The following is a 55,342-nucleotide window of genomic DNA, read 5'->3' on the forward strand; positions in this document are numbered from 1 at the left end:
GGCATCATGCGACGCACCAGCGCTTCTTTTCTTTCTGCTGAGTAGGCTTTCATTCACCCTGATTTTACCGCCCCCGGACCATGTCTATAAGATTCAGATAACACGACAAGTAGTCTGACGCCGGGGGCAAACAAGACGCGCTAGGCCACGAATGGGGCCTTTGCAATTTTTCAAAATTATCGGTTTGAGCGCTACTGGGTAACACTTCGTCGGTGAACGGCCTGGATATAGGCGAGGCGATAAACGCATGACCACCATCTTTGCAGAGTTCTGATGAACCTATATTGATTACGACTGCACACATAGGCGAGAGGCGCTAGCGATGGATCTGCAGGAACAAATACCGGATGACAGCGGCGCAATTCTGGTCGCTAACGAGGAACCAACAAAGAGAGATGCACTTTCCGGCGTAGACCGGGCGGTGCAACTCGCGGACCTCAATCACCCAGGCGTCCAGAAGCTCGTTCTCGATCGACTCGATAGAGCGGAGGCTCGAGTTTTGGAACTCGAAAGATACCGGCAGGATTACCATAATACGCGCGAAAAGCTGGTGGTCGCGGAATCGTCATTGAAACGAATCATGTCTCTCGACGTCTTGCAATCGACGCTACTCGGTGTTGGATGCATGACTATCGGGTTGTTGCCGACAGCCTGGAGCAATTGGGGTTTGTTTTGTATTGGTGGTCTTGGCGGCCTCGCAATGGTCGTGGGAAGCTTCGTATCCAAATCTAGGAACACCCGATGAAGCTCGAAATTCATTCCTTCGCCGACATCGGTGATATATCCAAAGAAAGACTGGTCCTTCGGGCGCTCGATGATATTAACATCGGCGACTATGTAATTTTGCGCTCAAAACGGTCGAACGACGGTGGTCCTCTGTCCGGTGCGAAAAGCGCCTATTGGCTTCCTGACGTTGTAGTCAAAGTTGGGGACCTGATCATCCTGTATACCAAGACAGGGGCCGCTGGTAAGAAAGCACTTTCGCGTGATCGAACGGCGCACTTCTACTATTGGCGCATGAAAGAGGCCATTTGGGGAGCAGACAAGGGGAACATCGCAATAGTGCTCGAATCCAAAAGTTGGGAAAGCAAGTCGCCAGTATCTTAAATGGCGATCGATAAAAAAGCATTCGGCTTTTATCGGCGAGTTTGCAAATCCGGTTTCATAGCCGCAGCGGCACCTAAGACGTCCGCTGCCCCCCCGCAATCACCCGCTCCAACGACAGCTTCAAGTGACGCTGCATCGCCGCTTGCGCCTGAATCGCATCATGCGCTTCCAGCGCTTCGAGAATCAGGAGATGTTCGTCGGGCACGGCGCCCCACGTCGTCTCGTTCTCGAAGTGGCCGCGCAGCTTTTCCGACAGCGGACTATGCCGCGCATCGAATAGCGAGCTGACGGTGCGCACGAGCACCTCATTGCCGGACATTTGCGCGATCGCGAGATGGAACGCGCGATCGGCCGCGACCGGAATTCTGCCGGCCTTTACTTCGCGCTCCATCTCGTTGTAGATGGCGCGCAGCATCTTCAGATCTTTCGGTTTGCAGAACGGTGCGACGCTCGCGACGATCGAGCCTTCGATCAGGCAGCGCGCGCCGAGGATGTCGAGCAGGCTATCGCCGAGTTCGGCCTGCGACAGCGACGCATCATTCTGCGCGGACGGCGTCGCGCACAGGTAGACGCCCGAGCCCATGCGAATCTCGACGAGCCCTTCCAGTTCCAGCGCGACCAGCGCCTCACGCACCGACGGCCGCGACACGCCGAGCGTCTCCGCCAGCGCGCGCTCGGGCGGTAGGCGGCCGTTCGGCGCGAAGTCCGGCAGAGCGATCAGATTGCGCAATTTTTCGGCGATCTGAAGATAGAGACGGCGAGTGTCGGCACGTCTGGTGGTCACGAAACGATTCCCGGCGATGTAGCTTGTGCAAGCCCGATAAGGCGAGCGCCGATTGTAGATCGAAGCGCCCGGCGCGCAAATCGTGCGCGCTCGGCGGCGCGGCGACAGCGTTCGGGGTTTCCCCAACTCCGTGCGAATTGGCTTGACCAGTATCGCACTCGCCGTTATTTTTGCAAATTGGTAAGGCCAGATTGACGCCACGGAGACGCCGGCCGTGCAGCCCTGCTGGTCGCTCCGCATCCCGACACCCGATCAATTTCTCCATGACGACGAAGACTGTGCGCGCACGACGGCTAACGACGCGGGCCGCAAATCCGCAGTAGATCTGTAGCACACCCCGGCAGCACACCCCGGCAGCCACGAGGCCGCATGGTTCATCCAAATAGAGTAGATGCCAGCCCAGGAGGAGACGGTTTCATGAAGAAGAAGATGCGTTGGGTAGTGATTTTTCTGTGCTTTCTCGCGATCGCGGTGAACTACATCGATCGTGCGAATCTCGCGGTCGCCGCGCCGCAAATCGAAAAGGCGCTCGGCATCGGCCCCGCCGAGATGGGCTTCATCCTGAGCGGATTCTTCTGGACCTACGCGTTGATGCAGATGCCGTTCGGCTGGTTCGTCGATCGTGTCGGCGCGCGCATCGCGTTGCCGCTCGCGGTCGGGTGGTGGTCGGTGTTTACCGCGGCCACCGCGGTCACGACCAGCGTCGCGGGCATGTTCGGCTGCCGCCTGTTGCTCGGCGTCGGCGAGGCGGGCGCGTATCCGTCCTGCACGAAGCTCGTCAGCCAATGGTTCGAGCCCAAGGAGCGCGCGATCGCGACCAGCATCTTCGATAGCGGCTCGCGGGTCGGCTCCGCGCTGTCGATTCCCGTGGTCGCGCTGATCATCGGCACGCTCGGCTGGAAGGCCGCTTTTGTCCTCACCGGCTTGCTCGGCGCGGTGTGGATCGTCGGCTGGTTCGTGATCTATCGGAATCCCGTGCAGGACGCGATGGAGACCGCGCGCAACGCTGCGCCGGCGGCTCAAGCGAGAGGCGGCCAGGACAACGTGACGTGGGCATCGCTGTTTCGCCATCGCACGCTGTGGGGCATGATGCTCGGCTTCTTCTGCCTGAACTTCGTGATCTACTTCTTCATTACGTGGTTTCCGAGCTATCTCGTGCAGACGCGCGGCTTCTCGCTGAAATCGCTCGGCACGCTCGGCATGATTCCGGCGCTGATCGCGATTCCGGGCGGCTGGCTCGGCGGCTATGTGTCCGACGCGCTGTTCCGGCGCGGCTGGAGCCTGACGGCTGCGCGCAAGACCTGCATGGTCGGCGGCATGCTGGTGTCGTCGGTGATCACGCTGTCGGCGTTCACGGAGAACACGTATCTGATGCTCGCGTTCTTCGGTATCGCCTATGGCAGCCTCGCGTTCGCCGCAGCGAGCATCTGGTCGCTGCCCTGCGACGTCGCGCCGACACCGCGCCATGTCGCGTCGATCGGCGGCATCCAGAACTTTGCGTCGAATCTGGCGGGGATCGTGATCACGACGTTCACCGGCGTGATGGTCGCGATGACGAAGGGCTCGTTCACGATCCCGCTCGTCGTCGCGGGCGGCTTCTGCTTTCTCGGCGCGTTCAGTTATCTTTTCATCGTGGGACGCATCGAGCCGCTGTCGCTGGAATCGGAAAGCCGCGATCTGCCGAAGGGCGCGCGCTCCACGATCTGACGTATTCTGTGTCAACGCATACGGATAACCCTGTTTTCGAGGCTTCTCATGTCGACTCAAGCTAGCGTCGCGTCCGCGATCATCCGCCTGCATCCCGGCGACGACGTCATCATCGCGACCCGGCAGTTGTTGCCGGGCACGCGCATCGAGGCGGAACAACTGGTCGTCGCCGGACTGATTCCACCGGGGCACAAGATCGCGACGCGCAACATCGCGCAAGGCGAGCCGGTCAAGCGCTACAACCAGATCATCGGCGTCGCGCGTGAGGCGATCGCGCGCGGCCAGCATGTTCACACGCACAATCTCGGCATGTCGGAGTTCGCGCGCGAGCACGCGTTCGGCGTCGATGCGCAGCCGACGGTCTACGTCGACGAACCCGCGCATTTCATGGGCATTCGCCGCGACGACGGCCGCATCGCGACGCGCAATTACATCGGCATTCTGACCAGTGTGAACTGCTCGGCGACGGTCGCGCGCGCGATTGCCGATCATTTCCGGCGCGACGTGCGTCCCGACGCGCTCGCCGACTATCCGAACGTCGACGGCGTGATCGCCTTGACGCACGGGCTCGGCTGCGGCATCGACATGCAAGGCGAGGGCATTGCGATCCTGCGTCGCACGCTGGCCGGTTACGCGGTGCATCCGAACTTCGCGTCGGTGCTGTTCGTCGGGCTAGGCTGCGAGACGAATCAGATCGACGGCGTGCTCGCCGCGGGCGGTCTCGACGCCAGCACGACGAAGCTGCGCAGCTTCACGATCCAGGACAGCGGCGGTACGCGCAAGACGATCGAACTCGGTATCGCGATGGTGCGCGAGATGCTCGCCGACGCGAACCGCGTGCAGCGCGTGCCGGTGCCGGCTTCGCATCTATGCGTCGGTCTGCAATGCGGCGGTTCGGACGGCTACTCTGGCATCTCCGCGAATCCGGCGCTCGGCGCCGCGGTCGATCGGCTCGTGCGGCACGGCGGCACCGCGATCCTGTCGGAGACGCCGGAAATCTACGGCGCCGAGCATCTGCTGACGCGGCGTGCGGTGAGCGCCGCGGTCGGCGACAAGCTGCTCGCGCGCATCGCATGGTGGCAGGACTATTGCGCGCGCAATGGCGCCGCGATGGACAACAACCCATCGGCGGGCAACAAGGTGGGCGGCCTGACGACGATCCTCGAAAAATCGCTCGGTGCGGTCGCGAAGGGCGGCACGACGAATCTGGTCGACGTCTACGAATACGCGCAGCCGATCGCCGCGAAGGGCTTCGTATTCATGGATTCGCCCGGCTACGATCCGGTGTCGGCGACGGGACAGGTCGCCTCGGGCGCGAACCTGATCTGCTTCACGACCGGGCGCGGCTCCGCCTATGGCTGCGCGCCGTCGCCGTCGTTGAAGCTGGCGACCAACACCGCGTTGTGGGAGCGCCAGCAGGACGACATCGATATCAATTGCGGCGGTGTGGTCGACGGCACCGCGAGCATCGACGAACTCGGCGAAGCGATCTTTCGCATGATGCTCGACTGCGCGTCCGGCACGCGCACGAAGAGCGAGCTGCACGGCTATGGGCAAAGCGAGTTCGTGCCGTGGCAGGTCGGCGTGGTGACCTGAGCGGGTGCATTGCAGCGACACAGCCGAAAAGCCGAATGGATCACGCATTGGAAGATGCAATTGGAACGCCGCCTTTATTCAGGCCGCGACGTAAAGCGCGCGCAGCGGCTCTGCCCGTCTGACGAACTGGAGATATCCGATGCAGCAGGAACCGATCTCCGCGACCCGCGGTAACGAAGCCGTCGCCGCGCTGCGCGCGGCGCTCGGCGCTGACATCGTGAGCCTGCCGGCCGAATTTGGCGGGCGGCGGTTCGCGGACTGGAGCGGCACGCCATCGACCGATCCGATCGCGCTGATCCGCCCGCGCACGACCGAAGAGGTCGCCACCGCGCTCAGGATCTGCCATCAATTCCGGCAGCCGGTCGTCACGCAAGGCGGCATGACCGGGCACGCGGGCGGTGCCTGCGTGCTTGGCGGCGAGGTCGCGCTGAGCGTCGAGCGGATGAACGGCGTCATCGACATCGATCCGGTCAGCGCGACGATGACCGTGTTCGCGGGCACACCGCTGCAGGTCGTGCAGGAAGCGGCCGATCACGCCGGCTTCATGTTCGCGCTCGACCTCGGCGCGCGCGGCAGTTGCACGATCGGCGGCAACATCGCGACCAATGCGGGCGGCAATCGCGTGATCCGCTACGGGATGATGCGCGACCAGGTGCTCGACGTCGAAGCGGTGCTCGCCGACGGCAGCGTGATCGGCGGCGAGCGCAAGATGATCAAGAACAATACCGGCTACGACCTGCGCAACCTGCTGACGGGCAGCGAGGGCACGCTCGCGGTCATCACGCGCGCGGTGCTGCGCCTGCGGGCCAAGCCGCGCGCGATCTCGACCGCATGGTGCGGCATGCCGGACTACGCGGCGGTGACCACGCTGCTCGGCCGCGCGCAGGAGCGGCTGCCGGCCGGCGTGTCCGCGTTCGAGGTCATGTGGCCAAGCTATTGCGACTTCGTGCGGCAACGCCTGCCCGAACTGCGCGTGCCGCTCGCGAGCGATCACGCCTACTACGTATTGCTCGAGACTTGCGGCGCGGACCCGGAACGGCAGTCGGCGGCTTTCGAGGAATTCCTCGCCGACATGTTGAACGCCGGCGTGATCGCCGACGCCGCAATCGCGCAATCGGACGCGGACGCCGCGGCGTTCTGGGCGATTCGCGACGCGCCAGCCGAATATCCGCGCCTGATTCCGGGACGCATCTCGTTCGACATCAGCTTCGCGGTCGCGCAGGCGGGCGACGCGGCGCAGCGCTGCGACGAGCGGTTGCGCGCGCGCTGGCCGCAAGCGACGATCCTCGTCTATGGGCATCTCGGCGACGGCAATCTGCACGTGGTGGTGCAAGAACCTGGCTGGACCGACGAGGCCATCGACGACGTCAAGCGCGTCGTCTATGAACTGACGGGGGATATGGGCGGCTCGGTATCGGCCGAGCATGGGATCGGCGAGGAGAAGCTGGGCGTGCTCGGCCTGTCACGCTCGCCGGCCGAACTCGCCGCGATGAAGGCGATCAAGCTCGCGCTCGATCCGCACAATCTCCTGAACCCTGGCAAGGTGATCGCGATGTAGTGTGCGCGGCGCGAATCTGCGTGCGCATCGAGTCCTTATTGGCTAAGTACCCATTGCACGAGCGTGTGCGCATCCTGCGCCGATAACGGCCCACCGCGCTCAGCCGCCGGCGGCATCGGTGTATCGCCCCAGTGCGCCTTGCCGCCGAGCCGCAGCTTGTGCTCTCGAGCATCGACCGCGCTCGGCTCGGGCTCGCCATAGGCAACGCCGGCCGTCATCGCGGACGCCGAGCACACGAGCAGACAGTTTCGGATTCGTGCAATCACGGCACGTACTCCCGTATCAGGAATAAGATCAGTGTACGGGCGGCGAAACGGCCCTTATTGACTTCGATCAAACGGTCTACGGCGCGGGCCGATCGCGCGACACAATGGCGCGCCTACGCTGATGAGAACGGCGCGCGCCTCGCTGTCTGCCATGACGGCAGCTTGTCGCCGCCGAAGCATCTGAAGGAGAACCCGATGCGAGCGATGGTGTTCGACGGCAGCTCGGCGACGCTGACCGAGCGGGAAGTGCCTGATCCGCGGCCCGGTGCCGGGGAGATCCTGATCGACGTTCATGCGTGCGGCGTGTGCCGCACGGACCTGCATCTGATCGACCGCGAGCTCGAGCATCCAAAGCGGCCGGTGATTCCCGGCCACGAAATCGTCGGCGTGGTGGCCGAATTGGGCGCGGGCGTCAGCGGTTTCACGGTGGGCGAGCGGGTCGGCGTGCCGTGGGTCGGGCGCACCTGCGGCCACTGCCGCTACTGTCTGTCCGCCCGCGAAAATCTCTGCGACGACGCTGGCTTCACCGGCTACACGATCGACGGCGGCTACGCCGAGCGCACGGTCGCCGACAGCCGCTACTGCTTTCATCTGCCGCCGCACTACAGCGATGTCGAGGCCGCGCCGCTGCTGTGCGCGGGTCTGATCGGCTATCGCACGTTGAGCATGGCGGGCGACGCCGAACGGATCGGCATCTACGGTTTCGGCGCGGCCGCGCATCTCGTCGCGCAGGTGGCGCGTCACCAGCAGCGCACCGTCTATGCGTTCACGCGTCCCGGCGACCACGCGGCCCAGCAACTCGCGCTGCGCCTCGGCGCGGCATGGGCCGGCGGCAGCGACGAGGCACCGCCCGGCGAACTCGACGCCGCGCTGCTGTTCGCGCCGGTCGGCGCACTGGTGCCGCTGGCGTTGCAGGCGGTCGCGAAAGGCGGCGTGGTGGTGTGCGGCGGCATTCATATGAGCGACATTCCGTCGTTCCCGTACGCGTTTCTGTGGGGCGAGCGGCGGGTGGTGTCGGTCGCGAATCTGACCCGCGACGATGGGCTTCAGTTCATGCGCAGCGCCGCCGAGACGCAGCTCGCGATCGAGACCACGACTTACGCGTTGCGCGACGCGAACCGCGCGCTCGACGATCTGCGCAACGGCAACCTGACCGGCGCGGCCGTGCTCGCGGTCCGCCCGTGAGCCGCTAGCGAGCCGTTGGCGCTTGATACAGATCAAGCCGCGCGGCGCGTCGGCGTTCATCATGTAAGCGCGAACCGTTGGCGTTCCCGTCACGGGCCGAGGTGTGAAGCGACGCGGTTGACGCGCCGCCTCGCGGTGCGACGATCCGAGGAGAGCCGATGAACACTGCTGCCGGGCGCAACACCTTCCACCGCGTGATGATCGCGTCCGCGGGCGGCAGCGGACTGCCGCTCGGCACGCGCGTCGCCCGGCAGTTGGTCGCGGCGGATGCGCGCTTTCGTCTCGTCGATATCGTTTGCAATCCTGCCGCGCTTTATCCGACGCTGATGCTCAGCTATCCGGACTGGTGCGAGGCGCATCGCGCGATGCTGCACGGCGCGCAGGCCGCGCTGCGCGACGCGGTGATCGCGTTGCACGGCGTCGTCGCGGCGACCGACGCCGAGATCGTCGATCTCACCGCGCTGCATCAGGGCGCGGCCGAAGCGCTCGCCCACACGGCGACGCAATGGGACGCGGATCTGGTCGCGGTGGCCGCGCATCCGCGTGAACATCGCTGGGACAGCCGTATCGATCCCGAGGAACTGGTCGCGTCGATCGGGCGTCCGGTGCTGTACATGCCGGCGAGGTCGACCGACGCGAGCGATGCCTCGGCGCTGAGCCGCGTGCTGGTCGCGATCGATGGCAGCGACACCGCGCTCGACGCGCTGCGCACCGCGCTCGCGGTAGCGCCGCCCGACGCGCGCATCAAGGTCGTCTACGCGGCCGACGACCGCTTCGCGTGGTGCGAATGGCTGCCGTTCGAAGTCGTGTCGCAGCATCGAATCGATGTCTTGCGGCGCGGCGCGGCGATGCTCGAACAAAGCCGGCGCGCGGCCGAAACCGCGTTGCTCGAGTTCGACGATGATTCCGGCGATGCGTCGAGCGCGATTCTCGACGAAGCGCAACGCTGGCACGCGGACCTGATCGTGATGGGTTCGCACGGCATGCGCGGCGCGCCGCACCCGTTGCCGGGGCACGTGACGTCGCGCACGCTGCGCGACGCGGCGTGTCCCGTGCTCGTGTGTCCGCGCGGCGCGTCGTCATTGCGGGCGGACGACGTGCCGCACGGCGAGTGGCGGGAGCCGTATCCGGGCAGTCCGGGCGGGCCCTTTTATCTGTAGCAGGGGCGCGCCACGCGCGTTGACAAATCCAACCTCAGTGGAGAATCGGCATGTACCAACATATCCTCGTCGCGCTAGACGGCAGTACTTTCTCGAAACGCGCGCTGAAAGAAGCGGTGAATCTCGCCGCGTTGACGAAGGGCGTCGTGCATCCGGTTTACGTGGTCGACAAGACGCCGCTCTTTTCCTATGCCGGCTATTACGACCCGCTCACGCTCGTCGAAGCCTTGCGCCAGGACGGCCAATTGGTGCTGGAGGAGGCCGAACAGGCCTGCGCCGCCGCCGATGTGCCTTGCCGCCCTGAAATGATCGAGTCGGAGAGCCTGTCCGACGACGTCGCCGCGATCGTGCTGCGCCACGGCGAGCAGATCCACGCCGATCTGCTTGTGCTGGGCACGCATGGGCGACGCGGCGTGCGGCGCCTCGTGATCGGCAGCGTGGCGGAGCGGGTGCTGCGTTTCTCGACCTGTCCGGTGCTGCTCATGCGCGAGCAAAGCACCGAGGATGTGCCTGCAGAGTAACCCGCGACAGCGGGGCGCGACAGCGCGTGAGCATTACGCGAGCGCGTCGGCCGGTATCTGGATCGAGATCCTGAAGCCATGGCCCGGCGAGCTGGTGAACGACACGTTGCCGCGCAACTGCCGCACGCGTTCGCGAATGCCGAGCAAACCGAATGAATCTGTTCCCTGCGAGCGATCCAGCGCGACACCCACGCCGTCATCCTCGATATCGAGCGATACGATGGAGCCCGCGCAGGTCATGTCGATGCGTACGCGGCTGGCCTTGGCGTGCCGCGCGACGTTCGTCAACGCCTCCTGAACGATGCGAAACAGCGCCGTCGCCGCGAATTCGCCGCACACCGGCTCGGCCGGTTCGAGATGCACGCTCGAGCGCACGTCGTAGCGTTTCGTGAAGTCTTCGGCCAGCCAGTCGAGCGCGGCGGCGAGCCCGAGGTCGTCGAGCAGCGGGGGCCGCAGATCGGCGGCGATACGCCGCAGCGAAGCGGCCATCCAGTCGATCTGCTTTTGCAGTTCATGCGTCTGCGCGGCCAGCGGCTCGGTGTCGGCCTGGCTTTTCAGCTTCGCTTCGAGCAGCGCGACGCTCATTTTCAGCGCGGTCAGCCGTTGGCCGAGATCGTCGTGCAGTTCGCGCGCCATACGTTTTTGCTCGTTTTCGCGGGCGATCTGCACGTGGGTGGATACCTGATCCGCGCGTTCGAGTTCCGCGAGGCGCATACGCTCGGTCAGGTCGCGCGTGATCTTGGCGAAGCCGAGCAGCGCGCCCGACGTGTCGTGCACGGCGGAAACGACCACGTTGGCCCAGAAACGCGAGCCGTCGCGACGTACGCGCCAGCCTTCGTCCTCGGTGCGGCCTACGGTTGCGGCGATTTCCAGTTCGCGGGCGGGCTTGCCGGCCGCGATGTCTTCCGGGGTATAGAACTTGGAGAAATGCTGGCCGATGATTTCTTCGGGCGTGTAGCCCTTGATGCGCTGTGCGCCGGGATTCCAGCTGGTCACGCGGCCGGACACGTCGAGCATGAAGATCGCATAGTCCTGAACCGCATCGATCAACATGAAATAGCGATCCTCGACTGGCACGTCCGACACGGACGCCGCACCGGTGAAGCAGGAAGACTCGCCGCTCGACAGACCCATCGCTCCTCCGGGTGGTCACGCAAGGTCGCGCACCGCAACGCACCGAGTTATATCAGTTCGGGAGCGCTTGTTCCACCCCGCACGTCCCGCGAACGAACGTGAGGCGAGCGACGCGTCGGCGTTCAAACCCGAGCCAGTCCTTCCGCGTCTTCGATGCGGATCGTTTTGCCGTTCGCCTTGACGAGGCGCTCGCGCTGGAACTTCGAGAACATCCGGCTCACCGTTTCGAGCTTCATGCCCAGAAAGCAGCCGATTTCCTCGCGGGTCATGCGCAAATGAAACTCCGCCGCGGAAAAGCCGCGCGCCTTGAAGCGCTTCGACAGATTCAGCAGAAACGTCGCGACGCGCTGTTCGGCGGTCATCGTGCCGAGCAGCATCATCTGGCTCGATTCGCGCACGATCTCGTTGCTCATCATCTGGTAGATGTGATGCTGCATCGGCTTCATCTCGCGACAGATTGCTTCGAGCTGCGCGAACGGAATGATGCACACGACGCTGTCTTCGAGCGCGATCGCATCGCAATTCTGCTTGCCCTCGCCGATGCCGTCGAGGCCGAGCGAGTCGCCGGCGATCTGGAAGCCGGTCACGTGCTCGCGGCCGTCGCGATGCATGACCACGGTCTTGAACGATCCGGCGCGGATCGCGTAGATGCTTTGAAACGCATCGCCCGCGCGATACAGCGTATCACCGCGTTTGATCGAGCGCGTCGAGCAGATCAACGTGTCGAGTCGTCTCAGTTCGTCGGATGTCAGCTCGGGCGGCATGCAGATCGCGCGCATCGCGCAGGTGGAGCAGCGCGGCACGGCGTAGCGTGTGGCCGCGGTGCGTGGCACGACGTGGATCGGTACGACGTGCGAAGTGCGGGGCGCGTCGTGGCGGGGTTCACAGACTGTGGCAACTTGCATGCTCGGCTCCTGGCGGTCAGACCGGATGCGCATGACGCGCATAGGCAATCGCTTCGATGGCACGGCAGGCGAGTTCGAACTCCGAGGTCTTGTCGAAGCAGAAGTCGGCGCCCGCCGCTTCGCACGCTCGGCGAAACGCCGTCGTGCAATGATTGGTCAACACGATGCTGACGATGGACGGCCGCACCCGCGACAGCGCCGCGAGCAGCAGCAGATTGGTCTTGCCCGAGAAGCACGGGTCCAGCACCGCGACATCGGCGCGACTCGCGACGATGTCGTCGAACGTGTGCTCGACGCCGGCGGACTCGCCGACGATTTCGATGCCGGGAATCAGCGCGATCAGGCAAGCAAGCCGGCGCCGGACCTCGGTCGCATCGTCGACGAGGAAGACTCTCGATAAGGTGGCTGGCGGGGCGGTGTCCATACCAACCAGTATTGGCGACCTCATCTCAGAAATATATCGGCGGGGATTTAAGCGGCGCTAGGAGTTCGGGTAGTGTTGTAGGAATATTCCTAGTGCATGGCTGGCGATGGGGTATGTAGCCGAGTGCGAGTACACGGCTACTTTCGACGTGACGGCTTCGAAGGTCGCAGGCATGCAGTTGATTAAGTAATCACGGAACAAGCCGATAAAGACCCATTGACCTGCCTCAAGCCGCGCGGCGGCGCGCGCTTCACACTGTCGGCGCGGACACGCGACGGCACCGCTTCGGTTCATGCCAGCGCTTTCACAGGGAGTCCAACATGTATGCACGAATTCTGGTTGCGCTCGACGACAGTCCCAGCGCGCAGCGCGCCTTTGCCGAGGCGCTGAAGCTCGCGAAGCTGACGGGCGCCACACTCGAAGCCTGCTGCGTGGTAGGGCACGGCAAGTGGTCGGACAATGCCGATGTGGCTTTCGAGCCGGAACCGGCGACCGCGGCGCAAGAATTCGCCAGCCGCGCGCTCGATGCACCGCGCGAGCTGATGCGCGAGGCGCAGGTGCCCGGCGGCGTGCGGGTGATCGACGCGTACGCCGAAAGCGTGTCCGCGGTGCTCGCGCGCGTCGCCGACGAAATCGAAGCCGATCTGATCGTGATGGGCACGCACGGCCGCCACGGCGTGCAGCGCTTTCTGCTCGGCAGCGTCGCGGAGTCGCTCGTGCGTGCGACCGACAAGCCGGTGCTGATCGTGCGGCATGACGAACCCGGGCACGCGCGGCCCTGAAGCGCCGCGTCGCGCAGCCGTGGCGCGATCGCGTGGGAGCGGCCGCGCAGCAGCCTGGTTTTCGCGGCTCAGGTGAGTTCGTTTTCGGCGCAGGCCGGGACTGACCGATCGCGCGTCGCGCCGTTCGCGTGCGCGGGAACCATCAGCACCGGGCAACTGGCGCTGCGCAGCACGCGCTCGGCGACGCTGCCGAGCATCAGTCGTTGAACACCACGGCGGCCGTGCGTGCCCATCACGATCGCGTCGGCGTGCCATTCGAGCGCCGCCTCGACGATGCGATGCGCGACGTCTTCGCCGGTGATCGCGGCTTCGACGGTGCGGGCCGTGCCCTTGATCCCGCGCGCGATCATCCGGCTCTGGGCATCGGCCGCGATCCGCTTGCCTTCCTCGATGAAGGCGTCCTGGATCACGCAAGGGTCGAAGCCGGGCGCGTCGTAGGCGATGACGGGCACGTCGATCACGTACAGCGGCTGCAACTCGGCGCCCGATTCGGCGGCAAGGGTCAGCGCGGCGTCGAACGCACGGGAGGCGGTGTCGCTGCCGTCGAGCGCGACGAGTAGGCGGTTAAACATGGCGGACTCCTTAAGCGCGCACTTCAGTGCGACAACAGCACCGGCACGGTCATCGACTCGAGCATCGTGCGCGTCGCGCCGCCCAGTACGACTTCGTGCAGACGCGAATGCGCGTAGGCGCCCATCACGATCATGTCGCAGCCGAGGTCGGCCGCCTGCGACAGCAGCGCGTCGCCGACCGGCGTGCCGTCCGCGACGCTCAGTTCGCGCACGTCGATCTTGACGCCGTGACGCGCGACGGTGAGTGCGATGTCGTCGCCCGGAACCGTGTCGCGCGGCGGACGATCGCCCGACGAATGAACCGTCAGCAGCGTCACTTTGGACGCGTGCGCGAGGAACGGCAGCGCGTCGTGGATCGCGCGGGTGGCTTCACGGCTGCCGTCCCACGCGATCAGCACGTGGCGGCCGGGCGCCGCGAAGGTGCCGCCCGACGGCACCAGCAGCACCGGCCGCCCGGCCGACAGCACGACGTGCTCGACGAACTGTTCGGCGACGAACGCCTCGGGATCGGTCGGATCGGTCTGCCCGAGCACGATCAGATCGGCGAGACGCGCATAGGGCGGCACGACGTCGTTGGCGTAGCCGTTCGCGGCGATCCAATGACCGTCGACGTTCGCGCGCGCGAGTTCCGCACGAAACAGCCGCTCGAGCGCGCTGGCACGCTCGTGCCGCAGACGCTCGTGCTCCGCGTAGTAGTCGGCGGTGCCGGCCATCACGAAGAACGCGTGCCGCGGTGGCACGTACGTCGAAAACAGGCCGGTCAGCGTCGCATGAAAGCGGTGTGCGAGCTGCAATGCGATTTCGAGGCGCGGATGTGCACGAACGCTCGTATCGAGGTGAACGAGAATGCTTTTGTAGCTCATCGCCAAAGCTCCGTGACAGAACGTGGGGAAACGGGCGCAAGCAGGCTCGAGCCCGTCGTCAAATGGAGTCTATGAGCCCGGCGGCCGCGGCTGTTGATGCAGATCAAGCGGGGGCCGCCGCGCGCTCAAATTACAGTAGCAGGCGCGCTCGACGGTTTGCAACCGCGCCTGGCAATCCTATGCTGTGCTCTGGAGGGCAGCGATCATGGTTTCCGAATTCGATGCGCCGCCCGGGCGCCCCGCTTCACCGTGGACCTCGACCGCGTCCGGACCGCCCGAAGGCTGGCTCGACTACGCGGCGGCGTATCAGACCGCACAGGGCGCGGCACACGAGTACGCCGAGCGGTGCTTCGCCGACTGGAGCAAGTCGATCGCTTTCGTCGCGCAGCGCGAGGCGGACTGGTTCGGCGAGGCCAACCGCGCTTGCGCCGCCTGGTATGCGTGGTGGCAGGCGGGGTACGGCATCGCGCCAGGCGTCGCGCCGCTCGCGGGCGGCCTGAGCGCATGGTGGTGGAGCTCGCAGAACGCGCTGCCGTTCGCGGGCGTCGTTTAGCCGCGCGAGCCGGCAAGGCCGGCGCGCGCACCGTCAATGGCAGACACGGCAAGGAGGAGTTCAGATGGGAACGGATCGCGTGGCATTGGTCACAGGCGGGATGGGCGGTTTGGGCACGGCGGTCAGCCGGGCGCTTCATGACGCGGGCATGACGGTCGCGGTGACGCACTCGACGCACAACGATCACGTGTCGACGTGGCTGCAGCACGAGCGCGACACGGGGCGCGACTTTCACGCGTACGAAGCCGACATCGCCGACTTCGATTCATGCGCGCGCTGCGCGCAACGCGTGCTGACCGAACTGGGCGCGGTAGACGTGCTGATCAACAACGCGGGCATCACGCACGACACGAGCTTCGCGAAGATGAGCAAGGAGCACTGGGACGCCGTGCTGCGCACCGATCTCGATGGCCTGTTCAACATGAGCAAGCCGCTGTTGCCCGGCATGCTCGAGCGGCGCCACGGCCGCATCGTCAACGTGGGGTCGGTCAACGGTTCGCGCGGCGCCTACGGGCAAACCAATTACTCAGCTGCCAAAGCGGGCGTGCACGGCTTCACGAAGGCACTTGCGCTCGAAACCGCGAAGCACGGCGTCACGGTGAACACGGTGTCGCCCGGTTATCTCGCGACCGCGATGGTCGAAGCGGTGCCGCGCGAGATCCTCGACACGAAGATCCTGCCGCAGATTCCGCTCGGCCGGCTTGGACGTCCGGACGAGGTGGCGGCGTTGATCGCGTTTCTATGCTCAGAGGAGGCGGCTTTTATCACCGGTGCGGACATTGCGATTAACGGGGGTATGCATATGCAGTGAGGGTGCTCGCCTTCACCGCGCTTGACCCACGTCAATGACCGTCTTTCTGGCAAGAACAGGATAAGCCCCATAGCAGGCGCCTGGACCCTGAGTCTGCGCGCAACAGGTTCGATCGACACTCGCAAGGGGAGGCGAAGATGGGCATCGACATGCAGATCGTCTACCTTGGCTTTGCGGGTGCCGCTCCGCTCGAAGCGGAAGCAGGTGCGCAACTGGTGCGTCTCGCGCGGTTTGGCGCGCTCGTGTCGCACTGCCATCTCGCCATCGAGGCGTTGCGTCCGGGATCGGCGCATCCGCTGTATGACGTGAGGCTGGATCTGGTCACGCCCGCGCACGAGTTCAAGCCCGTCGCGCACTGCACTGACGACGACGCCAAAGCGGCGATCCGTCGCGCGTTCGATGTGGCGGAAATGACCCTCGAAACAGCGATCGGCACCGAGCGTGGGAACTGACGAACTTGCGTCGTGACGTGACGCTCGGCGTTCGTCAGATGCGGACTGCTGACGTTTTCCCGGCCACCTCACGCCGATTTGCGGTTTGCCGAACCCCTGGCCGCGCGGCGCGGCCGGCAAACCTTCAACGCGCCGTGCTCGACATCGCGCCAGAATTCGCAGAGCCCCGGATGAACCGCATCGCGCCAACGCGGCCCGATGAACAGGTCGTAGTGATTGCACTGCTCGATGGTGAGCTGCCGCGCGGCTCGCATCGGCGATGCATCGCACAGCGCATGCGCGCAATGCGTTTGCCCCGCGCCCGTGATCTCGTCGCTGTCACCCTCGATCGTGCACAGCGGGGTATCGCGCAGCGCGGCGATTCGTACCCGGCGCCCGGCGACCGACCACAGATCGCGCGGCAACAGATGTTCGTGAAACACCACACGAAGCATGTCGAAGAAGTAGCACTCCGCCATGTCGAGCACCGCGGCATATTCGTTTGCCGAGCGCAGCGCCCGCTGCGCACCGGGCATGTCGCCGGCGAGCCATCGGGACCAGTAATCCGCTTCGAGTCGCAACTGCCGCTCCGGATGCGCGGCAAAAATCGCGGTCTGCTGGATGAAGCCCGGATACACGAGACGCCCCGCGCCGCAATAGGGCGGTGGAACGATATCGATCGCATGGTCGTGAAACCACTCGAGCGAATGGGAACTGGCGAAGCGGTCGGTGATGGTCGGGTTCAAACGGGTATCGATCGGGCCGCCGAGTAGCGAGAGGCTCGCGATCGGCGCCGCCTCGTCCATGGCGAGCAGCGCCGCGGCGCCGAGCGCAGGCACGCTCGCCTGACAGATCGCGATCACATGAACCGGCGAACCGAACGCGTGGGCGGCGCCGACGAAGCTTTCGAGCGCCTGCACGTAGTCGTCGAGCGATAGCGGGCCCGCTTCGCGCGGCACGTCGCGCGCGTCGGCCCAATCGGTCACGAACACGTCACGTTCCTCGAGCAGCGTTTCGACGGTCTCGCGCAGCATGACTGAGTGATGTCCGGCGAGGGGCGCGCACAACAGCACCGGCAGTTTGGCGTCGGTAGGGGGTGTAGAGGGGTTGCGCTTGAACCTGAGCAGCGCGCCGAGCGGCAAGGAGGCGACGACGCTTTCGTCGACGGTAACGCGGCTACCGTTGCCGGCAACGGAGTGGATCGCGAATGTCGGCGTTCGTTCGAAAGCGCAGGCGGATCTCAGCAGCCAGTAGCTGAACGCGTCGGCCGCCTGCTCCGGGCCGAGCCAGCCCGCTTGCGGGCGCGGCCCCGACTCCGGTTCGGACAGAACTCCCCCGACCATCGCGCGCGCGAGGCGTTGCTGTGCATCGATGAAGGCGTACCACATGATGAACTCCGACGTTCGTCGATCATGAGGGCAGCGTGGCCGCACCGGCACGAACTCGTGACGCGGATACCGTCGCAAAGCTTACCGCGAAACGTCGGGGCGAGGGGCGCGAAATCGGTGCGCGCGGCGCGCCAAGCACGCCGCGTGCAAGAGGCATTGCGCGTTTTCCCGGCAGGGTTTTCACGCGATGGCGGGCGTCTGAAACGGAGCTGAAAGTATCGGGGAAAGCGAACGACGTCGAGCGTGACTCATGGTTCGTGTCGACGGTTGACGTGGATCAACGAGAGAGGCGTTGCGGGCCATTACGCTGACGATGGCAGTCGCTCGCGACAACCCCGAGGAGCATCCAATGGCCATATCAGCAAACGCGCAGGAAGGAACCTGGTCCGTGAGCGTCGAGACGCGGGAGGCGCAGGAAGGCGGGTTCCTGTCGACGATCCATGTCAAACATGTGTCGCCCGAGGGTGACTTCGAACGCACCTTTCATCAGTCGCAGGTGTTCGCCGTGGAAAGAGAAGCGGTACTCGAAGGCTTGCGCGAAGGCATGACGTGGATCGCGCTGAAGACGACGCGGACCATCGGGGTGTAACAGCGCACCGCGCCTCGCGTGCTCGCCGCAACAGGCAACGCGTGCGAGGTAGCGGTGCTCGAGCGTCGCGATGCGTGTCTTCAGATTCCGCTCGTCGGATCGACACGTGTCGCGGGATCGTTTTCGACGACACTGCGCGTCGCTTCCCAGTACGGTTCGCGATGATAGAACTGATGGACCGACGTCCCCCATGCGCGATCGGCCATTGCCGGCCAATGGTCCTTGTCGAAGCCCGGCGAGCTTTTCACCTGCTCGGCCGTGGCGTCCAGCTGGAAGCACTTGCGGTCCGTGTCGAGCGTCAGCGAACGCCACGGGATCGCGTGCAAGGTCCCGCCGATGCCGAGGAAAGCGCCCTCCGTCAGCACCGCATACGCGATGCGGCCGCTGCGCACGTCGAGCATGATGTCGGAGATTTTGCCGAGGTCCTGGCCATCGGAAGAGATCACCTTGTTGCCGTCGAGCGTCGCGGCGGCCATGACCTCGGGTCCGGGACCGTCGCCGACGCCGGCGCCGGCGATACGTGCGCCGGCGCTGGGCTGTACGGGAGTCGCGGAGGCGTTCGGGTCGAGAGGATCGAGCGGGTTCATGTCGAAACTCCTGATTTCCACGGAATACCTGCCGTTCGCAAGACCCGTACCCGAGACCGGATTCGAAGACTAGAATAAAAACACGCCGTGTCGAGACGGCTGCGCTGCGCCCGGATAGGGGGAGCGATCATGCGTTGTGGAATCGTTGGTCTATGCACTGGCGTGGCGGGCGTATGTGTGTTGTCTGGCTGCGTCTATTACGGTCCTTATTCGTACTATCCGGGAGCCGGTGGCTATTACGCCTGCACCAGCGCCACTGCCACTGGCCCCGCGCAAGCATCGTCTGGCAACGCGCCTGTGCCGGCGAGCGGTACGGCGGCCGCGAATCCGGCGCCAAACGACTTGCCGTTGTCGGGACAGAATTGCACGTACGTCGCGGTACCTGCGCCTGCTTATTACGGCTATCCCGGGTATTACGGTTATCCGGGCTATTACGGTTCTCCCGGCTATTACGGCTATCCCTATGGCTATTCATGGCCGGGCTACTACGGATGGTGGGGACCGTCAGTGGTGATCGGAGGCTACTGGGGCGGTGGCTATGGCCATGGCGGCTATTACGGCCACTGGCACGGAGGACATGGCGGGCACTGGCATTGAGCAGCCAGCACGCCAGCCAACTACGAAAACGTCTCCGGATAAAGATCCTCGCTCATGTCGAGATTGCCAGTCTGCGCGTAGATCAGCGGGTCGCCGTCCGCGCCGGCTAGCGCGCCATCGACGACGCGCCCAACTATCAGCCGATGATCTCCCGCCTCGATGTCGCCGGTCACCCGGCAGTCGAAATGCGCGAGCGCATCGAGTAACAGCGGCGCGCCGGTCACGCCGGTACGCCAGCGAGCCACCGCGAGCTTGTCGACGGCTCGGCCCGACTGCGTGCCGAAGTGCTCGGCGAGCCTCTGTTGATCCGCGCGCAACACGCTGATCGCGAACACCGCGCCGCTGCGCAGGAGTTCGTACGACTCATGCTCGGGACTGATGCCGAGCGCGACCAGCAATGGTGAAAACGAAACCTGCATCACCGAGCTTGCGGTGAACGCATTGCGGCGCTCGCCGTCCGCTACGCCGATCACGTACACACCCGCAGTCAAATGCCGGAAAAGCTGCGCGATCCAATTGCTCATAGGGCCTCCTGGATAAAATTTCGTCGCGTGTTGCATGCCTGTGCGGCTGCTCCGGAAGATGCAAAACTTAAATATTGAATCGATATAAACATATCGAAATAGAATGAATCTCAGCGCGGTTGTTCGTCAATAGAGCGTGCATGTTCGGGGCGACCAATAGCTTTGCACCAAGCGAGTGCGGCCGGCACGAGTGCGTGCACCGATTGGCACTTTCATCGGCTCAAAATAGAGCACTCCTGTTCTCTTATAGGGACGTAAAAAAATCTTCGCGATGATCCCGCTATTCACCTGAAGAATTAGAGCGTATTGCCGATAACCAGTTATGTCCGGTACTGCGTTTCGCGTCGGTATGGCCTTGTGTTATAGCGGGCGCCAAAGCGGTGATGTACCTGCTTATCCGTTCGGGTTCTTACATTCTCAATAAAGCGAACTATGAATTTCGGCAATATGAAACTCGGCGCCAAGCTGATCAGTGCGTTCATCCTGGTTTCGATCATCAGCGCTGTTGTCAGCGGGATCGGCCTGCACAACATGGCGGAGATCAGTGCGAACGCAGACAAGACGTATCGGCAGGACCTTGTCGGGCTCAACCTGATACAGCAGGCTAACGCCGACGTACTGAGAGTCGGCACCTATCTGCGCAACGCGGTTCTGGCCACGACGGCCGCACAGCGGGCTGGCTCGCTCGATCAAGCTGACAAGGCCTTTGCCTCGTCACGTGAGCACCTCAATCAGGCGGAGCCGCTCATCTATACCGACAAAGGCAAGGCTACGTTCGCCGACCTCGATCAAGGTTGGCAAAACTACATCCAGGCCTTCAATGAAATGAAAGGCAAGATCAACGCGGCGGCGTTAGGGGACCGGGACAGCCTGACCGAATACATGCTGGGCGAGTACCACGACAAAGGCTTCAAGACCCTCGTGCTGATGGGCAATCTGGTTGCCCTGAAACAGGCCGACGCGCAACGGACAGCTGAAGCCAACGATGCCGTGTACGAGGAAGGTCGAACTCTGATGCTGGTCTTCGTGGCGATGTCCGTGTCGATCGGCGTGGGAATCGGCATATGGATGATGCGTAGCGTAACGCGGCAACTGGGTACGGAGCCGGCGACGGCTGCTGCTGTGGCCAGAAGCGTGGCGGCCGGCGACCTGAACGTCAGTATCGCCCTGCGGCCCGGCGACACGAACAGCCTGATGGCGTCGCTCAAAGCCATGTGCGACGCCCTGGTGCAGGTCGTATCAGAGGTGCGCGAGAACGCCGAAGGTGTCGCGACTGCGAGTGCGCAGATCGCACAAGGCAATCTGGATCTGTCGAGTCGCACGGAGCAACAGGCGGCGTCGCTCGAAGAAACGGCTTCCAGCATGGAGGAACTGACTGCGGCGGTCCGCCACAACACGGACAATGCAACCCAGGCTGCCACGCTCGCGGGTACCGCCTCGAGCGTCGCGCAACATGGCGGCGAGATCGTCGGGCGCGTGGTCGACACAATGCGAGACATCTCCACCAGCTCGGCCACGATGTCCGAGATTATCGGGGTCATCGAAGGCATCGCCTTCCAGACCAACATCCTCGCGCTGAACGCAGCGGTCGAAGCGGCCCGCGCGGGAGAACAGGGGCGGGGCTTCGCTGTCGTTGCGGGTGAAGTCCGCACGCTCGCGCAGCGCAGTGCGACTGCCGCGAAGGAAATCAAGGAGTTGATCTCGGACTCTCTCAGCCGGGTGGAGGCAGGCTCGATGCTCGTCGAAGAAGCGGGCGGTGCGATCAAGGAAATCGTGCAGTCAGTGAAGCGCGTGACCGACATCGTGGGCGAAATCTCGTCGGCATCGAGCGAGCAAAGCACCGGTATCGAACAGGTCAATCAGGCAGTCAACCAGATGGACCAGGTCACACAGCAAAACGCTGCGCTTGTCGAAGAGGCGTCGGCGGCAGCCCAGACAATGGCCCGGCAAGCGGAAAGCCTGCGCAAGACGGTCGCTTTTTTCAAGGTCGATGGCGAGAAGGCTGCTTCATCGCGAGCGACGACGCAAGCGGCAGTACCGCAACGCACGGCCCTGAACCGCGCCCCGTCCTCTGCTGTAACACCGGCAAAGGTTGCGAGGAGACCAGTCCCCTCTTCAGAAGGTCCGGTAGTCGTCGCCGCCGCGACTGAGACGGACTGGCAGAAATTCTGAGCGATTCCGACCGGTTCCGGGTGCTGGATGACGTCGATTCATACCGTCGGCGCGTGCCAGCCCCGCGGGAGTCGAGCGGGCGAAGATCCGCGATGCACGTGCGCCGGATGGCTATCAATGCGCCGCGGCGACTGCCTCAGGCACGCAGGCAGCGTGGATGATCAACAGTGCAGCCAGGGCGTGTGATTGTGGACGGAGACAACCGGGCCCGCCGGTCAAGCGGGTTCGAGGAAATAGCGTGATGCGCGACTGCACTCGACGTGCAGCGCCTTGAATGTCGTCTCGCCGTCTCCGCGCTCTGGCCATCGCCGATCTCGTCTCGCGCCGCTCCGACATGCAGCGCGTGACGGGCAGATGCGCAGCGGTGAGATTCGATTAACGGTAACTCGTGAGATCGTAATCAAAACTATGGGATCAAACGCTCCGCTCAATGTCTCGACACTGGTTGTGAACTCGTTGGAGTCCGCCGGAATAGACCACGTGTTCCTGGTCCCGGGAAAACTGATCTATCCGCTGCTGGACGCAATCGACAACTCCCCTTTGATTCGCGGAATCGTAGGCGCTCATGAGACCGGCAGTGCTTTCATGGCCGATGGCTATGCCCGCGCCAGCCGGAAATTCGGTGTTTGCGCAGGGATTTCCGGCCCAGGCACGATGAATTTCGTTCCCGGCATGGCAGCCGCTCACGCAGACCGGATTCCGATGCTCTATATTGCCGGCGGGATCTCGTCGCACGCGGAAGGCAAAGGGGCGTTCCAGGATGCCACGCCCGGAGGCATTTTTGAAAGCGGCGTGGTCAGAAGTCTGGTGACGGATATCGTCGAGCTAAAGAACAAGGAAAATACTCAGGCCGAGATGCGTCGTGCGATCGAAGGGTTGAACTGGATGCGTCGAGCGCAGTCATTCATCAGTATCCCCGTAGACGTTCAAAAGCAGGATGTCCTGCCCGGTCAGGAGGTGGCACGGCAACCCTACGCTCACCGCGAATTTAACGCATGCGAAGTGCCCGCGAACCGCGCCGCTCTCGATGCGCTGTGCGATCAGTATCTGTTTCAGTCGAAGAGAGTCGCGTTTCTGGTCGGAAGTCGCGGCAATGATGCGGAAACCGCAAAGCTTCTTCTCGAGGTTGCCGAAGGCTTTCACATTCCAGTCGCAACGACACTATCGGGAAAAGGTGCATTTCCTGAGCAACATGCCCTTGCACTGGGTGTCTACGGATTTTCAAGTCATTCGCGCGCTGCACGGGTGATCAACTCCGACGAACTTGATGTACTAGTCGTGTTTGGTAGCGACCTGAACCAGCGAGACAGCATGAACTGGAGCAGGAGGCTGACAGGGGGGAAGGAGCTATTCATCTTTGATGACAGCTTCGATTCACCGGCGATGGGGCACATTTCGCGTCAAGGAATCTTCTCCGGAATTTCCGCGAGCTTCCGGTTGCTGGCCCAGAAAGCCGCGGACAACCCTCCCGGGCTGCCGCAAGCACTGCAAAGAAGAAAGGGGTGGATTGCCGAGATCAACGAGACCCCCCTGTACGACCACCGGTTCGAGCAGTTAGGAGACCGAGTTTCCAGCGGTGACGAAGCGCTATATCCTGGAGACGTAGTTAAGCACTTGTGCCGGATTCTGCCGAAGGACAGCAACGTCGTGGTGGATTCCGGAGCCCACCGCATCTTCATGGCCCATTACTGGCTGTCGTCAGGTAAGGGCAACTACTTTTCGTCGAGCTCGCTCGCCCCGATGGGCTGGGCCATCGCAGCCGGAATCGGCGTCAAGCTTGCGGCCCCGGAACGCCCGTGTGTCGTGGTGACCGGCGATGGCTGCATGATGATGCACGGCATGGAGATTCAGACCGCGGCTCGATACCGAGTCAAGGTGATCTATGTGGTTCTGAACAACGCCGCACATGGCGCAATCCATATCGACGCTATCAGGAGTGGTTCGATTTCAGAGCAGTTCACCAAATTGCCCTGTCATAGCTGGTCGGCTTTTGCATCATCGATCGGTGTGGCCGCGCGCGCGGTTGAGCGCATCGACGAGCTTGATGGTGTACTGAGTGAAGCTTGTCAATATGACGGCCCCTTTCTGATCGAAGTCATCACCGGAGTTTTTCCCGCGCCGAACCGGTACTATGCAGAAGCCGAAGCCTGTCCGTGAGATTCCATCCTTCAACGCGGCAAAGCCAACCGCATTGCTGAACGACGCCGCAATCAGACCGTCTGAACGCCGCGCCGCAGTTGTCAACGAAATGTCATTCGAACCGCCTAAGTTTAGACGTTCGAGCCGATGGCAAGGCTCGACGCGGCGATGGGCACGCCGGGCCTGCGGAATGCGCAAGAGAGGGATCGCGGCGCGTAGCTTGCTGCAACCATTGAACCGGTCAGTCAATCTCGTGGAGGCAAACCATGCTGTTCAAACGCGGAATTGCAGTTCTTGCCGTTGCTCTACCGCTCGCGGCCGCGCAAGCGCAAACCGTCAACATCACCGGCGCGGGCAGCACTTTTGCGGCCCCGATCTATAACAAGTGGGCTGACACCTACCAAAAGGCGGGAGGCGGCAAGGTCAACTACCAAGGCATCGGTTCAGCGGGCGGCATCAAGCAGATCATCGCGAAGACCGTTGATTTCGCAGGTTCCGATGCGCCGATGAAGGAGGACGAACTGGCGAAGACTGGCCTGTTCCAATTCCCGACCGTGGTCGGCGGCGTCGTGCCGGTTGTGAACCTGCCCGGCGTGAAGCCGGGTCAACTCATTCTGTCGGGTGCCGTGCTTGGCGACATCTATCTGAACAAGATCAAGAAATGGAACGATCCGGCGATCGCCGCGCTGAATCCGGGTATGAAGCTGCCAGATACGGACATCGCCGTGGTGCGCCGCGCCGACGGTTCGGGCACGAGCTTCATCTGGACGAACTTTCTGTCGAAGGTGAACCCGGAGTGGAAGTCGAAGGTCGGCGAAGGCACGACGGTGAACTGGCCGACCGGTACGGGCGGCAAGGGCAATGACGGCGTTGCCGCGTTCGTGCAACGCCTGCCGGGCGCGGTCGGTTACGTCGAGTGGGCATATGCGAAGCAAAACAACATGATCTACACCAGCCTGAAGAATTCGGCCGGTATCGTGGTTGCGCCGAAGACCGAAACCTTCAAGGCGGCCGCCTCGGGCGCGGACTGGAAGACGTCCTTCTACCAGATCCTGACGAACGAGCCCGGCAAGGACGCGTGGCCGGTCGTCGGCGCGACCTTCGTGCTGCTGCATGCGACGCAGGACAAGCCGGCGCAAGGCGCGGCAACGCTGAAGTTCTTCGACTGGGCGTTCAAGAACGGCGAGCAGGCTGCCAGCGATCTCGACTACATTTCGCTGCCGGATTCGGTCGTGTCGGAAATCCGCGCGCAATGGAAGACCAAGGTCAAGGACGCGTCGGGAAAACCGGTGTTTCAGTGAAGGCCTCGATGCCACCCGCCTCAAACAGCTTGTAATCGATCATGGACGAAGTCAATTGACGCAGGTCAATTGACTGACGCGCGGAGGCGGGTAACGTGTGTGACGGTCCTTTATCACCGCACGCTCATCACACGCCACGCCACGCCACGCTCGCGATGTACCATGTCTGCGTGAAATCTCGCGCTGGATATCGTGGAGTACATCATGGGAAGCGCATGGAAACGCCGCTTCAAACTGTTTATCCAGCGTTTCTGGCAGCCAACCAGCGCGTGCATGACCTGTATGCCGGGGAGCTGGGGCAACATCATGAGCCTCACGCACTGGGCGATCGCATTCAAAACCGGGCTGCTCACCGGTGTGCTCGCCCTGCTGCTCACCTTCACGCCGGCGGCGAAGTGGTACGGGAATCGCTATAGCAACGCACTGCTCGTCGGTTGCCTGACCGCTATCGGCGATGCCTACTCTCATTTGAGCCAGTACCGCTTTCATGTTCTCGAACACGTCGCGACGGGGGTCATGTCAGGCCTGTTCGCGCTCGCTGCGTCGTACCTGTTCGAGGACCGCGCGCGCCGCATACGCGCGGCGTGGTCGCGCTTGTTCGGATAATAAGACTTCGATCTCGAACATCGTGAGACCTCACGATGAGTGTTGCGCGTGACACGTTCGTGCCCGGATACATCGCGGTGAATTGTTCGCGTCAGTGCGGTGACGAAAGCAGTTTGAAGCGCTTCCACAGCTTCTTCAATGTCTGATGATCGGCAGCGACGCGTGACGCGAGGAAGCCGCGTGCGAAGGCCGCGCCCGAGGCTGCTTCCGGCGACGTTTTCAACAACGACTTCAGAAGCTGATCGGCGACGACGGCATCGTTGCGCCAGCCGAGATCATCCTGAAGCTCGGTGAGCGCGTCGACATAATGGCGAACGGCCTGCTTCGGGCATAGCGACGCAAAGAACTCGGTGGCGTATCGAACTTTTTTCGCCGCGATGCGGGCGCGGTGACGACGGTGATCGTCCAGATCGGCCAAACCCTTGCCACGTTTGATCAGTTTCTTGTGCCGACGACGCAGGACATCGGCAGCGAATGACTTCACCGGGCCGCTGATTGCGTTGCGCTGTTCGTCGGACATCTCATCTCGCCAACCTTTGCGGTTCACCCAAAGCGCGAACTGGAGCGCGAGCCGCGTGTAGCGAACCGACTCGACCGCGGCAGCCGCGCGCTGCCGGTTGTTGACGGCAATCTGCTCGCACGCCTCTCTGACGGGCCGGATCTCGTCCGCATTGCCGTCGGCGCCGGCATGGTCGAGCGTCGATCCCGCAAGCACTTCCCAGTCGCGCGCGCCGCCGAGTTCCGAGGCAATCCAGCGCACCTCCTCGTCGAATCCGGACGAGGCCGGGATGACCTTCGCAAACAGGTCGAGAGCCGAACGCAAGCGACGAAGTCCCACGCGCATCTGATGGACGCTCGATGGATCGTGGCCCGACACGACGCCCCGTTCATTCGCGTGGACCTGGTCCAGACAGTTGCGCACAATCACGCAGAACGCATCCTCGACCGAATCGCGTTTGTTCAGTCGCACTCGTTGCGCTTTCACCGCCTCGCTGTGCTCGTCAATGAGCAGTGCATACCCGACATCTGCCTTGCTGCGATGATCGATACGCAGCGGCACAGTTTCGAGCATTTCCAGCGCGACGCGGTACAGCACATCCGGATTGCCCTGTTTCAGTTCCAGTTCCACCGCGGCGATCTGCACTGATCCAGAATCCGCTTCGACGCTTCCTTCGTCGAGAGCAAGCTCGAGTTCGTCTCCGGACGGCTGGCGCAGCACAAACGCTGACCGGTTGATCCGCGTGACGAACACCGGCTTCAGTTGGGCCGCAACGGTCTCGTCGCGAATCAGCTTTCCGCAGTCGCTGTCGTCGGGGATCTGGTCGTACAGCAGCGTTAGATCGGGCGCGTCGCTATTCACGGGCATCTCGAACTCGTCCCGGTCGAACAACCCCGCCTTGGCCGATCCTTCGCGCTTCAGCGTCTGGATTTTGTCGTTGCCGACGGTGCGCACGCGCAGCGAAGTCCCGCACCAGTGAAATGAAAAATCGGGCGTGTCGAAATAGGTGCTCGTCAGCAGGTGAGGCGTTCCCGCTGTGGCTTCTGATTGCGCAAGCATCGACGCGTTACGCAATTTGACGAGATCTTCCGTCGCAACGCGCAGCTTCAGTTCCCGTTCCATGCTGCCTCCGAAATGAGCACCAGACTGTCAGACTACACCGGATTGGCTGGACCGCGTCACGGCCGATCGTCCCCAGTGGCCTCAGATAAAAGTTAGACACGGAAAAGTGGATGAGACGGTGGACGAGCCTGGCGCGAATGCCTGTACACGTTGGGACATCTTGATTAGGAAATGATCATTTCCTATAATTGCCGTATGACTACGCGCAACCATGCTGCCAGACAGCCACGTGCTCCAGGTCGTCCACGCGAATTCGACATGGACGTCGCGCTGGACGGCGCAATCCAGATTTTTCGCGAGCGCGGTTATCAAGGGACGTCTCTTGGCGACCTTGGGTCCGCGATGGGGCTCACGGCCGGCAGTATCTATAAGGCGTTCGCCGATAAGCGAGCGGTATTCCTTGCCGCGCTCGAGCGCTACATCCATCTACGAAATGGCCAGTTGCAGCGCCTGCTCGACGCGGAGCAGACCGGCCGCGACAAGGTACGGGCCATTCTGCGGTTTTATGCTGAGTCTGCAATTGGCGAAGAGGGCAAGCGAGGCTGTCTCGTAGTCGGAAGTGCAGTCGACCTGCTGGCCTTCGATGATGAGGTCGCGAGTCATGTGGTCGCGTCTTTGCAGCGAACGGAGCGTCTGTTGTGTCGTTTGATCCGAGTGGGCCAGACAGACGGTTCGATCGCGTCCGCCGTGGATCCGGACGCTACCGGCCGCGCACTGCTGAGTCTGACGCAAGGTTTGAGAGTCGTCGGCAAAGTCGGGCGATCTCGGGCACACATGATGGCGGCGGCGGATCAGGCCATGCGTCTGCTGGACTAAGCACAGCAAGACATCGCATCGCATGACCTCCGCGTGCCGGTCACCCTATTAGGAAACGTACATTTCCTAACATCATCCGCCAATGAGAAAAGCCGCTCAACGGTGTCATCCCCCAACCCAGAGGAGTTTCGTTCGTGAAAACACATCACTCGCCGGTGCCATCAGGGAGTTCCGGATTCGTAAGCACGTTGCCAGTAGCAAGGCCCGTTGCGGGGCTAGCAGGATTCGAGCACAAGTTCGCGACAGTCGACGGACTGAGGCTGCACTACGTCACCGGTGGAAACCCACAGGGCGACGTGGTCGTGTTGCTCGCGGGCTTTCCCGAGAGCTGGTTCGCCTGGCGCAAAGTGATGGGACTGCTTGCAAAAACCTACCGAGTCGTCGCACCGGACCTTCCCGGACAAGGTGATTCGGATCGTCCGATGGACGGCTACGACACACAAACCCTTGCGAGCCATGTTCACGGTTTGCTCCAGCAACTGGGGATGACCCGGTACTTTCTTGCTGCACACGACATTGGAGCGTGGGTGGCTTTTCCTTACGCCGTAATGTTCGGCGACGAGGTCCGGCGACTCGCGCTGCTGGATGCGGGGATCCCCGGCGTGACCTTGCCTGATGCGTTGCCGAGCGCGCCCGAGCGTGCATGGCGCACCTGGCATTTCGCATTTCACGGGCTACCGGACCTGCCGGAGGTGCTGCTCGCCGGCAAGGAACGTGAATACCTCGACTGGTTCTTGCGGCGAAAGGCGGCCAATCCCGATACTTTCACTGACGCCGATATCGATGAATATCTACGCATTCTCAAGAAGGACGGCGGCTTACGCGCGGGCCTTGCGTATTACCGGGCCGCGCATGTGTCCGCCCAACAGAATGCAGAACTGAAGCAACGAGGCATGCTCGACCTGCCACTGCTGACGCTCGGTTCCGATCAAGGTTCCATCGCCGATATGGCAACACCTTTGAGAGCCTTTTTCACCGACGTCAAAGGCCGCATCATTAGTCACTGCGGGCACTTCATTCCAGAAGAACAACCGCGCGCGGTCGCCGACGAACTCACGGCGTTCTTTGGAAGCGCAGAGGGGTAACGGGGCTACGTGGGCGCAAGATGCCGCGCATGGCTCAGGCGATGCGGGCGTGCTGTAGGACGATCCATGCGGACCACACAAGCAACGCAATGCCGAGCGGCTTGCCGATGGACCTGCCCCAGCTGAAATTCTTCTCGGCCGACATGATCGCGCCGAGCGCCAGCATCCAGCCGACGCTGCCAGTGCCGACCGCGAACATCAGCAGCATCAGGGCCCAACAGCAGCCGATGCAGAAAGCGCCGTGACTGATGCCGAGCGCAAAGCTCTCGCGGCGCGCGCTCCTGCCGCGCCAATGCTCGGTGATGAACATCAGCGGCGAGCGGCATTTGTCGAGACATCGGTGCTTGAGGCTGCTGAACTGATAAAGGCCCGCGAGCGCGACGATCGCGGCGCCGATCAGCCAGCCGTTTGCAAGCAAGCTCGCAGACTGGTCCGCGACCAGATGGAGCGCCGCGTCGAAGCCGTGCGCGAGCACGCCGAACAGCGCCCACATCGTCGCATAACCGACGATCAGAAGCGCCATCAGCGTGCGCCGGTTTGCGTGCGCGACGGTCATCCGCCGGAAGGTGTCGAAGAGCGGGAAGGCGGTCGGCAGCATCATCGCCGCGATCATCAGCAGCCATGCGACGCTGTGCAGCAATGCCGCAATCGTGAGGCTCGCGCCGGGCACCTCACGGCATATCGCGCCGACGAGCGGCAGTTCGGCCCAACTCGCATGATGCAGAAAACGCGCATAGGGCCCCGCGTCCCATATCCATAACGCGATCCACGCGCTGCCCGTCAATGCGACGAACAGCGGCGCGAACAGCCGCGAGCGTGCGAGCATCTTCACGACGCGAAGCTGAACGATCCCTGAATGGCGTTATGTCCGGTCAAGGCGAGGTCGAGATCGAGCTTTTCGTGCCGCAGGCGGAATGCGTTCGCCTTGCCGACGAAAGCAGGGGAGCCGGGTATCGTCGAAAAGATGCTTTCGACCAGTTTGGTCGGCTCGCCGGTCGGGCCGCGATAGGGCTCCAACTCGGCCTCGATGGCTTCGCCGACTTTCATCCTGCCCTTGCCGTCGACGACCGCGTATTCGATCGGCGCGCGTTCCACGGACACGACTTCGCCGATCAACTGCACGAGATCCGCGATGGGGCCACCGCGCTCGCCACGGTGCACGCTAACCAGGGCGTCGAATTGCGCGTCGCTCGCGCGCTCGTCGACGAACATCGCGACGCGCCAGCCGCCTTTGAGCACGTTGCCGGGAATGAACGCCGCGAACGCGATCGTCAGGCCCGAGACATCGACGCCGTCGATCATGCCTTGCTCGTAGTGGTACGCAAGCGCGCTGCGGCAAACGCCGTTATCGGGATCTTCTCCGATCCAGCACGGACACAGCACCTTGCATTCACACACTTCGAGGATGCTGCCCATCAGTTGATAGCTCATTCACGCCTCCGCTGCCGGTTGGATCCGGCCGGGAAGAACATCGCCGGACATCCTCTGTTGTAGCCGTTAAGCGGGCAGGAATCAAAGTGTTCGGGGCACTGCGAATGATTGAAGCGGCTTACACAGTCGGTGCTTTTGCGGTGCGGGAGGGGCGCAACTCTTATATAAGACATAAGACATTTGACCTTGCATGGGTATTGCAATTAAAATCGCGATCGAAGCAGTGCCCGGCACAGCTTGGAGTGCCTTAAAAGCCTTTCCCTGAAACGCAAATACCAGCAGGTCCCCCATGCTTGAAAATTTTCGTGCTCACGTGGCCGCACGCGCCGCGCTCGGCATTCCTCCCCTGCCGCTGACGGCTCAGCAGACCGCCGAGCTGGTCGAACTCCTGACGAACCCGCCCGCTGGCGAAGAGCAGACGCTGCTCGACCTGATCACCAACCGCGTGCCCGCCGGTGTGGACGAAGCCGCCCGCGTGAAGGCAGGCTTCCTCGCCGCCGTGGCCAACGGCCAGACCGCCTGCGCGCTGATCTCGCGCGCCCGTGCCACCGAACTGCTCGGCACGATGCTGGGCGGCTACAACATCCAGCCGCTGATCGAATTGCTGTCCGACGCCGAAGTGGGCACCGTGGCCGCCGACGCGCTGAAGAAAACCCTGCTGATGTTCGACCAGTTCCACGACGTCAAGGAACTGGCCGACAAGGGCAACGGCAATGCGAAGGTCGTGATGCAAAGCTGGGCCGACGCCGAATGGTTCACGAGCCGTCCGGAAGTGCCGCAAAGCCTGACCATCACCGTCTTCAAGGTGACGGGCGAAACCAATACCGACGACCTGTCGCCGGCCCCGGATGCGACCACTCGTCCGGACATCCCGCTGCACGCACTGGCAATGCTGAAGAACGCGCGTCCCGGTATCACCCCGGAAGAAGACGGCAAGCGCGGCCCGGTCAAGTTCATCGAGTCGCTGAAGGAAAAGGGTCACCTGGTCGCGTACGTGGGCGACGTGGTCGGCACCGGCTCCTCGCGCAAGTCGGCCACCAACTCGGTGCTGTGGTTCACGGGCGAAGACATCCCGTTCATCCCGAACAAGCGCTTCGGCGGCGTGTGCCTCGGCGGCAAGATCGCCCCGATCTTCTACAACACGATGGAAGACGCCGGCGCTCTGCCGATCGAACTCGACGTGTCGCAGATGGAAATGGGCGACGTGGTCGAACTGCGCCCGTACGAAGGCAAAGCCCTGAAGAACGGCGCAGTGATCGCCGAGTTCCTGGTCAAGTCCGACGTGCTGTTCGATGAAGTGCGCGCCGGCGGCCGCATTCCGCTGATCATCGGCCGCGGCCTGACCGCCAAGGCACGCGAAGCGCTGGGCCTCGCCCCGTCGACGCTGTTCCGCCTGCCGCAGCAGCCCGCCAATAGCGGCAAGGGCTTCTCGCTGGCGCAGAAGATGGTCGGCCGCGCTTGCGGTCTGCCGGAAGGCCAGGGCGTCCGTCCGGGCACGTACTGCGAACCGAAGATGACCTCGGTCGGCTCGCAGGACACCACAGGCCCGATGACCCGCGACGAGCTGAAGGACCTGGCGTGCCTCGGCTTCTCGGCCGATCTCGTCATGCAGTCGTTCTGCCACACCGCCGCTTATCCGAAGCCGGTGGACGTCAAGACCCACCAGACGCTGCCGAACTTCATCAGCAACCGTGGCGGCATCGCGCTGCGCCCGGGCGACGGCGTGATCCACTCGTGGCTGAACCGCATGCTGTTGCCCGACACCGTGGGCACCGGCGGCGACTCGCACACGCGCTTCCCGATCGGCATCAGCTTCCCGGCCGGTTCGGGTCTGGTCGCCTTCGCGGCCGCCACCGGCACGATGCCGCTGGACATGCCGGAATCGGTGCTGGTCCGCTTCAAGGGCAAGATGCAGCCGGGCGTGACCCTGCGTGACCTCGTCAACGCGATTCCGCTGTACGCGATCAAGCAAGGCACGCTGACGGTTGCCAAGCAAGGCAAGAAGAACATCTTCTCCGGCCGCATTCTCGAAATCGAAGGCCTGCCCGATCTGAAGGTCGAGCAAGCGTTCGAACTGTCGGATGCTTCCGCCGAGCGCTCGGCCGCCGGTTGCACGGTGCACCTGAACAAGGAACCGATCATCGAATACCTGAACAGCAACGTCACGCTGCTGAAGTGGATGATCGCCCAGGGCTACCAGGATCCGCGCAGCCTGCAGCGCCGCATCAAGGCGATGGAGCAGTGGCTGGCCGACCCGCAACTGCTGTCGCCGGATGCCGACGCCGAATACGCAGCCGTCATCGAGATCGATCTCGCCGACATCCACGAGCCGATCGTGGCCTGCCCGAACGATCCGGACGACGTGAAGACGCTGTCCGACGTAGCCGGCGCGAAGATCGACGAAGTGTTCATCGGCTCGTGCATGACCAACATCGGTCACTTCCGCGCCGCGTCGAAGCTGCTGGAAGGTAAGCGCGACATCCCGGTCAAGCTGTGGGTGGCCCCGCCGACCAAGATGGACCAGAAGCAACTGACCGAGGAAGGCCATTACGGCGTCTTCGGCACGGCTGGTGCGCGTACCGAAATGCCGGGCTGCTCGCTGTGCATGGGCAACCAGGCACAGGTGCGCGAAGGCGCGACGGTCATGTCGACGTCGACCCGTAACTTCCCGAACCGCCTCGGCAAGAACACGAACGTGTACCTCGGCTCGGCGGAACTGGCGGCGATCTGCTCGCGTCTCGGCAAGATCCCGACCAAGGAAGAGTACATGGCCGACATGAGCGTGCTCAACGCCAACGGCGACAAGATCTATCAATACATGAACTTCGACCAGATCGAGGACTTCAAGGAAGTCGCCGACGCCGTGACGATGTAAGTGTGCTGTCGGACTACGACGTGTGGTTCGCGTCGTAGCGCCACGAAATGGCGCCGTGGGCTGAATGCCTGCGGCGCCATTTTTTTTGCGGCGTTCGAGTCGAGGTCCGCGCGCGGCAGCCTCGCCGGGATCGCAGAGGAATCTCAGGGACTGGCGATAGCCGATCCGCATCGCAAGACAAACCCCGCGACCTGGTCCAACGCGTATCGGGCGCTTGCAAGCTCGTCGGTCGAGCGCTGGAACACGTGATGGAGTCCCTCGTAGATTTCCAACTGCACCGTGTTTCCCCGCTGCGCTGCGGCAGCCGCGTAGCGACCGAGACAGGACAATCGGTCTATGAAGCGGGTTTGCGCATCATTGGAGATTTCACGGAGCTCGAATCGTCCGTTGGCCGCGGTCAGGTTTCGCCAGCCGGGATGGTCCGGGTCACCGTGGCGCCGGTTTTTGGCCGGCTGTATGTGGTGCCGCGCCTGCCGGCATTTTTCGCCAGGTATCCGAACGTGTCGGTGGACCTGTCGGCCACGGAGCGAACCGTCAATCTGGTCGAGGAGGGCTTCGACCTTTCGATCAAAAGCGGGCGGCTTGCCGACTCTTCGATGATTGCAAGGCAACTGGCATCGAGCCCAGTCGTTGTCGTCGCAACGCCGGATTACCTCGAAAAACACGGGCGCCCCGAACGGCCACAGGATCTCGCCCGACATGCCTGCGTCGTTTTCGCACCGCTGCGCGAGCCGCGGGCGTGGCGCTTCGAAAACGTCGACGGTCCCGGCTTGCACGTCCCGTCCGGCAATTTTCACACCGGCGACGCGGAACAGATTCGCGCTGCCGTGCTCGCCCATATGGGACTGGTTCAAGCGCCGGCGTGGCTCTTTGCGCCGGAGATCGCGAGCGGTGCGGTCGTCAGCCTGTTGCCGGATTTCGCGCCGGCGCCGATGCCCATCCACGCCGTTCATCCTGCCGGCCGACGATTGCCGACCAAGACCCGCGTATTTATCGATTTCGTTTTCGGAAATTTTGACGTCTGATCCCGGTCCGGCCTTTGTCCCGGTCAGGACCTAGCGAGTGTTCCGCCGACACCGGATCATGCCGAACAGGGATCGCGGTCCGGCCTTACCGCGCCGCAGCCAATCCCCGGTCGACAAGGCACTTGACCCGTCCGACAATGTTTGGCGAAACACGGTCGAACGGGCTGCGATCCAGGCGTCTTGTTCCAATGCGGCGTGGGTCCCAGGTGGTCGTCCGCGATTTTTTTGACGCCCCCTGTCCGTCAGCATGCGGCCCGCGCGTCATTGTGATGGCGGCCGATGCAATTCATCCGCCTCAACCCCATGACGGAGGCTCAAATGGAATACCTGTTGATGATCTACTCGGAAGAAAACGGCTGGAGCAAGATGACCGAAAGCGAGCGGCAGCAAGGCGTTGCCGCCTATCACGCGTACACCGAATCGTTGAAGAAAGCGGGGGCTCTGGTGGGGGCCAACCGGCTGCAGCACACGAACACGGCCACCACGGTGCGGCTCGTCGACGGCAAGCCGCAGGTGCTCGATGGACCGTATTCCGATTCGAAGGAGCAACTCGCCGGCTACTACCTGATCGACGTGCCGAACCTCGACGCGGCGATGTCGTGGGCGTCACGTTGTCCCGGCGCGGCGCACGGCGTCATGGAGGTGCGCCCGGTCTGGACCGCCCCTTACGAGGCACCCACTGCATGAGTGCGTCCGGCGGCGCCCTGGGCGATGACGGCGCCGCGCGTTCGATTGCCGAGGCGGTCGCTCGCCGCAGCTACGGCAAGCTCGTCGCGCTGCTGGCGATGCGCACGCGCGACGTCGCCGCAGCCGAGGACGCGCTCGCCGACGCATTCGCGGCCGCGCTCGCGGACTGGCCGGAGCACGGCTGTCCCGCGAGTCCTGAAGCGTGGCTGATGACGGTCGCGCGCCGCCGGGCGATCGACGGCGCGCGTCATCGCCAGGTCGGCGACGACGTGGCGAACCAGTTGATGATCCTCGCCGACGAGATCGACGAGAGTGAGGCAGGCGCGTTGCCCGACCGGCGGCTTGCCCTGCTGTTCGCGTGCACGCACCCTGCGCTCGAGGCCGCGATTCGGACGCCGCTGATGCTGCAAGTGGTGTTGGGGCTGGAAGCGAAGACGATTGCGTCGGCGTTCCTGATGTCGCCCGCCGCGATGAGCAAACGCCTCGTGCGGGCGAAGACCAAGATCCGCGAAGCGGGCATTCCGTTCAGCGTGCCCGAGCGCGAGGAGTTGCCGGGCCGGCTCGACGCGGTGCTCGAAGCGGTCTATGCGGCGTATGCGGAAGGTTGGACGGACCCGGTCGGCGGCGATACCGAGCGACGCGACCTCGCGGACGAGGCGCTGTATCTCGCGCAACTGCTCGTCGAGTTGCTTCCCGACGAACCGGAGACGTTGGGCCTGCTCGCGCTGATGCTGTTTGCACAGGCGCGGCGTGATGCGCGACGCGATGCGGCTGGCGACTACGTGCCGCTGTCGGCCCAGGACCCTGCAACGTGGAACGCGCCGATGATCGACGCGGCGAACGCACTGCTGCGGCGCGCGAACGCGCTCAACGCAATCGGGCGCTTTCAGCTCGAGGCCGCGCTGCAGTCGGCGCATGTGGATCGCTGCCGGACGCGTCGCCCGAACTGGGACGAAATCGTGCAGCTCTACGATGGGCTGCTCGCCATTGCAGGGTCGCCGGTGGTCGCCGTGAACCGTGCGCTTGCCGTGGCCGAACGCGACGGCCCGCAGGCGGCGCTCGACGCGCTTGCGCCGTATGCGGACGACCCGCGGCTGGCCGACTACCAGCCCTACTGGGCCGCACGCGCCAATCTGCTCGCGCGTACCGGCGCGACTGCGCAAGCACTCGACGCGTACGATCTGGCAATCGGCCTTGAGCGTGATCCGGCCGTGCGCCGGTTCCTGCAGCGCAAGCGAATGGAGCTTGCATCGACGAGCAGTTAGCGGAGTGGGTTGCGTTTGCCTGCTTCGTCAGGTCGGGCGTGGCGGCTTTGCCCCGACAGGCCTGCGCCTGAACCTCACCGCTCCGGCTGCAACAGCCCCCAGCTCACGAGAATCGCCTGGATGCTGCGCGCGTAGGCGTCGCGCTCGTGCGGCGATTCCGAGTGATACGCTCCGATTGCGCGCCATGTGTTGCCGTATCGCACCATCTTCTGCTTGAGCAGCCACGCGGCCACGAAGATATTCACGCACGGGTCCGTGAGCGCGCGGTGCGGAATGCCCCGGCTCTCGAGTTCAGGAAAGTGGATCGAATTGATCTGCAATTGTCCCACGTCGATCGAACCGTTGGCGTTGCGGTTGATGGCGCTCGCGTCGCCTTTCGATTCGCGCCATGCCACGGCGCGCAGCACGTGCGGATTGACGCCCTGGTAAGCGCCGGCCTTGTCGAAGCAATCGTCGGCGGACGGGGCGGCTTGCGCGGTCGAACTGCCGAGCGCCAGCAGCGCCGCCCAGGCGCATAGGGCCCACGACCGCAAAGGGCGGAAGGCGTTGGTCTTGTGCTGGTCCATGAGTCGGGGCTCCAGGTCCTGCTTTACTGCGCCAGCGCGGAATCGAGCTGCCGCTCGATGTCCTTGAGATAGGTGCGCGACGCATCGGAGACGACGAGGCGCGGCGTGGGCATCGCGCAGCGGCAATCGTGCTGGTGCGTCTTTTTCTTGTTGTGCGACGTCGAGCGCGGCGCGGGAAGATCGTCGTCGTCGCCGGTGGAGGGCGGCAGCATGGAGAGCGTGGGCAGCGGCGGGTAGACCTTGTCCGCAGAGGCTGTGGTGACAGCGGTGGCAGTGCCGGCCGCAGTCGCAGGCGCGCTGGCAGCGGGCTGGCCCGCCCATGCGGCCGAACCTAAGCATAGCGATGCCGCGGCGAAAGCAATCAGGCGCATCGTGTCAGCTCCCCGCATGTAGCGGCTGGATCGAGACGCTGTACGTCTGGTTCGCGCCGGTCGTAAGGTTTTCGAGCGTGGGTTTGAGCCCCTGCTGCGGCACGCCCCGCCAGATCGCCTGGTTGATGTACTTGAAGTCCTGGCCCAGCGCCGTTACGCGGATCACAGTGGGCTGCTTCTGCGCGGCGGCGAGCGCACCCGCCTTGGCGAGCACCGTAGTCAGTTGCGGATCGCGCGCGCCGAGTGCATCGGCGGGAATGTCGAACTTCATGATCACGTCCGACACCGCAGGTTTCTCGGCTTGAGCCGTATTGGGCTGCTGCAGTTGTGCACAGCCCGTTACAAACATTACGGCAAGTAAGAGCACAACGCGCGTCACGTCGGGGTCTCCAAAGTTTCGTGGCGATGTACGCGTTTTCGGCTTGGGATGCTCAGACTTGATACCTGGGGGCAAACGTTTGCGAAAAAGAAAGAGTTCGCTCTCGCGGCGCCGCTTCCCGGAAGGTTGCTGCGTGCCCCTCCGCCTTCGAGCAAAGAACTTCTTGCCCTGTCGGGTAAAGCCACAGCGATTGCTACGCGTACGCTCGTCTGCACGCGATCGATCTGACGCCCCAACCCGACGAACCGACTCACGCATACCGCGCGAGAAACATATCCGCCGCCGCTTCCGCGATGCGCTTCTGCTCGCTGGCATCGAGCGGCACTTGCCCCATCGCCACTTGCGGCCAGAAGGCAAAAGCCTTCACGAGCCCCTGCAACTGCAGTGCCGCGAAGACGGGGTCATCGGTCTTGATGCGGCCGTCCGCGGCGGCCGCCCGGACCCACGCCGTCAGATCTTCCTCGCGTTCGCCCATGCGAGCGACCATGTCCCGCGCGCGCTCCGGTGAATGGATGCCAGCCGCGATCGCCACCCGGGCAAGCGACAAAAAGGACTCGTCGTGAAGCAGCCGCAGCTTGCGCTCCAGCAGATCGAGCAACTGCGCGCGCAACGGTTGGTCAGCACGATAAGAGGGTGCATCGCCGTCATGGCTCGCGTCCCACAGTTGATGGAGAATCGCCGCGAAAAGTGCTTCCTTGCCCGGGAAATGGTTATAGACCGTGCGCTTCGAGACATTCGCGCGGGCGGCGATACGGTCCATGCTGGTAGCGTCGTAGCCGGCCGCGAGGAATTCCTCGATCGCGGCAGCGACGATCGCGACGCGCTTTCGGTCAGTCAGACGTTGGGGGCGGGCACAGGATTCCATCCAACGATTTTACACTGAGCAGTTTACTTTTCTTTAAGATAATCTACACTGCCGAGTGTACATTTTCTTCGGAAGGTCAACTTCATGACGTCGCTTCCCGCCTTTGTCCGCCGAATGCTCGGCGTGAACGCCGCACAGCGCAGCCGCGCGAGGTTCAGCCTGTCGCCGCAGCATGACGGCGAGCGCTTTCGCAACGTCAAGCCGCGTCCGGCGGAAAGCCTGCGCAAAACGCTCGGCCTCGCGTGGACGGTGCTGTTCAACAAACCGCGCGGCACCGTGCCCGCCGACGCGTTACCGGTCGAAACGCTGACGCGCGCGCAACTCGACGCGGCGCCCGACCGCAGCCTGTACCGGCTCGGTCATTCGACGATGCTGCTGAAGTTGCGCGGCAAGTTCTGGCTGACCGATCCCGTGTTCGCCGAGCGGGCGTCTCCGTTCCGCAATCTCGGTCCGAAGCGCTTTCATGCGCCGCCGATCTCACTCCACGATTTGCCGCCGCTGCGCGGCGTGATCCTGTCGCATGATCACTACGACCATCTCGACCGCGAAACCGTGCTGATACTGGCGCAGCGTACCGAGGTGTTTTTGACGCCGCTTGGGGTCGGCGACCGGCTCATCGAATGGGGTATCGACGCGGCAAAGGTCCGGCAATTCGACTGGTGGCAGGGCACGGAGGTCGAGGGCATCGAGTTCACCGCGACGCCCGCGCAGCACTTCTCCGGGCGCAGCCTGTTCGACGGCAACCGGACGTTGTGGGCGTCGTGGGTGATCGTCGATCACGATTTGCGCGTGTTTTTCAGCGGCGACACCGGTTACTTCGAGGGTTTCAGCGCGATCGGCGAGCGCCTCGGACCATTCGACGTCACGTTGATCGAAACCGGCGCGTACGACGCGATGTGGCCATACGTCCATATGCAGCCCGAAGAAACCGTGCAGGCGCATATCGACCTGCGCGGCCGCTGGCTCGTGCCGATCCATAACGGCACCTTCGACCTCGCGATGCATCGCTGGCAGGAGCCGTTCGAAAGGGTGACGGGGCTGGCACTCGCGCGCGGCGTCGCGCTGTCGACACCGCGCATGGGCGAGCGGCTCGATCTGACTGCGGTGCATCGCGGCGAACGCTGGTGGCGCGACGTTGCGCAAACCGCTGCCGTGCCGAAGGCTTCGTGGCGGATGTGCGCGTCGCGCGGGGTCCAGGAGGGGGAGTCGTCCTGAGGTCGTTGGCACCGCCACGTCTTTGCGGCGGACGAGAGCGACCGAGCGGACTGTTTCGCGGCGGTGCGCTGGTGCGGCGCGCGCACGTTGCCGTTCCCGCCGAAGCGCTCGCGACCTCGAAGTACGCTCCGTCGGAACGGTCCGCCGCGGCGTGATACGCAACCGTCGATCTGCGGGTCAATTCTTCAGGTCGGCGAGAATGCGTTCCGCGAGAAAATCGCACACAGGCCGTTTCGAAGCGGCACTTCGCGCCAGCACGACTTCAAGTGTGCCGATTTCCGGCAGGCCATTCGCGGTTCCCAGCAGCGAGAAGTGAGCCGGTACCGCGCACTTCGCCAAAGGCGTCACCGCGAGTCCGGCCTCGGCCATCGTCAGCAGACCCAGCAGACTCGGACTTTCATACGAGGTTCGATACGTGATGCGCGCTCGCTCCAGGCTCCGTATGGCTTTCTCCCGCGCGACGCTGCCGGGCAAAAACACGGCGATGGGCAAGGGCCTTTCACGCCAGATCTCGGTCGCGCCTGGCGCGGCGGCCCAGACCATCGGTTCGTGACGCAGGAACTCGCCGTGCAATCCTTTCACGCGCGTCGCGCAGACGAGATCGACCGTGCCGTCTTTCAACATGGGCTCGAGAGCGACGCTTGGCAGGCCCACTACCTGAATCTCCACCTTCGGATAGGTCGCCGAAAATTTCTTGAGGATCGGCGGGAACAGTGACGTCGCATAGTCGTCAGGCACGCCGATCACCACGCGTCCGGTCACGTCGGGCCGTACCACCGCTGCCCACGCTTCGTCGCGCAGGGCGATCATCCGCCGCGCGTAGGTCAACAGCATTTCGCCGTCCTGCGTCGGCACCACGCTGCGAGGCTTGCGCACGAAAAGCGCCTTGCCGAGCGCCGTCTCGAGCGTCTTGATCTGCATGCTCACCGCCGATTGCGAACGATGCACGACCTGCGCCGCGCGACTGATCGTGCCGGCGTCCGCGACCGCGATGATCATGGACAGCACGTCCAGATCGAGCGCTTTCATTTCCGTTGCCATGATGGTTGATATCAGAAAAGTAGATCGATTCCATCAATATTATGCGATTTTCTTTTGCGAGCACACCGTCGATAGTGGCGCCAAAGGAGCCCTGTGATGAATGCACGTACCAGCCCATCGATTCTGGCCTCGGCCTTTGGCGCGTCCGCGCCATCGTTTGTGACCACCGCATCGAGTCTTGCGATACCGTATGTCGAGTCCGGGCGCGGCGAGCCGATGGTTTTCGTGCACGGCTCGCTTTGCGACTATCGCTATTGGGACGCCCAGATGGCCTCCCTGTCGGGCCGGTTTCGCTGCTTCGCGCCGAGCTTGAGCCATTACTGGCCCGAGATCGATGCATTTGGACACAGCGACTTCAGTTGGGAGGCGCACGTCGAGGAAATTGCCGGATTCATCACGGCGCTCGACCTTGCTCCCGTTCATCTGGTCGGTCACTCGCGGGGTGGGTGCGTGGCTTTCCATCTCGCGCGCGAATTTCCGCGCCTCGTGAAAACGCTGACGCTAGCCGATCCCGGCGGCCCGCTGCAAACCGAAGCGAGGGGGCAGCCTGCGTTCATGCCGCCGGCGACCAACGTGTTGCGCGCACGGGTCGCGGAACTGATCGAGCGGGGCGAGTTCGACGCCGGCTTGTCGATGTTCGTCGACTCGGTGAGCATGCCGGGGTTCTGGAACAAAAGCCCGGAGAGCTTTCGTCGCATGGCGCTCGACAACGCGCTCACGCTGCCAAAGCAGTTGCTCGATCCGCTTCCCGCCTATACGCCGGAAGCCGCGCGCGATATCAAGTGCCGTACGTTGTTGATCGACGGCCAGAAAAGTCCCCGTATGTTCCGCAATACGGTCGACAAGCTCGAACAGTGGATCGAGTTTGCCGAACGCGAAACGATCGACGGTGCGTCGCATGGGATGAATGTCGCGAGACCGGATGCGTTCAACAGGGCGGTTGCGACTTTCGCGGCGTAGCCCGGTTGACGGGAGAGTGCTTCGGCGTGCACGCTGGTTTTCCCGGCCAGCAAGGTATCGATCTTGTGATCCTGGACCAGCAACTCGGCCGCCGTACTCGAATGAACGACCGAGCCGCGCTCGAGCACCACGGCGTTGTGCGTGATGCCCAGCGCCTTGCGCGCGTTCTGCTCGACCAGAATCACTGAGAGGCCTTCGCGGATGATCTCCGAGACAGGTCCTGCACGATAATCGGCGCGAGGCCCTCGAGCGGTTCGTCGAGCAGCAGCACCTTGGGATTGAGCATCAGCGCGCGGCCGATGGCCAACATCTGTTGCTCGCCGCCGGAGAGCTGGTTGCCCATATTGGCGCGGCGCTCCTGCAGGCGCGGGAACATCCGGTAGATGCGAGCCAGATCCCACGGACCGGACACGGCGATCGCCGTCAGGTTCTCTTCGACCGTCAGCGACTTGAAGATATTGTGCGTTCCTGCGGCACCCAGCCGATGCCGGCCAGCGCGCGCTGGTGCGGTCGTAGTCCGCGCTTTGCTTCACGAGCCGCGCGCCCACTTCGGGACGCGCCAGCGATTTCGACGGCTTCAGCCGAAGCGCGCTGCCTCTTCATTGGGCGGCCAGCGGCAGCCGGACACAGTTCTTGCTCGCGTATTCATCGATTCATCAATTCTGCGGGGCCAGGCGCAAAGCCGGCACGCATAGTGCGGACACGCGAGCGCCGTCGTGCCAGCTGGCGACTCGGGCGCAGCGTCGAGCGAACCCGCGGTCACGACGACGCCCGATGCCATGCAACCGGGCCCTCGACCACAAGGAGGACTTTCAATGAAAGACATCGATCTGAACCAGCGCGTCGAAGAAATCGAACTGGCTCTTTCCACACTATTCGAGTCGCCGAAGGCGCCCGCGATCAGCAGCTACGACGACGGCCGGACGTTCTTCATCCAGGCCTCCTGGGTCGTCGAGTCACATGGCGACACGACGCTGGATGCGCGATGCGTGCTCACACTCCACTTTTCGGATTCGCAGATTCAGCGTTACGCGCAGATGGACACGGCACAACGTATCCTCGTGCGCGAACGCCTCTGCCAAATGGTCCGCGATCGACTCCGAGCGGAAGGCGGTGAGTTGCCCTTGCGGGGAGAGTGCGCCGAAGACCTGCAGGTGGAGGATCGGCTGCTGGATGTCGACGATCAGCTCTGATCCATCGCGGACGGCGTACGTCCGCGGCTTGGCGATTGGCTGTCCGAGCCGGCGGCCGCCTGCCAATCGAGTTGCGCCCGAATCTCCACGATGTAGCGAGGTCGAAAAGTGACTAGCACGATTCTTCGCTCGGGACCGGGGGCGGGAGCGACTCGAGCAACTTCACGAGCCTTGCCTGCTGCTGCGGAGTCAGTCCTTGAGTAGCGCTCACCTGCTGAACACGCGCGCGCCAGTAGGTCCGGCTGAACAACGAATCCGCGCCATCGGAGGACAGGATCCGTTCGAGATGGGAAATTGCATCTCCAGCGGTCAGGGGTGTATAGGGGCTCTCCCTGTACGGGGGCCCTTTCCTGATTGTTGTTTTCATCCACTTCTCTCAGGTGGTGACCGGCTGGGTCCGGTCGTATACGTCCGGCTTCAATTGGCCGGTTCGTGCCAAACAACCCATGCGGGGCGCGCGCCCGGCAGCTACCTGGCGGGCCAGGTAGCATGACGCGCGCGGGGTCGCGTGGCGACGCGACCCATTGCAAGCGGCACGGCCCCGGTGTTCAGCAAAGCTCCGCGGCGGCCACCCACGGCATCGTCTCGAACTGCCTGAGAACGGTGTGCAGCGATCCGGAGAGCCTGTCGGCAAACGCGATCGTCATGTCTTCGACGTCACGTTTACGGTTGCTCGTAATCCGTACCTCCTCGATGGCATCTGCGACCGGCATCAATACCTGCCACACTGCGGCGACCCGCATGCAGCCGCGCCTCGTACGAACCGTAATCTGATGGCCTGTGGCCTTTAGTTGTCCGGTGGTTTCCGGTGTCATTCTTCAGCCCTCTCGATGTATCTGATTTGTTATTGGCACGGACGATGCACCTACATTCGCCCGCGCGGTTGATGCCACCACTCATGATGATCCAGATGTCGTAGCAGTCGTGCCCGTCTGCGCTCACGGCGATAGTGATCAATCACCATCAGCATTGCGATGCTGAGGGCCGAGCCCCCAATGATCAGGCCCATCCAGGTCTCACTCATGACACGTTCCTCTCATGGAAGCACAGGGGTGTTGCGTGAATGGTTCGCGCCGCTTCGTCCGATGTTCCGGCGCATACCGGCGCGGTGTGTCGCGTTACTGCATGTGCTGGCCGCCGTTGATCGCGATATTGGAGCCGGTCACGAAGCCGGCATCGTCCGAGCAGAGATAGAGCACGAGCGCCGCGACTTCCTCGGGCTTGCCGAGCCGTCCCATCGGGATATGCGGCAGGACCTTCGTATCGAGGATCTCCTGCGGAATCGCGGTGACCATCTTGGTGGCCAGGTAGCCCGGCGAAATCGTGTTGACGGTGACCCCTTTGCGCGCCACTTCCAGTGCTAGCGACTTGGTGAAACCGTGCATGCCAGCCTTGGCCGCGGCGTAGTTGGTCTGGCCGACCGAGCCTTTTGAACCGTTGACGGACGAAATATTGACGATGCGCCCCCAGCCTCGTGCGACCATCTCTTCGCACAGCGGCTTGGTCATGTTGAAGACCGAATCGAGGTTCGTGCGAATGACCGCATCCCAGTTCACCTTGTCCATCTTCCTGAGAGTCATGTCCTGGGTGATCCCCGCGTTGTTGACCAGGATGTCGACCGGGCCGACCTCCGCCCGAATCTTGTCCGCGCAACGCTGGCATGAGTCGTAGTCGGCCACATCGACCGGGGAAGCGCGGAAGCTCCGGCCCTGAGTTTCCATGTCAGCCAGCCATTTGTCCGCACCGGTGTTGTTCGGCGAGTGCGTGACTACCACCGCATACCCTGCGTCGTGCAGTTTCGTACTGATCGCTTCTCCCAGGCCGCCCATGCCGCCCGTCACTACTACGATTCGTTTCGTCATCCTTTCCATCCGTGATCGTAATGTCTGCGAGGATCGTGAATGCCCAATGGCCGTCTCGCATACCCGCCATCGCTTTGCCACAATGCGCTGCCGCCTCCAGCGTCGAGGGAGGAACGGCTGCGGCATTGATTGAACTGCGCGGGTTTTTATAGGCTTGTGGTATTGCGCGAATGGAGCCGGGTGCGTCAGCTCGCGGCGATATGCCGCGCCGGCGCACTGCTCAAAGATTCCAGATGCCCCGAATGGTGTTGCTCGCCCGCCGGTTCAGGGCGGCGAGTTTCTGTGCCCTTCAAACGCTTCGCTGGCGAGCGAAAGAAAAATCGACGCATTCGTTCGGCAGAATTTCAGCAAAACTTCGGACGAAAGGTCTCTCATTGCTTCTCCCTCGATTGATTTCGAACCCGCTTGCCCCGGAGACGACATGCGTTTTAAGTAAGACTAAATAAACACCACAAAACCAGTTCGGCCCGGATCGCACTTCTGATCGTCGGTATTCAACAGTCGAATGACGACACGGTGTCCATAATCGGGTCGCGGCCGATCGGTTGGCCATAACCCTCGTCAATCCTGCCGTGCCACTGACCGGATGCTTCGCCCTCTACTTCAACTGTCATGAAATGACATAACAATCGATTTTAGAAGGTTAATTCTAACTTCGAAATGTTAAATTTTTGAGAAGAAAGGCTAGGTGAATACCCCTATCCAAAAGGTCGGCTGTCAGGGGCGTAGTCGCGCTAAGTCGACGTTTGAACGTCCGAACGAAGGACGCGAATGGCCAGCGATGATGAGTGCGCTCTCCGATTGCTTCGCAGAGCACCCCAACAATGTCACGAAAATGGCCGAAATGACAGGGACACTGCAGAAAGCACCACCCGGATGCATCATTGCATGTTATGCAACAAAATGACAATTCAGCCGACCCTGTCAGACACTCCTGCCTGGGCCCGGCCGGCTCGCTGCACGAGGGGGCGGCTGCCCAGGCAGCGTCGCTCGTCCGCGGCGCGTGCTGTAGAGAATGACGAACGCTGCGGCGCGGCACGCATAGCGAATGCGTGTCGGCAGCGGTGAACGGGACCGGGTTTCGAAGGGCAACGCAGGCGCACATAGAACACCGTTCGCACGCGAGCGTAAGATGGAAGCGATTGATCGATGAGTTTCAAGGGGGCGCCATGAAGCCGGTGTGCCCGCTGCACGGGCCAACGACCATCGTCGGCACGAACGCGTATGGGTTTCCGATCTATGCCTGTTGCCGCGACGACGTTCCTTATGTCACGCCGCCGGACGCCTGTACGCGTGAACCGGCGCAACGCGGACAAGAATCGAAGCCGCCACCGCGGCGACCTCAGGCAAACAAGGAACCACGCTGACGTTCGCGGGCAACGTCATACCCGCAGCGAAACCTTATCGGCTCCAGTTGCAGTCGATCAACGCATCAACGAGGCGCCAGTCCTGCCAGTCGCAAAAGTCGAGCATCAGCGTGCCGCATGGTTCCGGACGAGCCGCGAGTCGCTCCGCAAGTTGCTCGTGAATGCCGCGATGCCGTGTATCGCCACACGCCACGACGACCGGCGCCGCCGCCATCCCCGTGCCGCTGCAAAAGTTGATGACCCACCGCTCGCCGCACAGAGCGGGGGCGAGGTTCAACAGTGAATCGATGGCGCGCCATTTGTAAGCGATCGATGTCGGCACCGGCACGCGAAACTCGTCCTGAATGGTGAATGGCGCCGGCGCGACGTCGATATCGAACGTCGCGTTCTCGGGCCAGACTGTCAGGTCGATGCCGAGCGGCTCTTCACTCGCGAAGCGCCGCAGTAGCACGATGCTCCCGCGTACCGCCTCCAGCAGCGGCCGCCCGGAAGCAAGCCGCCAGCGCACATCCGCATGTCTTTCCACATACCATTCGAAGGTCGCGGCAAACGCGCGGGCGCAGTCACGCGCGGGCCATTCGTCCTTGACGGACATGACGATACATTCGCCGCGGTGAAGCGCGAGAAACTGAGCGCATGCCCGCACCACATCGTCGAAAGTCAGGCCCAGCGAGATGCCGCCGTGATGAATCGGGAAGCGATCACGCACATGGCGGCAGCGGATGTCGAGGACCCGTACGCCATGGTGCAACTGATCGTCGAGCGTGGCATGCTGCGTGCGCGCGAGCCGGTCATCGACCGTGTAGGCGCAGGTGTCATGGCTGCCCGGCAAGGTCAGTGCGGACAGCAAGCGGCTGCCATCGATGGCCGACATCCAGTCAGCCGGCGAAACGGTGTGATCAGTCAGGGCAGGGCGCAAGAAAACCTCTGGATAAGCAAAGCGTCTGCTGCAGCGGCGGCGTGAAGTCGGAGCCCCCTACTTCAACCCGCCCGAAAAGCCCTGCAGCAGATAGCGCTGCACATAGCCCGCGAGCAGAAGCGTCGGCACCGACGAAATCAGCCCCGCGCTCATCAGTTCACCCCAGTCGATGCCGTTCTCGGTCACATAACCCGCCATGGCGAGCGGCAGCGTGAAATGACTCGGCGACGAGACGAACAACAGCGCCAGCAGAAACTCGTTCCACGCGATGATGAACACGAAGATGGCGGTGGCAACGAGACCTGGCGCGCACAGCGGCACGACGATGAAGACGATGCGCTGCGCGAGGTTCGCGCCGTCGAGCGCCGCGGCCTCCTCGAATTCGATCGGCACGTCGCGCACGAACGGCAGCAACATCCAGATCGCCATCGGCAGCGCGTACAGCTGATAGGCGAGTATCAGCCCAAACAGCGAATCGAGCAGATGGAGCCACTTGGCCAGCGAAAACAGCGGTACGGCCACCGCAATCGGCGGCATCAGCTTCAGTGCCAGCACGAGCAGCAGGAACAGCAGATCGAGGCGCGCGGGAAACGCAAGCCGCGCGAGGGCATAAGCGGCCGGAAAAGCCAGCGCGAGCGCGAGCAACGTGGCGCCTGGCGCGACCCACACGGAGTTCAGCACCGACTGGGCCATGCCGCTTTCCCACACCGCCGCGAAGTGCTCGAACGTGGGCGCCGAAGGCCACAACGCGAGCGGATGGGCGAGGCGTTCCAGCGTCGGCGTGAAGGCCGCGCCAGCCATCCATATGCACGGCAGCAGCAACACCGCCAGCGCGGCGATCCGCAACAGCCCTCGCACCGCGGCAGCGGACGAGCGTCGCGCGAAACCCTGCAAGCGTGCGAGAGGCATCAACGGTCGCGCTTGACGGCCGATTTCCATATGTATCCCGAGACCAGCACCGCGCACGTGAGCAGCATCAGTACCGAAGCCGCGCTGGCGGGTCCTACGTTGAAGAACCGGAAACCCGTGTCGTAGATGTACGTCGACAGCGTTTGCGTGGCATTGCCCGGACCGCCGCCCGTCAATGCGTACACCTTGTCGAACAGCTTGAAGGTGTCGATCGAGCGCAGCAGCATCGCGAGGGCGACATGGGGTGCAACGAGCGGCAGCGTGATGTATCGCAGGCACTGGCATTCGTTCGCGCCGTCGATGCGGGCCGCCTCGGCGATTTCCGGCGGAATCGACTGCAGCCCCGCGAGAATGATCAGGAATGCCATCGGCGTCCATTGCCAGACATCGACCAACATCAGCGACCAGAGCGCGAGGTGCGGATCGGATAACCAGGGCACCGCCGGCAGACCTGCCGCCGTGAGCAGCGCATTCAGGAAGCCGCGGTAATTGAGCCAATTGCGCCAGATGGCGGAGCACACGAGCGTGGAGAGCATCATCGGCAGCACGGCGAGCGGCAAGGCGATGCGCCGGCCCGGAAACGCGCGCACGAACAGCAGCGCGAGCGCGAGGCCGAACAGGACTTCAGCGAGCGAGGCCACGCTCATGAACTGGATCGTATTGACGAAACTCGTGCCGAACTCGCCGTCCGCAATGACCGATCGATAGTTGGCGAGTCCGATGAACGAGCGATGCCCCGACGCGTAATTCACCGAGAAAAACGAATCGATCAGCACGCGCGCCATCGGGTAGAGCGCCAGCACGCCGAGCACGAGCGCGGCTGGGCTCATCAGGACGATCAGCGGCAGATAACGTCGCAACCCGCTCATCGACTCTTTCCCACGCTTGTCTGCGCTGTCACCGCCGCTTTCACTGCAATGCGGCGTTGGCCTGGGCGATCTTCTGCGCCGCCTGATGCAAGGCTGCGTCGGGCGCGGCCTGCCCCGTCAGCGCGAGTTGCAACGCGTCGCCGAGAATCGCCTCGATCTGCTGCCAGTCTTTCACGCGAGGCCGCGCACGGCCCGCTTCGAGCGCCTTCAGCTGGTCCGGGTACCAGCGATACTGCTTGACGAGCGTCGGATTGACGAAGACGCTCTTGCGCGTCGGCGGAATGCCGAGCACGGCCAGTTGTGTTTGCGTGGCCGACGAAGTCAGATAGGCGAGGAAATCCGCCGCCACTTTCGCATGTGCCGCATCTTTTGCAATACCCATTTGCCAGATGCCGAGCATCGGCGCCGGCCCCTTGACCTGACCGGGCGGCGGTTGCAGCGCGACCTGGCCGACGACGCGCGACTTCGCCGGATCGTCGAGCGCGGGCAGCCAGGCGGGCCACACTTCGATGGCCTGCGCGGCCGTGCCGCCTTGCAGGGCGTCTCGCACTTCACCGGCGCCATATACGTCGACGTCCTTCGGCGCCCACTTCTTCAGGGCGAGCAGCATCTTCAGCGCGGCCAGCGCTTCGGGCGAATCGATCATAACCTTGCCGTTGGTGTCGACGACTTCTCCGCCATAGGCCCAAAGGATCGGCAGAAACCCGGTGACGATGGGGTTACCCTTCACGCCGCGAAACACGACACCCAAGACGTCCTTGTCGGCAGTGCCGATAGTCTGCGCGATCTTCAGCACGTCGTCCCAACTGCGCGGCGGCTGCAGGCCGCGACTCGCGAGCAGATCCTTGCGATAAGCGAACATCTCGACATTGCCGACGATCGGCATCGCGTACAAGGTTCCCGTCGACGTGCGTCCGAGGGAGATCGTGGACGTCACCATGTCGGCATCCGCGAGCATGGCGGGCAGCGGCTGAAGCCATCCGTTGGCGATGAATTCGGGGGACCAGGTGTCGTCCATCATCACCAGGTCATAGGCGCGCGTGTTTTCGCGTAATGACAGCTTCAGTTTCTGATACAGGTCGTTGTTCGGCAGCTTCAGCAACTCGATATCGACGCCCGGGTGCTGTTTCTTGTAGCCGTCCACCGCCTGCGCGAGTCCGCGGCCGTAGATGTCGTCCCGGCCTGCGATCACGAGATCCGCGGCATGGGCACCAAGGGCGGCGATGGACAGGCAAGCCGCGACGCAAGCCGCGCGCAGGCAGGCGAACAGGGTCGTCCGCTGGATCATTGAAGCCATGGCTCTTGAATTCCTCCAGAGGAAAGGCGTATGCGTACGATGAGTCCAGAGCAACCCACCCCGCTTTTTTTTGATCGCGCGCAGCGTTGCGAAAAATAGATGCCAGATGCGGCAGCGGGAATTGCAGCAACCTAGCATGACGTACATGTGTCAGCAAGCAAGGTTGCCGGGTAGTGTTCGGACCCGCACGCAGGCACGCTTGCCGCGTGGTCCGTTTCCGCGCCGCGACCGCCCTCGGCTGATCATGGCGCGGTTTGGTCCATTGAACCGCCGCACCAACCCCGCAAAGCGATGCGGCCACAATGCTTCGGATCACGAATGAGCGAGAGGACGAAGGCCGCTAATCTCGCGGTCCATAGCCATCGCTCTCACGATGGACAAACCGCGTCCGGCGGCGCGGGCGGCAAAATTTTTTCCGCTCTGCACCATGAAATCCGTAGGGACCCGGTCATCGTTTGTACCGATTGAGCGCTACGAGTCCCGTGAATATTGTTGTGTGCGCATTCTTCAAATGCTGCGATGTGGCGGGCAAATGTTGCTCAACGATCCTTTCGAATCGGAGATGCATGATGTCCAGTAACAGTGTGTGGCGAAACTTTCATTGCGTCGTCGCGACGGGGATGGTAGCGGCGGGCCTGGGTCTGCCGGCAGGCGCCCATGCGGCGGCAGAGCCGATCAAGATTGGCGTGATCAGCGAAGAATCCTCGGTGGCGGGCGCTTCGATCAGCAAGGCGGCGCAACTCGCCGCGGACCAGATCAACGCCAGCGGTGGCGTCGATGGCCGGCCCATCCAGATCGTCGCGTACGACGACCATTCATCGGCTTCGGACGGCGTGCGCGCCTTCCAGCGCGCGGCGACCCAGGACAAGGTAGTCGCTGTGATCGGCAGCTACATCAGCGAAGTGGCGCTCGCGATGGAGCCGTGGTCGGGACGCCTGAAGATGCCCTTCATTACGCCCGGCGCGGCTAGCAACGACATTTCGAAGCACGTTCACGACGACTACGACCACTACAAGTACACGTTCCACGGCTGGATGACGTCGGCGTTCATCGCACAGTCCATCTGCGACTTCTCACACGACGTTCTGGTCGGCCAGTTCAAGATGAAAACGACGGTCGTCATGAGCGAGGACGCGGCGTGGACCAAGCCGCTCGACGAACGCTACCTCGAATGCCTGCCCAAAGCGGGACTTCAGGTGCTCGATCACATCCGCTTCAATCCTGACACTTCCGACTTCACGCCGATCTTCAACCAGATCGAGGCGAAGCACCCCGATACGATCACCACCGGCATCAGCCACGTTGGCGTGCAGCCGACCGTGCAATGGCACGACCAGCAGGTGCCGATCCCGATGTCGGGCCAAAGCTCGCAGGCCACGACCACGAGCTTCTGGAAGGACACGAACGGCGCGACGGAAGGCGTGATCACGGCCTCGGCCGCGGCGCCGGGCGTGGCGATCACGCCGAAAACGATACCTTTTACGGATGAGTATCAGAAGAAGTTCGGCGTTTCTCCGGCGTATTGCGGCTTCACGAGCTACGACCTCGTCTACATCCTCGCGGACGCGATCAAGCGCAACAAGGGCTCGACCGATCCGGACCGGATGGTCGACGCACTCGAGAAAACCGACTACGTGGGCACGATCGGACGCTGGCAGTTCTACGGCAAGAGCGATCAGTTCACGCACGCGCTGAAGTACGGGCCCGGCTATATCACGGGCATCGACCTGCAATGGCAAAACGGCAAGCAGGTTGCGATCTGGCCCAAGTCGATTGCCAACGGCGTGGTCAAATTCCCGACCTTCATGAAGGTGCAGCAGGCAAGCGCGAACTAGCAACGCGACGATCGCGACTGTCCGGACCCGCGCGTAGCGAAGGCCCGGACAGCGCACGCATCGACACCTTAACCAACATGAAAGGCCGGGCATGTTGCTACTGCAGATTCTCGTCGACGGCTTTGCGATCAGTTCCCTCTACGCGCTGGGCGCGATCGGTTTCACGTTGATCTTCGGCGTCTCCGGCATCTTGAATCTCGCGCACGGCGGCGTGATGCTGGTCGCGGCGCTGATGGGCTGGATGCTCGCGGGCGAGGCGGGACTTGGCACCTATCTCGGTACGCTGCTCGGCGTGTTGGCGGGTCTCGTGACGGCCTTCGTCACCTACCTGATGGTGGTGCGGCCCATTCAACGCTCGGCCGCGATTCCCGGCGAAGAGAAGGAAATCTTCGTGCTCACCGGCACGCTGCTGTGGGGCATCATGATCCAGCAGGGCATGGCGTGGCTCTTCACCGACAACCCGGTGACGATGCGCCCGCTGATCAGCGGTGTGGCGATGGTCGGCAGCGTGCGCGTGCCGTTCAACGAAATCATGATCGCGGCGGTCTGCTGGGCCGTGATCGCCATGTTGTGGCTGTTCGTGAACCGCACGCGCGCGGGCAAGGCGCTGCTCGCGGCTTCGATGAACCCTCGTGGTCTCACGCTGCTCGGTTTCGAACTCTCCCGAATCTATCTTCTCGCGTGGAGCATCTATGGGGTGCTGGCCGGTATCGCGGGCGTGCTGCTCGCTTCGTTCCTCGGCGTGAGCACCAACAATGCGGGGCAGCTCACGGCCAGCGCATTCTCCATTGTGGTGCTGGGCGGGCTCGGCAGCGTGTCCGGTTCGCTGATGGCCGCGTATGTCGTCGGTTATCTGGAAACCATTACGGCCTATCTGATCGCGCCGACCCTGCGGCCGCTGCCCGCGTTGCTGCTGCTGGTGCTCGTGGTGTATGTAAGACCCCAGGGCTTCCTGGGACGCCGCTAACAGTGCGAATGGAGCGTACCCCCATGTCCGTTCTTCTCCGTTCGCGTGGCGCATGGATCGCCGTTGCGCTCGTCGCGATGGCGGCGACGTTGCCGTGGTGGCTTTCGGGCTACATCCTCGGCGTGCTCACGGTTGCGTATTACTTCGGCGTGTTCGCCATGTCGTGGGACCTGTTGTTCGGCTTTGCCGGCGAGGTCAACTTCGGGCCGACGTTCCTGATCGGACTCGGCGCCTATTCGGCCGCGATCCTCGACGCCAGATGGGGTCTGCCCATACCCGTTTGCGTGCTCGCTGGCGGCGGCGTCGCGCTGGTGGGCGGTCTGCTGCTGGCGGTGCCCGCGCTGCGGTTGCGCGGTCCTTACTTCGGGCTGGTTACGCTCGTGGCCGTGCTGCTGCTGCAAAACGCCATCGTGATCTTTGCGGGCATAACTGGCGGCGAGATCGGCATGATGGTGCCGGACGTGATGTCGGTCGATGCGAACCATAACTACTGGATCGCGCTCGCGTTCCTGATCGTTTGCGCCGTCCTGCTGTTCGGCCTGTCGCGTTCGGCAGTCGGTCTGATCCTGCAGGCAAGCGGCCAGGACGCGACCGGCGCGCAGGCGCTGGGTTTCAACGTCACGCGACACAAGCTCGTGGCCTTTTGCATCAGCGCCGTTTTCTCCGGCGTGGCCGGCGCGATGCTGGTGTTCTACCAGGGCACGGCCTCCGTGAGCACGGTGGTGGATCTCAGCGTGGGAGTACAGATCATCATCGCGGCCGTGCTCGGCGGACGCCGCACGATACTCGGCGCGGTGCTCGGCTCGATCTTCCTGATCGTCGCCGGCGAGTTTCTGCGCCCGCTCGGCCAGCTCAACACATTCGTCGTCGCGGCGGTCGCACTGGCGGCGCTGCTGTTCTTTCCAGACGGTCTGCTCGGCAATCTGCTGCGTGCGAGGGAGCGCCAATGAGCGACACGCCGCTGCTCTCCGTACGCGGACTGACCAAGCGCTTCGGCGGTCTCGTCGCCGTCAAGGATATCGGCTTCGACATCCGGCCCGGCGAGATTCTTGGCCTGATCGGACCAAACGGCTCGGGCAAGTCCACCGTCATGAAGCTGATCATGGGCATCGAGCGGCCCAACGCGGGGTCGGTCAAGGTGAATGGCGTGGAGATGGCCGGCTGGGCGCCGCACCGGATCGCGCGCGCGGGCGTGGGCATCGTGTTTCAGCATTCGCGGCCGCTCCATCGGCAGACGGTGCTGGAACACATCAAGCTCGCGCTGCTTCCTGATTCGCTCGTCAAGCTGGCCGCCGAACCGCACGTGCACCAGCGCGCGCAGGAAATTGCCTCGCGTGTGGGCCTTGCCGCCGTCATGCATCGGCATCCCGCGACACTGCCATTTGCGGATCTGCGCCGCATGGAGATGGCCAAAGCGATTGCGCGCGACCCGCAGGTCGTGCTGGTGGACGAGCCGTTCGCGGGACTGACGGTGGCGGAATCGGAGGCGTTTTCCGAGCTGATTCGCGGCTTTCGCGCCGAAGGCCGCGCGGTGCTGCTGGTCGATCACAACGTCAAAAGTCTGTCCGCGCTCGCCGACCGCGTGCTCGCGATGTACCTTGGCGAGCATGTCGCCGAGGGCACCGCCGAACAAGTGATGCAGAACGAGACAGTGCGCCGG

The 55,342-nt window shown here is 63.4% G+C and carries 56 protein-coding genes and 1 pseudogene (1 of these 57 cut by a window edge); 31 read left to right on the top strand and 26 right to left on the bottom strand.

Annotation, left to right across the window (positions count from 1 at the left end):
• The first annotated feature begins 322 nt into the window (after positions 1-322).
• Positions 323-745, top strand: coding sequence for a hypothetical protein (locus F6X37_RS26605; RefSeq protein WP_187613354.1), 423 nt, complete (start codon positions 323-325; stop codon positions 743-745).
• On the top strand, positions 742-1,107 hold the full coding sequence (locus tag F6X37_RS26610) for a hypothetical protein (RefSeq protein WP_187613355.1): 366 nt from the start codon (positions 742-744) through the stop codon (positions 1,105-1,107). Before F6X37_RS26605 ends, F6X37_RS26610 begins: the two co-directional genes overlap by 4 nt.
• Before the next feature lie 73 nt (positions 1,108-1,180).
• On the opposite strand, the gene F6X37_RS26615 is transcribed toward F6X37_RS26610, so the two are convergent.
• Entirely contained in the window at positions 1,181-1,891 is a 711-nt protein-coding gene (locus F6X37_RS26615) for a FadR/GntR family transcriptional regulator (protein WP_187613356.1), read from the bottom strand.
• A 417-nt stretch (positions 1,892-2,308) separates the two neighbouring features.
• Between F6X37_RS26615 and F6X37_RS26620 the strand changes: the two genes are divergently transcribed.
• The 3 genes from F6X37_RS26620 (at position 2,309) to F6X37_RS26630 (ending at position 6,752) form a co-directional block, all read left to right on the top strand.
• Complete coding sequence (locus F6X37_RS26620) at positions 2,309-3,598, top strand: MFS transporter (RefSeq protein WP_187613357.1); 1,290 nt, start codon at positions 2,309-2,311, stop codon at positions 3,596-3,598.
• A 48-nt stretch (positions 3,599-3,646) separates the two neighbouring features.
• Complete coding sequence (locus F6X37_RS26625) at positions 3,647-5,194, top strand: UxaA family hydrolase (protein ID WP_187613358.1); 1,548 nt, start codon at positions 3,647-3,649, stop codon at positions 5,192-5,194.
• Positions 5,195-5,333: 139 nt separating this feature from the next.
• Positions 5,334-6,752 (top strand): FAD-binding oxidoreductase, encoded by a 1,419-nt coding sequence (locus F6X37_RS26630; RefSeq protein ID WP_187613359.1) that lies wholly within the window; start codon positions 5,334-5,336, stop codon positions 6,750-6,752.
• Positions 6,753-6,787: 35 nt separating this feature from the next.
• Here the strand turns inward: F6X37_RS26630 and F6X37_RS26635 are convergent, their stop codons facing one another.
• The gene (locus F6X37_RS26635; protein ID WP_187613401.1) at positions 6,788-6,988 is read right to left on the bottom strand and encodes a c-type cytochrome; all 201 of its coding nucleotides are present in this window, start codon (positions 6,986-6,988) and stop codon (positions 6,788-6,790) included.
• A gap of 225 nt (positions 6,989-7,213) precedes the next feature.
• Between F6X37_RS26635 and F6X37_RS26640 the strand changes: the two genes are divergently transcribed.
• The 3 genes from F6X37_RS26640 (at position 7,214) to F6X37_RS26650 (ending at position 9,884) form a co-directional block, all read left to right on the top strand.
• Positions 7,214-8,203, top strand: a complete 990-nt coding sequence (locus tag F6X37_RS26640) for a zinc-dependent alcohol dehydrogenase family protein (protein ID WP_090811846.1) — start codon at positions 7,214-7,216, stop codon at positions 8,201-8,203.
• Positions 8,204-8,361: 158 nt separating this feature from the next.
• Complete coding sequence (locus tag F6X37_RS26645) at positions 8,362-9,363, top strand: universal stress protein (RefSeq protein WP_187613360.1); 1,002 nt, start codon at positions 8,362-8,364, stop codon at positions 9,361-9,363.
• 50 nt (positions 9,364-9,413) lie between these two features.
• Positions 9,414-9,884 carry a universal stress protein gene (locus tag F6X37_RS26650; RefSeq protein WP_187613361.1) on the top strand — a complete coding sequence of 157 codons (471 nt, stop codon included), beginning with the start codon at positions 9,414-9,416 and terminating at the stop codon, positions 9,882-9,884.
• Between the two features lie 33 nt (positions 9,885-9,917).
• Here the strand turns inward: F6X37_RS26650 and F6X37_RS26655 are convergent, their stop codons facing one another.
• The 3 genes from F6X37_RS26655 to F6X37_RS26665 form a co-directional block, all read right to left on the bottom strand.
• Positions 9,918-11,018, bottom strand: a complete 1,101-nt coding sequence (locus F6X37_RS26655; RefSeq protein ID WP_187613362.1) for a PAS domain S-box protein — start codon at positions 11,016-11,018, stop codon at positions 9,918-9,920.
• Between the two features lie 122 nt (positions 11,019-11,140).
• Positions 11,141-11,923, bottom strand: a complete 783-nt coding sequence (gene fnr, locus F6X37_RS26660) for a fumarate/nitrate reduction transcriptional regulator Fnr (RefSeq protein ID WP_187613363.1) — start codon at positions 11,921-11,923, stop codon at positions 11,141-11,143.
• A 16-nt stretch (positions 11,924-11,939) separates the two neighbouring features.
• Positions 11,940-12,347, bottom strand: a complete 408-nt coding sequence (locus F6X37_RS26665; protein ID WP_187613364.1) for a response regulator — start codon at positions 12,345-12,347, stop codon at positions 11,940-11,942.
• A 320-nt stretch (positions 12,348-12,667) separates the two neighbouring features.
• On the opposite strand from F6X37_RS26665, the gene F6X37_RS26670 reads away from it, so the two are divergent.
• On the top strand, positions 12,668-13,129 hold the full coding sequence (locus tag F6X37_RS26670) for a universal stress protein (RefSeq protein ID WP_187613365.1): 462 nt from the start codon (positions 12,668-12,670) through the stop codon (positions 13,127-13,129).
• A 68-nt stretch (positions 13,130-13,197) separates the two neighbouring features.
• Here the strand turns inward: F6X37_RS26670 and F6X37_RS26675 are convergent, their stop codons facing one another.
• Positions 13,198-13,701, bottom strand: a complete 504-nt coding sequence (locus F6X37_RS26675; protein WP_187613366.1) for a universal stress protein — start codon at positions 13,699-13,701, stop codon at positions 13,198-13,200.
• 23 nt (positions 13,702-13,724) lie between these two features.
• Positions 13,725-14,564: a universal stress protein gene (locus F6X37_RS26680; protein ID WP_184069548.1), complete on the bottom strand. Its 840-nt coding sequence runs from the start codon at positions 14,562-14,564 to the stop codon at positions 13,725-13,727.
• Positions 14,565-14,769: 205 nt separating this feature from the next.
• On the opposite strand from F6X37_RS26680, the gene F6X37_RS26685 reads away from it, so the two are divergent.
• From F6X37_RS26685 to F6X37_RS26695, 3 genes are all read left to right on the top strand, one after another.
• Complete coding sequence (locus F6X37_RS26685; RefSeq protein ID WP_222944942.1) at positions 14,770-15,117, top strand: polyketide synthase; 348 nt, start codon at positions 14,770-14,772, stop codon at positions 15,115-15,117.
• 64 nt (positions 15,118-15,181) lie between these two features.
• A complete protein-coding gene (gene phbB / locus F6X37_RS26690) occupies positions 15,182-15,928 on the top strand; it encodes an acetoacetyl-CoA reductase (protein WP_187613367.1) in 747 nt (248 codons plus the stop codon).
• 137 nt (positions 15,929-16,065) lie between these two features.
• Entirely contained in the window at positions 16,066-16,380 is a 315-nt protein-coding gene (locus F6X37_RS26695) for a hypothetical protein (protein ID WP_184067854.1), read from the top strand.
• A 68-nt stretch (positions 16,381-16,448) separates the two neighbouring features.
• Here the strand turns inward: F6X37_RS26695 and phaZ are convergent, their stop codons facing one another.
• On the bottom strand, positions 16,449-17,747 hold the full coding sequence (gene phaZ, locus F6X37_RS26700; RefSeq protein ID WP_187613368.1) for a polyhydroxyalkanoate depolymerase: 1,299 nt from the start codon (positions 17,745-17,747) through the stop codon (positions 16,449-16,451).
• 349 nt (positions 17,748-18,096) lie between these two features.
• Between phaZ and F6X37_RS26705 the strand changes: the two genes are divergently transcribed.
• The gene (locus F6X37_RS26705; protein WP_090811852.1) at positions 18,097-18,336 is read left to right on the top strand and encodes a hypothetical protein; all 240 of its coding nucleotides are present in this window, start codon (positions 18,097-18,099) and stop codon (positions 18,334-18,336) included.
• An 80-nt stretch (positions 18,337-18,416) separates the two neighbouring features.
• On the opposite strand, the gene F6X37_RS26710 is transcribed toward F6X37_RS26705, so the two are convergent.
• On the bottom strand, positions 18,417-18,923 hold the full coding sequence (locus tag F6X37_RS26710) for a PRC-barrel domain-containing protein (protein ID WP_187613369.1): 507 nt from the start codon (positions 18,921-18,923) through the stop codon (positions 18,417-18,419).
• Between the two features lie 177 nt (positions 18,924-19,100).
• Between F6X37_RS26710 and F6X37_RS26715 the strand changes: the two genes are divergently transcribed.
• Entirely contained in the window at positions 19,101-19,520 is a 420-nt protein-coding gene (locus tag F6X37_RS26715; protein WP_316252000.1) for a hypothetical protein, read from the top strand.
• Between the two features lie 20 nt (positions 19,521-19,540).
• Here F6X37_RS26715 and F6X37_RS26720 read toward each other — a convergent pair whose 3' ends face one another.
• On the bottom strand, positions 19,541-20,044 hold the full coding sequence (locus F6X37_RS26720; protein WP_187613371.1) for a flavin reductase family protein: 504 nt from the start codon (positions 20,042-20,044) through the stop codon (positions 19,541-19,543).
• Between the two features lie 432 nt (positions 20,045-20,476).
• On the opposite strand from F6X37_RS26720, the gene F6X37_RS26725 reads away from it, so the two are divergent.
• The 4 genes from F6X37_RS26725 (at position 20,477) to F6X37_RS26740 (ending at position 26,262) form a co-directional block, all read left to right on the top strand.
• Positions 20,477-22,216, top strand: a complete 1,740-nt coding sequence (locus tag F6X37_RS26725; protein ID WP_187613372.1) for a methyl-accepting chemotaxis protein — start codon at positions 20,477-20,479, stop codon at positions 22,214-22,216.
• A gap of 408 nt (positions 22,217-22,624) precedes the next feature.
• Positions 22,625-24,373: a thiamine pyrophosphate-binding protein gene (locus F6X37_RS26730; RefSeq protein ID WP_187613403.1), complete on the top strand. Its 1,749-nt coding sequence runs from the start codon at positions 22,625-22,627 to the stop codon at positions 24,371-24,373.
• Positions 24,374-24,621: 248 nt separating this feature from the next.
• Positions 24,622-25,656 (top strand): phosphate ABC transporter substrate-binding protein PstS, encoded by a 1,035-nt coding sequence (gene pstS, locus F6X37_RS26735; protein ID WP_187613373.1) that lies wholly within the window; start codon positions 24,622-24,624, stop codon positions 25,654-25,656.
• Between the two features lie 204 nt (positions 25,657-25,860).
• Positions 25,861-26,262 carry a hypothetical protein gene (locus tag F6X37_RS26740; RefSeq protein WP_090810890.1) on the top strand — a complete coding sequence of 134 codons (402 nt, stop codon included), beginning with the start codon at positions 25,861-25,863 and terminating at the stop codon, positions 26,260-26,262.
• Positions 26,263-26,353: 91 nt separating this feature from the next.
• Here F6X37_RS26740 and F6X37_RS26745 read toward each other — a convergent pair whose 3' ends face one another.
• Positions 26,354-27,883, bottom strand: coding sequence for a CYTH and CHAD domain-containing protein (locus F6X37_RS26745; protein WP_187613374.1), 1,530 nt, complete (start codon positions 27,881-27,883; stop codon positions 26,354-26,356).
• 258 nt (positions 27,884-28,141) lie between these two features.
• Here F6X37_RS26745 and F6X37_RS26750 point away from each other — a divergent pair, with 258 nt between their 5' ends.
• Both F6X37_RS26750 and F6X37_RS26755 read left to right on the top strand, forming a co-directional pair.
• Entirely contained in the window at positions 28,142-28,699 is a 558-nt protein-coding gene (locus F6X37_RS26750) for a TetR/AcrR family transcriptional regulator (RefSeq protein WP_187613375.1), read from the top strand.
• A gap of 134 nt (positions 28,700-28,833) precedes the next feature.
• The gene (locus tag F6X37_RS26755) at positions 28,834-29,784 is read left to right on the top strand and encodes an alpha/beta fold hydrolase (protein ID WP_410451430.1); all 951 of its coding nucleotides are present in this window, start codon (positions 28,834-28,836) and stop codon (positions 29,782-29,784) included.
• Between the two features lie 34 nt (positions 29,785-29,818).
• On the opposite strand, the gene F6X37_RS26760 is transcribed toward F6X37_RS26755, so the two are convergent.
• Together F6X37_RS26760 and F6X37_RS26765 are read right to left on the bottom strand one after the other, a co-directional pair.
• Positions 29,819-30,610: a DUF2182 domain-containing protein gene (locus F6X37_RS26760; RefSeq protein ID WP_187613405.1), complete on the bottom strand. Its 792-nt coding sequence runs from the start codon at positions 30,608-30,610 to the stop codon at positions 29,819-29,821.
• A gap of 2 nt (positions 30,611-30,612) precedes the next feature.
• Positions 30,613-31,215, bottom strand: coding sequence for a DUF1326 domain-containing protein (locus F6X37_RS26765; RefSeq protein WP_187613376.1), 603 nt, complete (start codon positions 31,213-31,215; stop codon positions 30,613-30,615).
• Positions 31,216-31,504: 289 nt separating this feature from the next.
• On the opposite strand from F6X37_RS26765, the gene acnB reads away from it, so the two are divergent.
• The 4 genes from acnB (at position 31,505) to F6X37_RS26785 (ending at position 37,067) form a co-directional block, all read left to right on the top strand.
• Positions 31,505-34,090, top strand: coding sequence for a bifunctional aconitate hydratase 2/2-methylisocitrate dehydratase (gene acnB, locus F6X37_RS26770; RefSeq protein ID WP_187613377.1), 2,586 nt, complete (start codon positions 31,505-31,507; stop codon positions 34,088-34,090).
• Positions 34,091-34,338: 248 nt separating this feature from the next.
• Positions 34,339-35,115: a substrate binding domain-containing protein gene (locus F6X37_RS26775; RefSeq protein ID WP_262420029.1), complete on the top strand. Its 777-nt coding sequence runs from the start codon at positions 34,339-34,341 to the stop codon at positions 35,113-35,115.
• Positions 35,116-35,433: 318 nt separating this feature from the next.
• Entirely contained in the window at positions 35,434-35,802 is a 369-nt protein-coding gene (locus F6X37_RS26780; protein ID WP_184067896.1) for a YciI family protein, read from the top strand.
• Positions 35,799-37,067, top strand: a complete 1,269-nt coding sequence (locus F6X37_RS26785) for an RNA polymerase sigma factor (protein ID WP_187613378.1) — start codon at positions 35,799-35,801, stop codon at positions 37,065-37,067. The genes F6X37_RS26780 and F6X37_RS26785 overlap by 4 nt, the downstream gene beginning before the upstream one ends.
• 74 nt (positions 37,068-37,141) lie before the next feature.
• On the opposite strand, the gene F6X37_RS26790 is transcribed toward F6X37_RS26785, so the two are convergent.
• From F6X37_RS26790 to F6X37_RS26805, 4 genes are all read right to left on the bottom strand, one after another.
• The gene (locus F6X37_RS26790) at positions 37,142-37,633 is read right to left on the bottom strand and encodes a lytic transglycosylase domain-containing protein (RefSeq protein WP_184067903.1); all 492 of its coding nucleotides are present in this window, start codon (positions 37,631-37,633) and stop codon (positions 37,142-37,144) included.
• A gap of 23 nt (positions 37,634-37,656) precedes the next feature.
• Complete coding sequence (locus F6X37_RS26795; protein ID WP_184044876.1) at positions 37,657-38,004, bottom strand: hypothetical protein; 348 nt, start codon at positions 38,002-38,004, stop codon at positions 37,657-37,659.
• Between the two features lie 4 nt (positions 38,005-38,008).
• Positions 38,009-38,383: a hypothetical protein gene (locus F6X37_RS26800; RefSeq protein WP_184067907.1), complete on the bottom strand. Its 375-nt coding sequence runs from the start codon at positions 38,381-38,383 to the stop codon at positions 38,009-38,011.
• Positions 38,384-38,633: 250 nt separating this feature from the next.
• Positions 38,634-39,248, bottom strand: a complete 615-nt coding sequence (locus F6X37_RS26805) for a TetR/AcrR family transcriptional regulator (protein WP_187613379.1) — start codon at positions 39,246-39,248, stop codon at positions 38,634-38,636.
• Between the two features lie 84 nt (positions 39,249-39,332).
• Between F6X37_RS26805 and F6X37_RS26810 the strand changes: the two genes are divergently transcribed.
• On the top strand, positions 39,333-40,463 hold the full coding sequence (locus tag F6X37_RS26810) for an MBL fold metallo-hydrolase (RefSeq protein ID WP_187613380.1): 1,131 nt from the start codon (positions 39,333-39,335) through the stop codon (positions 40,461-40,463).
• A gap of 177 nt (positions 40,464-40,640) precedes the next feature.
• Here the strand turns inward: F6X37_RS26810 and F6X37_RS26815 are convergent, their stop codons facing one another.
• Positions 40,641-41,492 (bottom strand): LysR substrate-binding domain-containing protein, encoded by an 852-nt coding sequence (locus F6X37_RS26815; RefSeq protein WP_184069590.1) that lies wholly within the window; start codon positions 41,490-41,492, stop codon positions 40,641-40,643.
• Positions 41,493-41,600: 108 nt separating this feature from the next.
• On the opposite strand from F6X37_RS26815, the gene F6X37_RS26820 reads away from it, so the two are divergent.
• Positions 41,601-42,464 (top strand): alpha/beta fold hydrolase, encoded by an 864-nt coding sequence (locus F6X37_RS26820; protein WP_187613381.1) that lies wholly within the window; start codon positions 41,601-41,603, stop codon positions 42,462-42,464.
• A 44-nt stretch (positions 42,465-42,508) separates the two neighbouring features.
• Here F6X37_RS26820 and F6X37_RS26825 read toward each other — a convergent pair.
• Positions 42,509-42,980 (bottom strand): annotated as a pseudogene (locus F6X37_RS26825) (ABC transporter ATP-binding protein); the annotation flags it as partial.
• A 299-nt stretch (positions 42,981-43,279) separates the two neighbouring features.
• Between F6X37_RS26825 and F6X37_RS26830 the strand changes: the two are divergent.
• A complete protein-coding gene (locus tag F6X37_RS26830; RefSeq protein ID WP_018422505.1) occupies positions 43,280-43,657 on the top strand; it encodes a DUF3022 domain-containing protein in 378 nt (125 codons plus the stop codon).
• A 112-nt stretch (positions 43,658-43,769) separates the two neighbouring features.
• Here the strand turns inward: F6X37_RS26830 and F6X37_RS37140 are convergent, their stop codons facing one another.
• From F6X37_RS37140 to F6X37_RS26860, 7 genes are all read right to left on the bottom strand, one after another.
• Positions 43,770-44,024, bottom strand: coding sequence for a hypothetical protein (locus tag F6X37_RS37140; protein ID WP_262420030.1), 255 nt, complete (start codon positions 44,022-44,024; stop codon positions 43,770-43,772).
• Between the two features lie 181 nt (positions 44,025-44,205).
• Positions 44,206-44,400, bottom strand: coding sequence for a hypothetical protein (locus F6X37_RS26835; RefSeq protein ID WP_262420031.1), 195 nt, complete (start codon positions 44,398-44,400; stop codon positions 44,206-44,208).
• A gap of 375 nt (positions 44,401-44,775) precedes the next feature.
• Complete coding sequence (gene phbB, locus F6X37_RS26840; RefSeq protein WP_187613406.1) at positions 44,776-45,519, bottom strand: acetoacetyl-CoA reductase; 744 nt, start codon at positions 45,517-45,519, stop codon at positions 44,776-44,778.
• Between the two features lie 1,401 nt (positions 45,520-46,920).
• Positions 46,921-47,805, bottom strand: coding sequence for a phosphatidylinositol-specific phospholipase C (locus F6X37_RS26845; RefSeq protein ID WP_410451431.1), 885 nt, complete (start codon positions 47,803-47,805; stop codon positions 46,921-46,923).
• Between the two features lie 57 nt (positions 47,806-47,862).
• Positions 47,863-48,714 (bottom strand): carbohydrate ABC transporter permease, encoded by an 852-nt coding sequence (locus F6X37_RS26850; protein ID WP_187613383.1) that lies wholly within the window; start codon positions 48,712-48,714, stop codon positions 47,863-47,865.
• Positions 48,714-49,583 (bottom strand): carbohydrate ABC transporter permease, encoded by an 870-nt coding sequence (locus tag F6X37_RS26855; RefSeq protein ID WP_187613384.1) that lies wholly within the window; start codon positions 49,581-49,583, stop codon positions 48,714-48,716. Before F6X37_RS26855 ends, F6X37_RS26850 begins: the two co-directional genes overlap by 1 nt.
• Positions 49,584-49,623: 40 nt before the next feature.
• Positions 49,624-50,880 (bottom strand): ABC transporter substrate-binding protein, encoded by a 1,257-nt coding sequence (locus tag F6X37_RS26860; protein WP_187613385.1) that lies wholly within the window; start codon positions 50,878-50,880, stop codon positions 49,624-49,626.
• A gap of 569 nt (positions 50,881-51,449) precedes the next feature.
• Between F6X37_RS26860 and F6X37_RS26865 the strand changes: the two genes are divergently transcribed.
• The 4 genes from F6X37_RS26865 to F6X37_RS26880 form a co-directional block, all read left to right on the top strand.
• Positions 51,450-52,715, top strand: a complete 1,266-nt coding sequence (locus F6X37_RS26865) for an ABC transporter substrate-binding protein (protein WP_187613386.1) — start codon at positions 51,450-51,452, stop codon at positions 52,713-52,715.
• 91 nt (positions 52,716-52,806) lie between these two features.
• Positions 52,807-53,682, top strand: coding sequence for a branched-chain amino acid ABC transporter permease (locus F6X37_RS26870; protein WP_187613387.1), 876 nt, complete (start codon positions 52,807-52,809; stop codon positions 53,680-53,682).
• Positions 53,683-53,705: 23 nt separating this feature from the next.
• Positions 53,706-54,632, top strand: a complete 927-nt coding sequence (locus F6X37_RS26875; protein WP_187613388.1) for a branched-chain amino acid ABC transporter permease — start codon at positions 53,706-53,708, stop codon at positions 54,630-54,632.
• Positions 54,629-55,342 carry the beginning of an ATP-binding cassette domain-containing protein gene (locus tag F6X37_RS26880; RefSeq protein WP_187613389.1) on the top strand. It continues 810 nt past the right edge of the window, so only the first 714 of its 1,524 coding nucleotides appear in the window; its start codon is at positions 54,629-54,631; its stop codon lies off the right edge, out of view. The genes F6X37_RS26875 and F6X37_RS26880 overlap by 4 nt, the downstream gene beginning before the upstream one ends.

Origin of the sequence: Paraburkholderia sp. 31.1 (genome assembly GCF_014397645.1) — a bacterium.
Lineage (GTDB): Bacteria > Pseudomonadota > Gammaproteobacteria > Burkholderiales > Burkholderiaceae > Paraburkholderia > Paraburkholderia tuberum.

Bases quoted from the DNA above. Each gene is read 5' to 3' on its own strand.
- F6X37_RS26810 (WP_187613380.1), top strand. From the start codon at position 39,333: ATGACGTCGCTTCCCGCCTTTGTCCGCCGAATGCTCGGCGTGAACGCC.
- F6X37_RS26805 (WP_187613379.1), bottom strand. From the start codon at position 39,248: ATGGAATCCTGTGCCCGCCCCCAACGTCTGACTGACCGAAAGCGCGTC.
- F6X37_RS26725 (WP_187613372.1), top strand. From the start codon at position 20,477: ATGAATTTCGGCAATATGAAACTCGGCGCCAAGCTGATCAGTGCGTTC.
- F6X37_RS37140 (WP_262420030.1), bottom strand. From the start codon at position 44,024: ATGAAAACAACAATCAGGAAAGGGCCCCCGTACAGGGAGAGCCCCTAT.
- F6X37_RS26695 (WP_184067854.1), top strand. From the start codon at position 16,066: ATGGGCATCGACATGCAGATCGTCTACCTTGGCTTTGCGGGTGCCGCT.
- F6X37_RS26720 (WP_187613371.1), bottom strand. From the start codon at position 20,044: ATGAGCAATTGGATCGCGCAGCTTTTCCGGCATTTGACTGCGGGTGTG.
- F6X37_RS26870 (WP_187613387.1), top strand. From the start codon at position 52,807: ATGTTGCTACTGCAGATTCTCGTCGACGGCTTTGCGATCAGTTCCCTC.
- F6X37_RS26780 (WP_184067896.1), top strand. From the start codon at position 35,434: ATGGAATACCTGTTGATGATCTACTCGGAAGAAAACGGCTGGAGCAAG.
- F6X37_RS26705 (WP_090811852.1), top strand. From the start codon at position 18,097: ATGGCCATATCAGCAAACGCGCAGGAAGGAACCTGGTCCGTGAGCGTC.
- F6X37_RS26685 (WP_222944942.1), top strand. From the start codon at position 14,770: ATGGTTTCCGAATTCGATGCGCCGCCCGGGCGCCCCGCTTCACCGTGG.
- F6X37_RS26680 (WP_184069548.1), bottom strand. From the start codon at position 14,564: ATGAGCTACAAAAGCATTCTCGTTCACCTCGATACGAGCGTTCGTGCA.
- F6X37_RS26625 (WP_187613358.1), top strand. From the start codon at position 3,647: ATGTCGACTCAAGCTAGCGTCGCGTCCGCGATCATCCGCCTGCATCCC.
- F6X37_RS26765 (WP_187613376.1), bottom strand. From the start codon at position 31,215: ATGAGCTATCAACTGATGGGCAGCATCCTCGAAGTGTGTGAATGCAAG.
- phbB (WP_187613367.1), top strand. From the start codon at position 15,182: ATGGGAACGGATCGCGTGGCATTGGTCACAGGCGGGATGGGCGGTTTG.
- fnr (WP_187613363.1), bottom strand. From the start codon at position 11,923: ATGCAAGTTGCCACAGTCTGTGAACCCCGCCACGACGCGCCCCGCACT.
- F6X37_RS26790 (WP_184067903.1), bottom strand. From the start codon at position 37,633: ATGGACCAGCACAAGACCAACGCCTTCCGCCCTTTGCGGTCGTGGGCC.
- F6X37_RS26620 (WP_187613357.1), top strand. From the start codon at position 2,309: ATGAAGAAGAAGATGCGTTGGGTAGTGATTTTTCTGTGCTTTCTCGCG.
- F6X37_RS26675 (WP_187613366.1), bottom strand. From the start codon at position 13,701: ATGTTTAACCGCCTACTCGTCGCGCTCGACGGCAGCGACACCGCCTCC.
- F6X37_RS26740 (WP_090810890.1), top strand. From the start codon at position 25,861: ATGGGAAGCGCATGGAAACGCCGCTTCAAACTGTTTATCCAGCGTTTC.
- F6X37_RS26860 (WP_187613385.1), bottom strand. From the start codon at position 50,880: ATGGCTTCAATGATCCAGCGGACGACCCTGTTCGCCTGCCTGCGCGCG.
- F6X37_RS26820 (WP_187613381.1), top strand. From the start codon at position 41,601: ATGAATGCACGTACCAGCCCATCGATTCTGGCCTCGGCCTTTGGCGCG.
- F6X37_RS26645 (WP_187613360.1), top strand. From the start codon at position 8,362: ATGAACACTGCTGCCGGGCGCAACACCTTCCACCGCGTGATGATCGCG.
- F6X37_RS26795 (WP_184044876.1), bottom strand. From the start codon at position 38,004: ATGCGCCTGATTGCTTTCGCCGCGGCATCGCTATGCTTAGGTTCGGCC.
- F6X37_RS26850 (WP_187613383.1), bottom strand. From the start codon at position 48,714: ATGCCTCTCGCACGCTTGCAGGGTTTCGCGCGACGCTCGTCCGCTGCC.
- acnB (WP_187613377.1), top strand. From the start codon at position 31,505: ATGCTTGAAAATTTTCGTGCTCACGTGGCCGCACGCGCCGCGCTCGGC.
- F6X37_RS26875 (WP_187613388.1), top strand. From the start codon at position 53,706: ATGTCCGTTCTTCTCCGTTCGCGTGGCGCATGGATCGCCGTTGCGCTC.
- F6X37_RS26610 (WP_187613355.1), top strand. From the start codon at position 742: ATGAAGCTCGAAATTCATTCCTTCGCCGACATCGGTGATATATCCAAA.
- phbB (WP_187613406.1), bottom strand. From the start codon at position 45,519: ATGACGAAACGAATCGTAGTAGTGACGGGCGGCATGGGCGGCCTGGGA.
- pstS (WP_187613373.1), top strand. From the start codon at position 24,622: ATGCTGTTCAAACGCGGAATTGCAGTTCTTGCCGTTGCTCTACCGCTC.
- F6X37_RS26670 (WP_187613365.1), top strand. From the start codon at position 12,668: ATGTATGCACGAATTCTGGTTGCGCTCGACGACAGTCCCAGCGCGCAG.
- F6X37_RS26855 (WP_187613384.1), bottom strand. From the start codon at position 49,583: ATGAGCGGGTTGCGACGTTATCTGCCGCTGATCGTCCTGATGAGCCCA.
- F6X37_RS26630 (WP_187613359.1), top strand. From the start codon at position 5,334: ATGCAGCAGGAACCGATCTCCGCGACCCGCGGTAACGAAGCCGTCGCC.
- F6X37_RS26745 (WP_187613374.1), bottom strand. From the start codon at position 27,883: ATGGAACGGGAACTGAAGCTGCGCGTTGCGACGGAAGATCTCGTCAAA.
- F6X37_RS26655 (WP_187613362.1), bottom strand. From the start codon at position 11,018: ATGGGTCTGTCGAGCGGCGAGTCTTCCTGCTTCACCGGTGCGGCGTCC.
- phaZ (WP_187613368.1), bottom strand. From the start codon at position 17,747: ATGTGGTACGCCTTCATCGATGCACAGCAACGCCTCGCGCGCGCGATG.
- F6X37_RS26710 (WP_187613369.1), bottom strand. From the start codon at position 18,923: ATGAACCCGCTCGATCCTCTCGACCCGAACGCCTCCGCGACTCCCGTA.
- F6X37_RS26760 (WP_187613405.1), bottom strand. From the start codon at position 30,610: ATGCTCGCACGCTCGCGGCTGTTCGCGCCGCTGTTCGTCGCATTGACG.
- F6X37_RS26865 (WP_187613386.1), top strand. From the start codon at position 51,450: ATGTCCAGTAACAGTGTGTGGCGAAACTTTCATTGCGTCGTCGCGACG.
- F6X37_RS26830 (WP_018422505.1), top strand. From the start codon at position 43,280: ATGAAAGACATCGATCTGAACCAGCGCGTCGAAGAAATCGAACTGGCT.
- F6X37_RS26605 (WP_187613354.1), top strand. From the start codon at position 323: ATGGATCTGCAGGAACAAATACCGGATGACAGCGGCGCAATTCTGGTC.
- F6X37_RS26750 (WP_187613375.1), top strand. From the start codon at position 28,142: ATGGACGTCGCGCTGGACGGCGCAATCCAGATTTTTCGCGAGCGCGGT.
- F6X37_RS26775 (WP_262420029.1), top strand. From the start codon at position 34,339: ATGGAGTCCCTCGTAGATTTCCAACTGCACCGTGTTTCCCCGCTGCGC.
- F6X37_RS26835 (WP_262420031.1), bottom strand. From the start codon at position 44,400: ATGCGGGTCGCCGCAGTGTGGCAGGTATTGATGCCGGTCGCAGATGCC.
- F6X37_RS26640 (WP_090811846.1), top strand. From the start codon at position 7,214: ATGCGAGCGATGGTGTTCGACGGCAGCTCGGCGACGCTGACCGAGCGG.
- F6X37_RS26815 (WP_184069590.1), bottom strand. From the start codon at position 41,492: ATGAAAGCGCTCGATCTGGACGTGCTGTCCATGATCATCGCGGTCGCG.
- F6X37_RS26730 (WP_187613403.1), top strand. From the start codon at position 22,625: ATGGGATCAAACGCTCCGCTCAATGTCTCGACACTGGTTGTGAACTCG.
- F6X37_RS26650 (WP_187613361.1), top strand. From the start codon at position 9,414: ATGTACCAACATATCCTCGTCGCGCTAGACGGCAGTACTTTCTCGAAA.
- F6X37_RS26665 (WP_187613364.1), bottom strand. From the start codon at position 12,347: ATGGACACCGCCCCGCCAGCCACCTTATCGAGAGTCTTCCTCGTCGAC.
- F6X37_RS26785 (WP_187613378.1), top strand. From the start codon at position 35,799: ATGAGTGCGTCCGGCGGCGCCCTGGGCGATGACGGCGCCGCGCGTTCG.